Raw genomic sequence first — 57671 nt, forward strand, 5'->3', positions numbered from 1 at the left:
CACCCCGGCTTGGGCCTGCTTCAGGATGCCAATGATCTGCTCTTCGGTGAATCGTTTCGGTTTCATGTCTAGTCTCCTTCGGGAGGTTCTAGACCGAAATCACTAACTTTGCAATGGCTCAGTTTTCGGGGGGAAGGTCAGCCGTACAGGGCCAGCCTGGCCTTTTCCAGGGCGGCAAGGAATCGCTTATGGTCGGCGACCCCCGGCTGTCCCGAACCCTTTACCGCGATGGCCTTCAGGTTCTTGGACCCCATGACGCAGCCCATACCCCCCCGACCCGCGGCCCGCCCCGCCGTATGGAGGATGCTGGAATACGGAACGAGATTCTCCCCGGCCGGCCCGATGTAGACGGTCTTGAATCGCCGGTCGCCAAGCTCATTCAGAAATGCCTTGTCAAAGGCATCGGTGCGCATACCCTTGAACTTTTTGGCCGAGCGGACTTCCACCTTGTCGTCGTCGATGACGACATAGGAGAGCTCAGGAGCCTTACCGGTAATGACGATCCCGTCATAACCCGCAAACCGGACCTCGGGACCGAAAAAGCCCCCCATGTTCGAGTAGGAAACGGTCGAGGCATGGGGGTAATCGGACTCCACCGGCGAGGTGATGGGCGATTTCGTCACCACGCAGGTTCGGGACGACGAAGGAACCGGGAGCCCCGAAAACGGGCCGGGCATGAATATCAGCGGGTTTTCGGGAGACAGCGGGTTGACTCCCGGCTTCTTCAGCCGATCCCAGAGGATCTTCATGCCGAGCCCCTGCCCGCCGACGAATTTGTCCAGGTCTGCGGGGGGAATGGCCACCTTTTCACTCTTACCGGTGGAAAGGTCTATGTTCAGAATTACTCCATGGTACCCAGGTTTCCCGCTCATTTCATCCCTCCGAACTCTGCCGTCCCGTACCACCCCTTGGCCAGTTCGGCTGCAATTTTTTCCGGTCCAAGTCCGTAGAACTTCCGGTCACGCCGGACCTCGACATAGGAGAGTGCCCCGAAGGGGCAGCGCTTGACGCATTGCGGGTCACCTCCACAGAGCGTGCACATGCGCTCCGGCTTACCCGTTACGGAATTGGGGATAATCACCCCGGTCCGCTCTGCCGCGCAGGCCTTGGCGCAGCTCCGGCAGCCGATGCACCTGTTTGAATCGTTGTGGATCGTGTGAGTCGCCTGATCCCGGTAGAGGGCGCGCCTGCCGGTCTTCCGGTCCGGCGTGACCGGGCAGGCATTCACGCACGGGGTGTCGGCGCACATGGCGCAGACGTTCGGCACATCCACATCGGGATTGAAGCTGTGCACACGGATGTTCGCAAAAAGGGGATTGCCGAGCCCCGGCAGCTCCTTCCCCTTGATTGAAGTGGGCTTGTTCCGCGCCGAACAGGCTGTTTCACACGTCCGGCACCCGGTGCATTTCACATAATCCACCAGCACCATTTTCAGGACCGGATCCCCCGCAAGGGCCCAGGCCGCGGCATTTATTCCGAATTGACCGAACAGGACAAGTCCCCCTCCTATCCCAACGCTTTTTATGAAATCCCGCCGGGAGAGGTCTGTCCCTTCCTGTGAGCTGTCAGCTTCCTTCATAATGCTCCCCCTCGTTCGTTTATTCGGCCTTGAGCGTCGCCATGTCGATGGAGAAGCGGTACTTCACGTCCGATTTCACCAGGCGCTCATACGCTTCGTTGACCTTCTGGATGGGGATGACCTCCACGTCGGCCGAGATGTTGTGCTCACCGCAGAAGTCGAGCATCTCCTGGGTTTCGGCGATGCCGCCGATGATCGAGCCGGAGAGGCTGCGGCGCCCGAACAGGAGCGCGAAGGCAGAGACTTCGAGCGGCTTCTCCGGCGCGCCGACCAGGGTTATGTTGCCGTCACGGCCCAGCATGTTGAGGTAGGCGTTGATGTCGTGATCGGCGGAGACGGCGTCGAGGATGAAGTCGAAGGTTCCCGCGTGCGCCTGCATCTCGTCGGTGTTTCTGGAAACTATGACCTCGTCGGCCCCGAGGCGGAGCGCATCCTCTTTCTTGCCGGGCGAGGTGGTAAAGACGACCACATGGGCGCCGAAGGCCTTGGCGAACTTCACCCCCATGTGCCCGAGACCGCCGAGGCCGACCACCCCGACCTTCTTCCCGGTGATGTCACCCCAGCGGCGTATGGGGGAGTAGGTCGTGATCCCGGCGCAGAGCAGCGGCGCGACTCCGGCAAGCTGGAGGTTTGCGGGAACGTGCAGGACGAAGCGCTCGTCCACCACGATGCTTTCGGAGTACCCGCCGTAGGTGACCGGAGCAGTGTTGTGTTTGTCCGGAGAGTTGAAGGTCAGGGTCTGGTTCGGGCAGAGTTGCTCCAGGCCGTCCCGGCAGTTCGGGCAGGTGTGGTCGGAATCGACGAGGCAGCCGACACCGGCGAGGTCACCGGGCTGAAACTTCGTTACGGCTGAGCCCACCTTAGTGACCCGGCCGACGATTTCGTGCCCCGGTACGATCGGGTAGACGGTCGGCATAATGCTGCTCCACTCGTCCCGTACCGAGTGGAGGTCGGAGTGGCAGATCCCGCAGTACAGGATCTCGATCTGCACGTCGCGCTCCGTCGTGTCGCGCCGCGGAATTTGGGTGGAGGCCAGCGGCGAGGTGGCGCTGGCAGCGGAATAAGCTTTTGCTTTGTACATGGAATTGTCCTCCTGTTGGTTTTATTCAACGTCATTCTTTTCCCCTCACCCGGCCTTCGGCCACCCTCTCCCACCATGGGGAGAGGGTTTTCTGCTTTTCTCCCCTCGCCCCTTGTGGGAGAGGGGCGGGGGTGAGGGGGAATGCACTCAACGGCCAGTCAACTGCTCCAGCTTCTCGGGGTAACGGTTGCCGTGCACGGTGATCAGTGCGGCGGCGTTCTCAATCTCGCGGAGATCAGCGACCGTAAGTTCAATGGCAACCGCGCCAATGTTCTCGTCCAGCCGCTCCAGCTTCGTGGTGCCGGGGATCGGCACGATCCACGGCTTCTGGGCCAGCAGCCAGGCAAGGGCGATCTGGGCAGGGGTCGCGCTTTTCTCCGCCGCGATCCTCCCGAGCAGGTCGACCATGGCCTGATTCGCCTTCAGCGCCTCCGGCGCGAAGCGCGGCAGGGTGCTGCGGAAGTCGGTGCTGTCGAAGGTGGTGCTTTCGTCCATCTTGCCGGTAAGGAAGCCTTTGCCGAGGGGGCTGTACGCGACGAGGCCGATGCCAAGTTCTTCGAGGGTCTGCAACAGCCCCTCTTCCGGCTGCCGGAACCAGAGCGAATACTCGTTCTGCACACAGGCGACCGGCTGCACGGCATGCGCGCGACGGATCGTCTCGATTCCTGCTTCCGACAATCCGAAATGCTTCACCTTCCCTTCCTGAATCAGCTCCTTCACTGCCCCCGCCACCTCCTCGATCGGCACCTCCGGGTCGACCCGGTGCTGGTAGAACAGGTCGATGACGTCGGTTCTGAGCCGCTTGAGGGATGCTTCGGCCACCTCCCTGATGTGCTCCGGCCGGCTGTTCAGGACCGGTCCGCCACCCTTCATCGCCCGGGGATCGACGCTGGTGTCGAAGCCGAACTTGGTGGCGATCACCACCCGGTCGCGCAGCGGCGCGAGCGCCTCACCGACCAGCTCCTCGTTGGTGAACGGGCCGTAGACCTCCGCCGTGTCGAAGAAGGTGATGCCCCGCTCCACGGCGGTGCGGATGAGCGAAATCATCTCCTGCCTGTCTTTAGGTGGACCATACGAAAAGCTCATTCCCATGCAGCCAAGGCCGAGAGCCGAAACTTCCAGGCCGCTTTTGCCCACTATGCGCTTCTTCATTGTCATTCTCCTTTCGTCTGCTCAACACTGCCCTATCGATGATTGTACCGTACGCCAGAAAGAGCAATGACCGGTAGACCGATCCTGTCGAATTATTGCCTGATGCAACGAATCGCTGATTATCGGTTGTAACCGGAAGGAGGGGTCAGGTACTATGCAATCAGGAGGTAACCATGCGGAACAAAGCGATTAGGGATACAACTGAGGATGGTAGACTGGAAGCAGCCATCGCCGCTTTGGGCGAGAGCATTGCCCGATGGACCGAACAGGGCGAGCAGTTCACAACCACGGTGCCGGGATTGGCACTGTTCCAGCGGACTGAGCCGAGCGAGCCGGTCACCGGCATGTACGAACCGAGTCTCTGCATGGTTGCGCAAGGGGCCAAGCGTGTGCAGCTCGGGGACGACACGTATGTGTACGATGCACACCACTACCTGATCACCTCCGTGCACCTGCCGACGGTGGTGCAGGTCTCCGAAGCCAGCCGGGAGAACCCATATCTGGGTCTCAGGTTGAAATTCGATCTGCGGGAGGTTTCCCAGTTGATGGCGGACAGCAACCTCCCCTCGCCCCGCACGCAGCAGTCGAGCCGGGGGATGGCGACCGGCGAGGTGACGCTTCCGCTCGTCACCGCCGTGCAGCGGCTGATCGACCTGCTTGATGAGGAGCAGGACATCCCAATCCTGGCGCCGATCATCCAGCGGGAAATCATTTATCGCTTGCTCGTGGGGGATCAGGGGGCGCGGCTGCGCCAGATTGCGGCGGCGGGGAGTCAGAGCCAGCAGATCGCCCGGGCCATCGAATGGCTGAAGGGGAACTTTACCCAGCCGCTGCGTATCGATGACCTTGCAGCGCAGGCCCACATGAGCAGTTCCACCTTTCATCACCACTTCCGGTCGATGACTGCTTTAAGTCCGTTGCAGTATCAGAAGCAGTTGCGTTTGCAGGAGGCGCGGCGGCTCATGCTGGCGGAACGCCTGGATGCCGCAACCGCGGCGTTTCAGGTGGGGTACGAGAGCCCGTCGCAGTTCAGCCGGGAGTACGGCCGTCTGTTCGGGGCGCCGCCGTTGCGGGACATCTCGAAGCTGCGGCAGATGTCTGCGGCGGAATAAGTGATCTGAGATAAGCAGGAAAGCCCGCTTTTGGCGGGCTTTTTTGTTTGAGGGGAGAGGTCGGGGGGAAAAGCTTATATTTCAAGACCTGACCCTCAGCTCCTCACAACCAGCGGTGAAAAGCGGGGCCTCCATAAGATACCTGAGGCGTTCGTCATAGTTCGTCTGGTGAGCAGTTCGTGAGGATTCAGATAGAACATCCTGTCACATCCGAATCGTTCCATTTTGCAACGCCACACATAGGGTAACTGGGTGATTACGGCATAATGCAGATGGGGCGGCTTGCCGACGGCATTCCCCGTTGTGCCGACAATTCCGAAATCTGTGGAACTACCCACCAGCCGGCCGGTTCAGCACCTCAATCACTTCCGTTGCCACAAAGATCCTGTTCCGCTGCTGTTTGACCGGCTGAACCAGAATGCCCATATTCTCCAATTGGGCCAGGGCGGCGCTTGCGGCAGGGAAGGAAATGCCGAGCGCTTTGCTGGCATGATGCGCCGTCAAAACCGGCGTACCGATCATCAACTCGGGAAATTTGAGCAGCGACGAGTGGGAGCGAAGCCCCAATTGGGCGAGCTGCCCCTTCCACCGGTTCAGGATTCCTTCAAGGACCAGGGCGGTCCGCATCGATTCCTGGACCGCCTCCTCGACGCCGCAGGCAAAGAATTGCACCCACGCCGACCATCCATCCCGAAGCTGGACACCCGCCAGACCGTCGTAATACTCCCGCTGGTTGTCTTTCAGGTATCCGGCCAGATAGACGGGGGGATAGCCTTCCGCGGCGAGCATGAGCGGCAGCAGGATTCTGCCGACCCTGCCGTTGCCGTCGATAAAGGGGTGAATCGTTTCGAATTGCGCATGGGCAATCGCCATCCGCATCACAAGGGACAGCACCATCTGCTCTTCTTCCCCTGGACTGTATGCCAGCAACCGTGCGAGGTCGTCCATGCACGCCGGCACGCGATCGGGAGGCGGCGGCACGAAGCGGGCCCGGTAAATGTTGCCCCCGCCGCCGATCCAGTTCTGTCTTTCCCGGAATTCGCCGGGTGTGCCGCCATGCTCCACGCCATCCATGAGGTATGCGTGAAGCTCTTTCACCAAGGCGTTGTCGAGCGCTGCGGGGCCGTTCTCCCTGACTTTCCGCAAGCCATATTCGAGGGCAACCACGTAATTGCGGGTGACCCGGACATCCGGGGGGAGTCCCTCGCCACTGCCGGTCGCCTCGTAGGTGAAGAGGTCGTTCACGCCGGCGTTGGTCCCTTCAATCTGGCTGCTCCGGACCGCTTCCCGCCGGTCCGCGGTTCGCGTGATGAGGTCGGGGTTCGGGAGCCGCGACGAAAGGCCCTTCAACAGTTCCAGGGCGTTCGATGCACGACGCAACTCGTCGCCCACTCCCTTCAGGTCGAGAAAGCGAGGCGTTGGCGGCGGAACAAGCGCAAGGGCCCCGGGGTAATCGACGCAGGGGACGAGCAGTTTCTGGCGTGCAGGGGAGAGGTCGCTCGTTTTCATGGCCAAAACCTTTACTAGCGGAAAATTTTGTTTAAGGTTACTGCTTTAATTTTAAATAAGCAAGAATGTTATTTATGTTTTTAACCAGTATATTTAATAATTTGGATGGTTGCTCAGCGTTATAAAACCGACCTGGAGCCCCTTGATCCTTACAGTTTAAGGCTCCACCGTTGTGGGACCTCACAAATTTTGCCAGATGGCCGGTGGTGAGAGGGCATAGGAGTGCAGGGGGGAGAGATAATCCGTCGCCACCATCAGACGACTGTCTTTTGCGCGAACAACTAACCGATGGGGAGAAACTAGGGGAGGTGAATGAGGTCGCACCCGCGACACTTTCCGTACCGCTGCGCCGGAAGAAATAAGTTTACAGTGAGGCAATGGGGGCACTGCCAGAAATCGAAGCTGGAGACTTCCCGGCCGGCAAGGGTGCTGAACAGCCAGCGATAGTAGGCATCCCAGTCGTACTTCGGAGGCTGCGCGGCTTTTTCAACCAATTGCTCCAACAACATGGGGAACCTCCTTGTATCGTCTGGCATTCAGTGTACACCATTACGGCAAAGAGAAAACCCCAATTCCCCCTATCAGATCCCCCTCTCTTGACGGGAGGGGGTCGGAGAATACCGGAAGGATCATTTCGCTACAAATCATGCCCCGTCCCTGACTCCGGTATATTTTAGTGCCGCGGACCGGATCACATCGAGCCGCTTTTGTTCCAGATCGTTGGCGAACACGTAGAACGCCTCGCGCATGATCTCGGAGGCACTCATCTTCTTTTTCTCCATGAGCCGCCGGACAGCTTCCAGCTGCTCGTCGGTGACCCGAACCGAAATGACCGTCGGTTTGGGATTCACGCCCACCGGTTTACCCATTGTTCCCCTCCTGAGTTTCTTCTATCCACCGATCCGTGACATGGCCACCGTGCCGTGATCCCCGTCTCCCTCCGCCAGAGCCCCTTGGCAAGTTCAATACCAAGGGAACCGCCGACGGCGGAAAACTGAACGGACCCCCGGTGACAATCTCGCGCGTGACAGGGCTCCGCGGGAGTTTGGCAAGCACGGGTGGAGAGGGATCGACGGTGAAGGAGAAGGGCACAACGATCCGTTCCAAAACATCACAACCGTTCCATAACGGAACAACCGTATGCACCATCACAGAACGGCGTTAAGGAAATCCGTATTCACAATCTGGTCTGCCCGTGCCGGTGACTGCCATTTATGTGTCGAAATTTCAGCATGTTATCAACACTCTCCCGTGACGCACCCCGATTGGTATACGACTTGCCATGGAGACAAACAGATGTTCTAGAAAATCGTATGCACAACCCGACCGACTGCTCCGGGGAGAAAATCACCAAGCGTGGCAAGACGCCACACACACCACAAGGAGGAAGTACACATGGCACTCGCAGATCAGACATTCGGATTTTTCATCCCTACCGTTACCCTCATGGGAGTCGGCTCCTCCAAGGAGACCGGCGCCCAGGTCAAGGCCCTCGGCGCGAAGAAGGCACTGCTGGTCACCGACAAGGGGATCTCGGCCATGGGTATGGCCGACCAGATCAAGCAGCAGGTGGAAGCTGCCGGCGTCGCCGTCGTCATCTTCGACGGCGCCGAGCCTAACCCCACCGACACCAATGTCCATGACGGCGTCAAGGTCTATCAGGAGAACGGCTGCGATGCCATCATCTCCCTGGGTGGCGGCAGCTCCCACGACTGCGCCAAGGGCGTAGGCCTCGTGATGGGCAACGGCGGCAACATCCGCGACTTCGAAGGGGTCAACAAGTCCACTAGGCCGATGCCCCCCTTCGTCGCCATCAACACCACCGCCGGCACCGCCTCCGAAATGACCCGCTTCTGCATCATCACCAACACCGACACCCACGTGAAGATGGCCATCGTCGACTGGCGCTGCACCCCGAACATCGCCATCAACGACCCGGTCCTGATGCTCGGCAAGCCGGCGCCGCTCACCGCCGCCACCGGCATGGACGCCCTCACCCACGCGGTGGAGGCCTACGTCTCCACCATCGCCACCCCCATCACCGACGCCTGCGCCCTTCAGGCCATCAAGCTGATCGCCGAGTACCTGAGCCCGGCCGTGGCCAATGGCGACAACCTGGAAGCCCGCGACAGGATGGCCTACGCCGAGTACCTGGCCGGCATGGCCTTCAACAACGCCAGCCTCGGCTACGTCCACTCCATGGCCCACCAGCTGGGCGGCTTCTACAACCTCCCCCACGGGGTCTGCAACGCCATCCTGCTGCCGGCGGTCTGCGAGTTCAACACCATCGCCTGCCCGAAGCGGTTCGCAGACATCGCCGTGGCCCTGGGCGAAGACATCTCCGGCCTTGCCCCCATGGACGCCGCAGCCAAGGCCATTGCCGCCATCCGCAAGCTCTCGGCAGCCATCGGCATCCCCGCCGGCCTCAGGGAGCTGAACGTCAAGGAAGAGGACCTCAAGGTCATGGCGGAAAACGCCAAGAAAGACGCCTGCCAGCTGACCAACCCGCGCAAGGCGACGCTGGACCAGGTCGTCGGCATCTTCAAGGCAGCGATGTAACGACGGGTTCCCTCCCCCGCTAGGGGGGAGGGGGCTTCTTGGACCTTTTGCAAGAGCCTCAATTGAAAGGGAGTAATCAGTTCATGGATAAGATAATTCGCGTAAACATGTCCGACCTGAGCACCAGGACCGAGGCGGTGCCCACCGCCTGGGCAGGGCTCGGCGGCCGCGGCCTGACTTCGACGATCGTTGCCGCGGAGGTCCCCCCCACCTGCCACCCCCTGGGCCCGAGCAACAAACTGGTCTTCGCCCCGGGGCTCCTGACCGGGACGCCGGCCGCCAACTCCGGCCGCCTCTCCGCCGGGGCCAAGAGCCCCCTGACCGGTACCATCAAGGAGAGCAACGCCGGCGGCACCGCGGCCCAGATGCTTGCCCGCCTTGGCATCAAGGCGCTGATCATCGAAGGGGTTCCCAAGGCCGATGCGTGGTACAACCTCCACGTCACCATGGACGGGGTCGCCATCAAGGAAGAAACCGAACTGCTAGGCAAGGGAAACTTCGCCGTCATCGAGGCCCTGGAAGCCCGCCTCGGCAAGAAGACCGGCATCCTCACCATCGGCCCGGCCGGCGAACTGAAAATGACCGCCGCCAACATCTCCGTCAAGGACCCGGACAGCAAGATCCGCAGCCACGGCCGCGGCGGCCTCGGCGCCGTCATGGGCTCCAAGAAGATCAAGTTCATCTCCATCAATGACGAGGGCGCACCCAAGGTGCCCATCGCCGATCCGGAGAAATTCAAGACCGCCGCCCGGGCATTCGCCAAGGCACTCCTCGACCACCCGGTGAGCGGCGAGGGACTTCCCACCTACGGCACCAACGTGCTGGTCAACATCCTCCACGAGGCCGGAGGTCTGCCGACCAAGAACTTCACCGTCGGCCAGTTCGACGGGCACGACAAGATCTCCGGCGAGACCATGCACGAAACCATCGTCAGCCGGGGCGGCAAACACAAGCACGGCTGCCACGCCGGTTGCATCATCCAGTGCTCCCAGGTCTACCACGACAAGGAGGGGAAATACGTCACCTCCGGCTTCGAGTACGAGACCATCTGGGGACTCGGCGCCAACTGCTGCATCGACGACCTGGACGACATCGCCGTTGCCGACAACCTCAAGGACGACATCGGCATCGACTCCATCGAGACTGCCGTCATGTTCGGCGTGGCCATGGAAGCAGGCATCCTGAAGTGGGGAGACAGCAAGGAGATGCTTCGCCTCCTCACCGAGGAGATCGGCAAGGGAACCCCCCTCGGCCGCATCCTTGGCGGCGGAGCAGGTTCCGTTGGCAAAGCCTACGGCGTCACCCGGGTACCGGTGGTGAAGAACCAGGGAATCCCGGCTTACGACCCCCGTTCGGTGAAGGGAATCGGCATCACCTACGCCACCAGCACCATGGGGGCTGACCATACCGCCGGCTACACCATCGCCACCAACATCCTCAACGTGGGCGGTTTTGTGGACCCGCTGAAAAAGGACGGCCAGGTGGAGCTTTCCCGCAACCTGCAGATCGCCACGGCGGCCGTGGATTCCACCGGCATGTGCATCTTCGTCGCCTTCCCGGCCCTGGACATCCCCGAGTGCCTGCCGGCCCTCATCGACATGATCAACGCCCGTTTCGGCATCAGCCTGACCGGCGATGACGTAACGAACCTGGGCAAGCATATTCTGAAGGTCGAGCGGCAGTTCAACATCGAGGCAGGGTTCACCAAGGAGCATGACCGCCTCCCCGAGTTTTTCAAGACCGAACCGGTGGCGCCCCACAACGCCGTCTGGGATTTCAGCGACGCGGAGATTGACGAATTCTGGAACTTCTAGCCGATGCTTCGCAAAGCGGAATACATATGAAATACGGGCGCGGGCACCATCAGTGTCCGCGCCCGCCGAGCACATCAGGCCGCCTGGCCGTCGGGGGAAATGCAATGGAGATCACCGTAAAACTGTTCGCCATGTTCCGGGTAGGGCGCTTTGCCGCGGTAACGAAAAGGTACGACCCGGGGGCCACCCCCGCAAACATCGCCAGTGAGTTGAAAATCCCGGAAAAGGAAGTCGGGATTGTGCTGGTCAACAGCCGGCACGCCACGCTGGATCACCGGCTGTTGGACGGTGACACCCTGTCCCTGTTCCCGCTCGTGGGCGGAGGATAGCGTTATGGAATTGCGCATGTTCCTGCAGAGGCACGCCCTGGGAGACGTCATTCCCTGGGCGGTTCAGACTGACGCGGCAGAGCGGTACGACCTCACCATCGGGGAGGCGGAGGAAACCATCCTCCAACTGGGGCTGATGCCCGCCCGCTACCAGCGCAATCGCCAGACCATCACCGTCGGCATGCAGCTGCGTCTCTTCCGGAGCAGAGTCGTGGTCATCGGGAGCGGCGGTCTCGGGGGGTATATCATAGAGGAACTGGCCCGGCTGGGTGTTGGACATCTGGTGGTCGTTGACCCCGACATCTTCGAGGAGCACAACCTGAACCGCCAGATACTCTCCTCCCCCGCCCACCTGGGGGCACCGAAGGTGGCGGTGGCGGCAGCACGGGTCAGAGAGATCAATCCGGCCGTGACCATCACGCCAATCCAGGACGCATTTTCAGCGACCAACGGCCGGAAGATGCTTGAAGGGGCCGATGCCGTGGTGGACGGGCTGGACAGCATAACCACCCGGCTGGAACTGGTGGAACTATGCCGGGAGATGGCAATCCCTGTGGTGCATGGCGCCATTGGCGGCTGGTACGGACAGGTGGCCACCCAACTCCCCGGCGAAGACATCTCGCCCTACATCTTCGGCCGATGGGCAGAGCCGAAAGGGGTTGAAACGCGGCTCGGCAACCCTTCCTTCACCCCTGCCGTAGTGGCCAGCCTCCAGGTGGCCGAGACCTGCAAGGTCCTCCTCGGCGAGGGAGAATCCCTGCGTCAGCGGATGCTCTTCGTGAACCTCCTCGACATGGAGTTCGAGGAAGTGCGGATCGAGCCCCCCCTGGCGGCGGTCGGAGAGTAGCGGAGACCCGCTCCGCCATAAGGAAAAAGTTGACAGGTCGGCCTGTTGCATGCGAGATTACTGAAAATTCGACACCCTCTCCGAGCCGCAGCGCCTACCAGGTCCAGACCTCACGGCGCCCGGCCAACGGGTTCCGCTGGAAACGGCGGCGCCTCCCTTTTGAAAAGGAGATCCCCGGTTGCCATGCGTCCCAGGGCCTCTTTCCATTCAGGAAGGGGGCCTTTTTCGTTGTATCCGCCGACAGGACGAGGAGCCATTTCATGGTCGTCATCACCGATACCCCCATCGACCCGTCAACGACATACGGGCTCATCTCGAACAAGACCGCCGGTTCGGTTGTCCTGCACTACGCCGTGGTGAAGAAGGACGGCGGATCAGGCGCACCGACGGACTCCATCGAATACCGGTTCGAGGAAGGTGCCGAGGAAGAGCTTGACGCCATCGTCGCCGAGCTCCTTCTGAAGTGGAAGCTGGAGGATGTACTCCTGGTCCGAAGGGAGGGGTGCCTGCACGTCGGCGATATCATCTCGCTGGTGGCCGCCAGCTCCCCCAACAGCGAGGACGCCTTTGCCGCCTGCCGCCACGGCATTGCCCGCTTGAAGAAAATGACCACCGTCTGCAAACGGGAACGCCTCGCGGAATAGGAACTGGCACTAACAATTTGAAATCGGTCATCATGGGGCATGCCCCGTTGCAATTCAATCTGAAGGAGGCAATCATGGACGGAAGGACCATTGCAGCAGCACTTCTTTTCACCGGCGCGATGGCGGCTCAGGGAGTGGAAGCCAAGACCCTTGAGGATGTTTTGAAGGAAAAGGGGGTGATCACCGAGGAGGACTACAAGGAGGTGACGAAGAGCAAGCCGGTGAACTTCAAGGTCGGCAACGGTATCAGCCTGACCTCGCCGGATGAGAAATTTCAACTTAACATCGGTGGTCAGATCCAGACCCGGTATAGTTATCTGGACAAGGATAACGACAACGATAGCAGCTCAGGCAGCGCACAGAACACCAGCAGGTTCGAGATAAAAAGGGCCAAGCTTCTGCTGGGGGGCTATGCCTTTACCAAGGACGTGACCTACAAGCTGGACATGAACTTCATCAATATCAGCAGCGGCACGACAAAAAATGGGGGGCTGCTCGAGTCGGTCTGGCTCAATTATCGCCTTATGGACGAGGTGCAGTTCCGGTTCGGGCAGAACAAGGTCCAGTTCGGCCGGCAGTGGATCACGTCCACCGCCAACAACCAGTTCGTGGACAGTTCCCCGGTAACGACGGCGTTTGCGCCCGGATACGACACGGGAATCGAAATACACGGCAAGGTCGCCAAAGGTCTCTTCGCCTATAGCCTCGGAGGATATGGCGGTGTGGGCCAGAATACTTTCCGGTCGACCAGCGACAACGCCTTCAACGTACGTCTTGCGCTCAACCCTCTTGGAGAGATGGCGTATTCCGAGGCCGATCTGGAGAACAGCGAAAAACCGCTTCTTTCCATCGGCGCCAACTATTATTTCAATACCCTCAGCGGCACCACAGGTAGCGGCACGAGTGGCCTGGAATCCAACAACGTAAACTTCGCCAAAACCATAAGCAGCTCCGACCCGCTTTCCGCGCCGGGCTGGTTCGGAATGGGCAACTCCTCAGGGGTCATAACGACAGCAGCACAACGAATCAATAATGTGAAAGAATCTGTTGACTTCCATACCGCGGGCTTCGATGCAGCCTTCAAGTGGCATGGCCTGTCGCTCCAGGGTGAATACATGTTCGGTCAGGCCGACGGGTCGAAGAGCAATAACACCGTTCGCGCCCATGGCTATTATGCCCAGGCCGGTTACTTCGTGATCCCGAAACACCTGGAACTTGCGGCCCGCTACTCCTATATCGATCCGAACCGGGACGTGAGCAACGACCTCTGGGTTGAGACTACCGGGGCAGTGTCCTGGTATTTCATTGGTCACAACCTGAAGGTGCAGGCCGACTTCAGCAACATTCACCGTCAGGGCCGGATCTCCTCCAACGATCCTCCTGCCACCGCCAGTACGGTTGACGACAAATTGGTGCGGCTGCAGGCCCAGCTTTTCTTCTAAAGGTTTCGCCGGCTCAAAGGCATCAGTACGGATGCCTTTGAGACCTGCTGGCACGGGATCAGCCGGCTGAAAAAACGGCGACTACAAAAAGAGGTAAATATTCAAATAGCCTCGGTTTATGGTATAGTTACTAACTTCTCACAGGAGGTTTACGATGAACATTCTCACCAGGCTTTTGTTTACTGTCACCACTCTCGTCATGCTTTGCAGCGCGTCATACGCCGAGGAGCGCCTCAAGATGTCCACCACCACCTCCACCCAGGACTCGGGGCTCCTGAAGGTGCTCCTCCCTCCCTTCGAGAAGAAGAACAACTGCAAGGTCGACGTGATCGCCGTCGGCACCGGCCAGGCACTGAAGCTGGGCGAGGCCGGCGACGTGGACGTGGTCTTCGTCCACGCCCGCAAACTGGAGGACAAGTTCGTGGCCGACGGCTTCGGCGTGAACCGCAAAGACGTCATGTACAACGATTTCGTCATCATCGGCCCGAAAAACGACCCGGCCGGCGTAGCCCGCGCGAAAAGCGCCGCCGAGGCCCTGAAGCTGATCGCCGCAAAGCAGGCCACCTTCGTCTCCCGCGGCGACAAGTCCGGCACCCACACCAAGGAACTGGAACTCTGGAAGAGCGCCGGCGTAGAGCCCAAGGGGAACTGGTACGTGGAGGCGGGCCAGGGGATGGGACCGGTCATCACCATGGCCACCGAGCGTCAGGGATACACCCTGGCTGACCGCGGGACCTACAACGCATTCAAGGGGCAGAAGACCGATCTCACCATCGTCTTCCAGGGGGAGAAGGGGCTTTTTAACCCCTACGGGATCATCGTCGTGAACCCGAAGAAATTCCCCCATGTGAAGTTTGATCTGGCCATGAAGCTGGTCGACTTCGTCACCGGCGCCGAGGGGCAGAAGATCATCGCCGACTACAAGGCCCACGGCGAGCCGGTCTTCTTCATCTACAAGAAATAGGGAGAGTGGGTGGAATTCCTCGCCGAAACCTTCCGCACAGCCCTTGCGCTGATCCTCTCCCTTGACGGCGAGGTGGTCACGGCGGTGGTAACGTCCATCAGTGTCGCCCTCTGGTCGATCCTCTTCGCCACCCTGGCCGGCGTCCCGGCCGGGGTGGCCGTGGGGATCACCGAGTTTCCCGGCAAGCGCCTGGTCATCACCATTCTCAACACCCTCATGGCCCTGCCGACCGTGGTGGTAGGCCTGGCGGTCTACGGCATCATCAGCCGCCAGGGACCGATGGGGGAGTTGGGCCTCCTCTTCACCCCCAAGGCGATGATCATCGGCCAGACCATCCTGGCCATCCCCATCGTGGCCAATTTCACCCTCAGCACGGTCAAAGGGGCCGACCCCCGGATCATTCCGACGGCCCTCACCCTCGGGGCCGGGCCTTTTCAGAGCATTCTCCAGCTGACCAGGGAGCTTCGCTTCGGTATCATGGCCGCGGTCATTGCCGGGTTTGGTCGGGTCATTGCCGAAGTCGGGGTTGCCATGATGCTCGGCGGCAACATCCGGGGCTACACCCGCACCATGACCACCGCCATCGCCATGGAGACCGGCAAAGGAGAGTTCGCCCTGGGATTGGCCCTGGGGATCATCCTGATGGCGGTGGCGCTTCTGGTGAATCTCTTTCTGAACATCCTCCAGCAGAGGTAATGCTCCGTGAACGCCCTCTACCTACTCATCGGCATCCGCCAATCCCACGGGGAACGCACAGTCCTCGCCATCGATGACCTTGCGCTCTTCCCGGGAAAACTCTACACTCTCACTGGGGCCAACGGCTCGGGGAAGACAACTCTGCTGACCCTCCTTGCCCTGCTCGCCCCCCCTACCGCCGGCGAGCTCAGGTACGAGGGGGAGCCGGTCCAATGGACCAACGCCGCGCTGCTCCCCCTGCGCCGGCAGGTGACGCTGCTCCACCAGTCCCCCTACCTTTTCGATGGCAGCGTCTTCGCCAACGTCGCCTTCGGGCTGAAGCTGCGCGGGATACGAGGGGATGAAAAACAGCGGCGGGTAGAGCAGGCCCTCGAGCTCGTGGGACTGCCCGGCTTCGGACAGCGCCGCGCCCGGGAGCTTTCCGGCGGCGAGGCACAGCGGGTCGCCATGGCCCGCGCCCTGGCACTGGAACCGAAGGTGCTCCTGCTCGACGAGCCCCTGGCCAACGTGGACCGTGGGACCAGCGAGCTCCTCGAAGGGGTTATCGCCGCCCTTCCCGAACGGGGGACCACCGTCATCATGACCACCCACGACCCGGAGCATCCCGGTCGGCTCGGCGGCGAGCAGATCCACCTGATCGCCGGGGAACTGGCCTGCCCAGGATTTGTCCCAGAGATCAACGCCTCAACAGGCTTTCAGACAGAAGGAGTGAGTAACCGTGCCTACCTTTGAAGAAGCCCGCAGAATCATCCTCGACCGCGTCGCCCCCTTGGGCGTGGAGCGGGTCAGCATCCTCGACGCCCTTGGACGGGTCATCGCCGACGACGTCACCGCCCCCTGGGACATGCCGCTCTGTGACAACTCCGCCATGGACGGCTTTGCCGTGCGGGCCGCCGACTGCGTCTCCCTCCCCGCGACCCTGAAGGTGACCGGCTACATCCCGGCCGGTGGCGAGGTGACTGGCCCCGTGATACGCGGCTGCGCCATCCGGATCATGACCGGCGCCCCGGTCCCCCCCGGCTGCGACGCGGTGGTTCCCATCGAGGAAACGGACGACAACGGCGACTCCGTCACCCTGAAGGAGCCGGTGAAGCCCCGCCAGCACATCCGGTTCCGTGGCGAGGACGTGGCCACCGGCGCGCTCATCATCCCGGCCGGCACCCTCATCAGGCCGCCGGAAATCAGCATGCTCGCCTCCTTCGGCAAGGCCATCGTCCCGGTCTACCGCAAGGCCCGGGTCGCCATCCTCTCCACAGGCGACGAGCTGATCGAACTGGGGGAGCCGCCAGTGCCGGGGAAGATCGTCAATTCCAACACCCTGTCGCTGGCCGCAGCCGTCCGGGAGTGCGGCGCAGAACCAGTCATTCTTGGCATCGCCCGTGACGACCGGGATAGCCACCGGGAGAAGATGATCGAAGGACTCAAGGCCGACGCCTTCATCACCTCCGCCGGCGTCTCGGCAGGCGACCGGGACCTGGTTCGGGATGTCCTGGCCGAACTGGGGGTGGAGCAGGTCTTCTGGAGAGTGGACATCAAGCCCGGCGGCCCCACCGCCTTCGCCATGTTCGGGGAGAAACCGGTCTTCTCCCTCCCGGGCAACCCGGTTTCCACCATGATCACCTTCGAGGAGTTTGCCCGGCCGGCCATCCTGAAGATGATGGGGCACCGAAGAGTGCTGAAGCCATTTGTGAAGGCGTTTCTGAAAGAAGATGCTAAGAAGAAGCCGGGCAAGGTCAACTTTCTCCGGGTGCGGATAGAGGTGGAAAACGGCCGCTACACCGCCTCCACCTCCGGCGACCAGAACACCGGCATCCTCAGGACCATGATCCGGGCCAACGGCCTCGCCGTACTCCCCCGGGATGCCACCTTCGTTGCGGCCGGCACGGAGGTGGATGTGCATCTGGTGGGGAGTGACGTGGAGATGCTGGAAGGATAGGAAAGGAGCTCGAATGTCATTCAACCACTTCGACGACAAAGGCCAGGCCATTATGGTGGACGTGAGCGGAAAGCAGCCGACCCTGCGTACCGCCACCGCCGCGGCCACGGTTGCCATGAAACCGGGAACCCTCGCCGCCGTCCTGGAAGGGCGGACCGCCAAGGGGGATGTCCTCGGCGTGGCACGGCTCGCCGGCATCGCCGCAGCCAAGAAAACCCCCGACCTTATCCCCCTCTCCCACCCGCTGGCCATCCACCATGCGGCCATCGAATTCGAGACCGACGCGGCAACGGGCGTCGTCACCGTGAACGCCACGGTGCGAGCCTTCGAGCGGACCGGCGTGGAGATGGAGGCCATGACCTCGGCCGCCGTGGCTGCCCTCACCATCTACGACATGTGCAAGGGGGCCGACAAGGGAATCAGCATCGGCGAGATCCGCCTTCTCTTCAAGGAAGGTGGCAAGAGCGGCACCTGGCAACGGGAGGAAAAACGATGATCGCCGCAATTTTAACCCTCAGCGACAAGGGCTCCCGGGGCGAGCGGGCTGACGCCAGCGGCCCTGCCCTCACTGCATGGCTGGCGGAGCGGGGAGTGGAGACGGCACGCACGGAGATCATTCCCGACGAGGCCTCCCTCATCGAAGAACGCCTCCGCGACTGGGCCGACGAAGGCGCCTTCGACCTCATCCTCACCACCGGCGGCACCGGCGTCTCCCCCCGGGACGTAACCCCCGACGCGACTATGAAGATTCTCGACCGGGTCATCCCCGGCTTCGGCGAGGTGATGAGGATGCGAAGCCTTGCCAAGACCCCAAATGCCATGATCTCCCGCGCCGTGGCCGGCATCCGGGGCAACACCCTCATTATCAACCTTCCCGGCAGCCCCAAAGGGGCCGTCGAAAATCTGGAGGCAGTCTGGCCGGCCGTCCCCCATGCCGTGGAAAAGATTCAGGGGGATCCGCGGGAGTGCGCCCAGAACTAGGCTTTTTCTTTTCCTGTTTCCCCTTCAGACACCCCGTTCTGCCGACTTTTCTATTGACCCTCCCCTTCCCTTACGCTATAAAATATAATATTGTTCTAATATTTACCAAGGGAGGTTACCATGCACCTGGTTGAACAGATCAAGGCCAAAGCCAGAAAGAGTTTACAGACGATCGTCCTGCCCGAAAGTTACGACGACAGGATGTATGCTGCCGCCCAGCAGATCGTGGAACAGGGCTTGGCTAAGGTTGTGATGCTCGGCAATCCCGATGAACTGCGCAAGAAAGCTGCCGAACTTGCCGCCGACATATCGAAGGTCGAGATCATCGATCCCGCCACATCGCCGAAACTGGATGCCTATGTGGAGGCCCTGGTTGAGTTGCGTAAGAGCAAGGGGATTACTGCCGAAGAAGCGAAAAATCTCCTGACCGCCAAGGATTACCTCTACTACGCGGGGATGATGGTACGGATGGGTGACGCCGGCGGCGAAGTGGCTGGGGCTACCGGTACCACCGGCAACGTGCTCAAGGCCGCGTTCCAGACGGTTGGGCCTGCTGCCGGCATCAAGACGGTCTCCTCATTCTTCCTGATGGTCACCAAAACGCCGAACTTTGGCGAAAACGGCATCATCCTCTTTGCAGACTGCGCCGTCAATCCCAACCCGGATTCCCAGGCCCTGGCCGAAATAGCAGTGGCAACCGCCAGAAACTGCAAGGCATTCCTCGATGTCGACGCCCGGGTCGCCATGCTCTCCTTCTCCACCAAGGGAAGCGCCTCCCACGCCGACGTGGACAAGGTGACGAAAGCAATCGAGATCGCAAAGTCGATTGATCCGTCCCTCCAGATCGACGGTGAGCTCCAGGCCGATGCCGCACTCCTGCCGAAAGTCGGTGAGAAAAAGGCGCCGGGAAGCCCGGTTGCCGGCAAGGCCAACGTGCTCATTTTCCCCGACCTGGACGCAGGGAACATTGCCTACAAGCTTGTGGAGCGGGTAGCAGGCGCAGAGGCGGTCGGACCGATCATTCAGGGGCTTGCCAAGCCGGTTAACGATCTTTCCCGTGGCTGCTCCGTGGACGACATCGTCAACGTCGCTGCCATCACGGCGGTTCAGGCGCAGGGATAGGAACTGCCTGGGCAGGCCCACAGCCTGCCCTACACACAGCAAAAGGCCGCCGGGTTCGTCACCCGGCGGCCTTTCTTGTTGCCAGACCCGCTTTCGCGCAGTCGTCAGCTTCTAACGAAATCTTTCCGCGCGAACGAGTAATCGAAATTCATGTGGTCGGTATAGGTCCCATCGAGAATTGCAACCACATCTTCGGTGAAAACCAGCTCTTCGTCGGTGGGAATGACGAAGACCTTAATGGGAGAATCATCGGTGGTGATCAGGGTTTCGCGCTTCCTGGTCATGGCCCCCTTGTTCCGTTCCCGGTCGAGCTTGATGCCGATCCCTTCAAGCCCCTCGATGGTTTTCTCCCGGATGGGCCACCCCATCTCCCCCACCCCTGCAGTAAATACCACCGCGTCGAGGCGACCCAGCACCGCCATGTAGGTCCCGATGTACTTCTTCAATCGGTACGCCTCGATCTCCAGGGCGACCTTGCAGCGGTGATCACCACTATCAGCGTTCTCGATCACATCGCGACGGTCAGTGAAACGGCCCGTGATGCCGAGGACCCCGCTCTTCTTGTTGAGGATACTGTCGATCTCCTTGGCGGAAAGGTTCTCCTTCTGCATCATGAAGGCGGGTATGGCCGGGTCGATGTCACCGCAACGGGTCCCCATGACAGCCCCTTCGAGTGGCGTGAGCCCCATGCTGGTATCAATGGAAATTCCTCCCTTGATAGCGCAGTGAGAAACGCCGTTGCCGATATGCATGGTAATGATGTTGCAGTCCTTGGGAGACTTGCCGAGGAGTACCGCGGCACGCTTTGAGACGTAGAGGTGAGAGGTTCCGTGGAAACCGTAGCGGCGGACGCCGTACTTCCCATACCACTCGTAGGGGAGCGGATAGAGGTAGGCATGCTCGGGCATGGTCTGATGGAACGCCGTGTCGAAGATGGCCACATGGGGAACGGTGGGGAGAACAGCCTGGGCCGCCTCGATGCCGGCAATGTTAGGAGGGTTGTGCAGAGGGGCCAGGTGCTGCACCTCCTTGACGGCGTCCAGCACCTTTTCGTCGATGAGAACCGAACAGGTGAACTTTTCTCCCCCATGGACAACCCGGTGACCAACCGCCGATATCTCGTTTATGTCCTTGAGGATACCATGCTCGACATCGACGAGGGTGTTGATAATCAGGTCGATGGCCACCTTGTGATCGGGACACTCGTATTCCTTCCGGTAGGTTTCACGACCCGGCACCTCGTGCATGATGAACGAGTCGCCGATGATGACGCGCTCCACCATTCCCTTGGCGACGACCTCTTTCCTTTCCCAGTCGAACAACTGGTATTTCACCGAGGAACTGCCGCAGTTGAGGGCAAGAATGACCATCATATCCTCCTAGATTGAGTAAAAATAAAAATTGTTAAACGGGAATAAAACCTGAAATTTCAACACAATTTTCAAACCTAACCACACACGCCAACCGGAAAATAAAACTGTTTTTTACATATACAATACAGGTGGGGCAAATTCAAGTTTTTTTATGGACACTCTCTCCCGGAAGAGCACCTTTCTACTGGACTTCAGGAAGCCTCCATGATATGTTTACAACAATTTGGCTTAGACCAAAAACCTTTTCAAGGAGGTAGGACAGTGGCTCACGTTATTTCTGATGACTGTACTAACTGCGGTGCCTGTGTCGATTCCTGCCCGGTGAACGCAATCGCCCCGGCTGGTGACAAGCACAAAATCGACGGCGACACCTGCATCGACTGTGGTGCCTGTGTCGACACCTGCCCGGTGAGCGCCATCAGCGCCGCCTAATTCGTCAGGTTTCAGCACACGAAGCCGGCCCGATTTCCATCGGTGCCGGCTTCATTTTTTTCATCCACGAAAATAGGCCGGAACGAATCCGGCCCTTTTTCATTACCACCTGACGAGGCTTACTCTACTGACTCGCCACCGTCGAACCGACGACCTCAACACTGTAATCGGTAGCATCCTTGGGGACATTGGGAATCACAATTACAAAAGGAATCCGCTTGCCGGGCTGGACGCCGAGGTTCGCGAGAGAGTCCCCGAACTGATTCCCCATGGCAGCCTCAATCCTCGCAAACGGTAGCGTCTGAATCTGTTGATCGGTGAGACTGTTGCCACAGTAGGCAACCTTCTGCACAATCGCCTGACCGCCTGTTCCCAGAAGAGCACCGCGGACCTGAATGGAAGCCCGAGATTTGCGGTAATTGTTCACCGCCTCCCCCCGAATGACAAAAACCTCTCCCGCCTCGGAATTGGCAAGATAGATGCCTCCGACCTTGTCGAGGGCGATCGTCCCCTCCTCGCGATTCTCCATTCCGAACCACTCAGCAAGGAAACCAACGCCAAACCTGTCCAGAACCTCGGGCCCTTCCTTGAAGAAATAAAACCCGAACCCGGCAAGGGCAACGATCACCAGGACCGATACGGCAATAACTGCAGCGGGGAGAAACGACTTCCCCTTGCGCCGCGAAGCAATGCTCAGGGGAGGAGGCTCACTCTCAGCACCGGCCGCAAGGGAGGGTAACGGAGCTATTTCTTCCTCTCTTACCGACCCATCGCCCCCATGGGGAACCACAGTTTCAGAGTCCGGGGACGCGAAAAACTGACCATCATCGCTACGGGAAGGCTCCACTTCCGTATCCTCGATACCGAAATCGATTTCTCCGAAGTCGACCTCACCGACCGCCGTCGGTTCTGTGCCAATCCCTTCCCCGTCACCGGTCGCCTCGTCGTCTTCGAACTCGAAGGAGATCTCCTCTTCTTCCGCCCCTTCTGCCCCGGCTGCAGACAAGTCGGTCGCTGCCGCAAAGGCCTCGGGACTAACCTCTCCAAAAACGATCTCTTCCTCTTCGTGAGCGCCAAAACCAGCACCTTTAGTCAAATCCTCTTCATCCATGCCCACATCGGAGGGAGGGGCCTCTGACTTGGCGGTGGTTCCGCCAGCTGCAGAATATTCACGGCTGGGCTCAAATTCTCCAAGCGCATCGCCTGGAAGAGATCCCCCACCTAAGGTAAAGTCAGGCTTCTCAGTGTCGTTAGGCTCAGCGCCAAAAGAGAAGAACGCCCCACCTTCACCCTGCTCTCCCGATGATTCCGCCACGACTGATGCCGAAGACTCTTCAGCCCCGACAGCAGTGGAGGAATACGATGCCTCGGCTGGCAAAGGTGTCGCTGCCTCACCCGTTTGAGCCGCCTGCGCGCCGGTACCTGCCGACGCAACACCGGCAACCGCGCCGAGGGCAGCTTCGCCTGGGGGGGAATCCAGCCCCTGAAGAAGGGCATCAAAATCGCTTTCTTCGACGGGCACCTCTCTCTTCACCACGAAGATATGCTTGCACTTCGAGCACCGGACCTTGATCCCGGCATCACTGATCTTTGAATCGTCGAGCCTGAATCTGGCTTTGCACTGGGCGCATTGTATGATCATCTGTCACTCCACAGAAAGAAAGTACCTGCTCGACGGAGTCATCGAAGACAAACTCCGCGCAAAAACAGCATTTTCGGCATTTTCTATAGCAGAAAAAAGGACTTAGTGTCAAATCATTATGGTCACCAAAGCCCCTTTGTGCTATATAAAATAGTATCGAAATCGGCTTCACACTACACCGTTCCCCATGGGGCAAGGAGCATACAATGACCCGCAACTCGCTCTCCGTTCTCGTACTTGCCGTATTCCTGACCCTTGCGTCATCGCTACCCGCTCTGGCGGCACCAATCCTCGCGGTTGACAAGCCAGTTTTCGATTTCGGAACAATCCCCCAAGGGAAAAAACTCGACTACGTCTTCAGGCTCATAAACAAGGGAGACGCCCCTCTTACTATCACGAAGACGAGGACATCGTGTGGCTGTACGGTAGCGAGTGTCTCATCAAAGACCATCGCACCGGGTAAAAGCACCGAACTGAAGATAACCTTCGACTCGGCAAGCTTCGGGGGCAAAGTGAGCAAGACGATCACCGTCGAGAGCAACGACCCTGCGACTCCCACCACCACCCTCACCATCAAGGGAACCATCAATGAAGAACTTGTCGTGACACCCCGTCAACTCAATCTTGGACAGACCAAGGTGGGGAGCAGCAAGGAACTCTCTGTCGCCCTGGAAAACCATGGAGAGCGGACTATCAGAATACTCTCAGTCACGACCCCCATGCCCCAGGTGAAGGCCATCAGCAAGAAGCAGACCCTTAAACCGGGGGAAACAGCACAGGTTAACGTAACAGTTACGCCCCGCCCCGAGGACCGTTTCCTGAGCGGTTTCCTCGTCGTCGCCACCGACATCCCGGGCAAACCGGAAATAACGGTCCCCCTCTACGGATCGGTTGCCAAGTAGCCAGTGGGGGGATCATTCCTCCTTCAAATCCTGGTAGGCCCTCCCCACATTCACGTCAAAAAAGGCCTTATAGCCGGGCATTCCCTCGTGGGCAGGGAGCCTGAAAAGCTTCTTCGTTTCGTCCAGAGTCCTTCCAGCCTCAATGTGACGCAGTGCTTCGGTCAGGAAATCCTTGAAAAAGAGCCGGAAGCGCCTGAACCCTGCTCGGTCGGTCACCTGACCGAGCCCCGGGACAACGTACTGTGCCCCCACGGCCTCCAGGGTTTCGAGGGTGATCACCCAGTCCCTCATATGTCCCTCTCCCATGTAGCCAACCACGTCGTTATAAAAGAGATCCGAGGTAAAGAGAATCCCTTCGTTCGGGAGAAAGAGAAACACGTCTCCCTCGCTGTGACCGAATTCCGCACTGCTGAGCACAATGGCCGTGTCACTCCGGATAAGGGTCAGTCCCTTATCGAAAAAGGTGACATGGTTGCGGAGCGGTCGGGTTTCGGCCTTAAGCGCCTGCCACGTCTGCCAGGACGTGATGATCTCCACATTGGCGGGAAAATCGAAATCAACATAGTTGAAACCTTTGTGGTGATGGGTGAGGATAACCGAACGCAACGGAAGAGGGGTAATCTCGGCGATGGCGGCAATGAGCTCCTTTATCCCTTCGGGGACGAAGTGGGCTCCGGCAAGAAGCACCTGGTGAGGGGTAATGATGATGAGAGCATTGCTGGCGGCCTTCCCCTCCGGGAGGGCTATGGCGGCGAATACCCCCTCGTCAACGAGCTTTATCTCATAGTTGGCCGCAGTGGCAGGGCCCCCGATGAATCCCAGAAGCATCGCAACGGTCAGAGAGAGAAAGAGCTTTTTCATGGGCCTCATACCTGTTTTTTTAGCCAGTGTAGCAAAACAGCCCCCAAAATGACAGCATCTCCCCTGCACTATCTATTTTGTCCCCAATGAAACTTTTGCTTGAGAATTTTGGATCCGTAGTGTATCTATGAATCTTTCATGGGCGGTTAGCTCAGCTGGATAGAGCGCAGGCCTCCGAAGCCTGAGGTCGTACGTTCGAATCGTATACCGCCCGCCAAAAATGATGAGAGGTTAGGCCCCAAGGCCTAACCTCTTTTTTTGTTCCCTCGCTGTTCGGACGAGAATTCTCATAGGGCATTGAGGACTCAGGGTGACGGAGCAGCGGTTGTGTTGCGGACCAGGAAGAGATCCACCCGGCGGTTCAGGGCCCGGCCGTGGATGCTGGCATTCTCGGCAGTGGGCTCTGCCTCTCCCCGATGGGGGGGCGCAGCTGCATCGAGGAGCTGGCTGTCTGCAACACCAGCGTCCCTCGCCATCTGGTAGAAGGCCTCGGCCCGGCGCAGCGAGAGGTCCATGTTGTGCCGCGCCCCGCCGGTCTCGTCAGCGTGGCCCACGAAGCGGATCTGCACGTCGGGGTGACCATCCAGGTGGCGCTGCCTGATCTCCTCGAAAAAAGCCACATGCTCCGGTTTGGGGGCGGTCTGGTTGATGGCCAGATTCATGAAACGGTAGCGGCTCCCCTCCTCCACAGTCTGCACGATCCCGTGGGAACTCTGGGATTCGGCCACCTCGGTGCTGCGGGGCGCCCCTTCCCGCATCCCCACCTGGGTCTCGAAAAGCTGTCGGGCCATGGCGGACGTGGCCTCCAGGCGCCACACCTCCCCCAGAAAGTAGGCCCGGGCGATGTCGTCGTCGGGAACGAAGGTGGCCACCTTGTCCCGGATGGCCTGGATGTTGGGCTCGTAATTGGTGCGGGTGGAGCGCTCATCGGGGGTCATGACCATGCGCGCCAGGTACTCGGTGAAGCCCTCGGTGTAGAAGCGGGGCGCCGTGGTGGCATCGACCCAGTCCCTGAACCCCTGGTCGGTATAGAAGTGGGTCAGTTCGTGGATCAGGATGAGCCGCCGCAGGTCGGCCGGCGTCCCCCGGTGGAGGAAAATCCGCGCGCCGGTCTCGATGAAGGCGGCCTGGCGGCTGGCAAGGGTGCGGACGTTGGGGCCGGCCCAGGTGTCGGCCAGGATATCAGCAAGCATCTGCTCGTAGCGGGGGTCGGTCGAGCGGATATTGAACTCGTCGATGTCGGTCATGAGGCTCAGGCGGTTCTCCAGCCACTGGTTCAGGAACTGGGTGTCCGAGGTCTGGGACGGCTGGATGATGTCGACCACATCGCGGATTCGGGCCTCGGGGAGGGGTGTGGTGATCTGGGAGAAGGTGGACCGGATGTCCTGGTCCACGGCAATGGCGGTGGTCTCTGCCTGGGACTCGGTGGTGCGGGTGGGGACAGTGCCGCCGACAGAGAGGGGATTCGCCGCGATGTGGGCCCTGAGCGCGGCGATGAACTGGTTCCTGATCTCATCGGCGGTGCCGGCCACGCCGTTGGCCGGGTCCGGGTTCACCCAGGGGCGGAGGGTCCCGCCGCTGGGGGTGGAGACGAAAAGGGCCTCGTGGACCTGGGTGAAGCGGGTTGGGTCGTCAAGGTCGGGAGTGCGCTGGATGGTCGCGGCCGGAACCTGGTGCCCCTGGGTCACCATCCGGGCAAACGTTGCCTGAAGCAGTTGACCGCGAAGGATATGCCTCACCTGTCGCTGGACCGTTGCATCCGGCAGAGAAGGAGCCTCACTGGATGCGGCTGAAGCCGGCCCGGACGCCCCGGGCCGTCTGGCAAAAGTTTTCATGAAATCACCTCAGAACGACACCGCTCCGCCAATACCGATGATCGTGGTATCACCGGACCCTTCGAACTCGGTGCGGTAATTCTTCCAGAACAGGGAGATGTCGAACCGTCCCGGCTGGATGTGCGCCGCCGCCTCAAGGACAATTCCCTTCAGACGCCTGAACCTGTCCTCCGTCCCGATAAAGGCGCCGCCGCGCAGATCCAGATAGTACCGTCGTCCCTGCCCGGCAAGGCGGGCGCCGACGGTGGCGCTGCTGATGAAACGCTCGTGGCTTTTGCCCAGGGCCGGGATATAGGTGAGCTCGATTCCCGCCACCGGCTTGATAATACTTAAGGCCGGATGACTGAACTCGGCGCTGTAGCCCCAGGAGATGGCGAGCGAAGGTTCCCCGCCGGTCAGCGCCAGCCCGAGACCGAACTCTCCCAGCGAGGGAGAAAACGCCATGCGCACGGGGATGCCATGGCGGTTATCCCTGGCGAAATTGGCATAAACGTCGGTAGTCACGAGCGCTTCGGCAGAAGAGAGGGCCCGGTACTCGTGTCCGGAGATATAGAGCTCGCGTTCCATAGGCGGGCGGGGAAGGCCGACATTGTGCCCCGCCTCATGAATGATGGTCGTCGCCTGGGACGTGGTGCCTCCCCAGAAAAAGGGGCTGCAGAGGTTTATCGAATAGTTGCCTTGGGCGGTGTACGCTTCGGCAGCAGGGATAACCCACAGGAACGTGCAGATGTTTCCCGGATCGGAGCAGCTGAAAAGATCGAGCCCCAGGTTGAGTCGTTCCTCGATGCGGGTGAAGGTTTCCCGGATCTGGTGGACCGCATCGGGGCTGTCGGTGCGAAAGTGCCACATGAGAGCGCGGCGGGTCTGTTCGGATAAGGGATCGCCGCGCTCGCCGGGAGCCAGGTCGCTCTTGGCGCGGGCCACCAGTGCCTTCGCCTCCGCGAGAGACGTGCGCAATTCCGCACACCTGCTGGCCGAGCAGCTCGAATCGGTTCCGCACCTCCCATCCCCGGTCCTTGCCGGCGCTGGAGCGGTAGTCTGCTGTGAAGACTGTTCCGTACCCTCCTGTCGCTGCAGCAGGACTGTCTGGGGGCGCAGAACCTGACGCACCGAAGATTCCCCGTGGCGATCAAAGGCGGATGCCGGTATATCGGTCGTTGCCCGCCGCATCCAGTGGGCCGGCGATGCATGGGCGTAACTCTTCATAAAAATACTCCTTAACCGCCCGATTTCCGTGGTACCGGCGGGCGCGACGACCACCCCAAATATCCCTTAGGTTAGAAACTCAGCGTCAGGGCTCCGCCCCCCTCCACAAGGCCACCTGGCAGCGCCGGTTCCCTGAGGAGGTCGTTCTTGCGGATGCCGAGCCTCCCGCTGATCCCGATCCAGGGGGCGATCTGGTAATTGACATCCACGCCGACGGCGATCCCGACCGGGTCGGCAATGGTGGTGCGGATGAAGGGGCTGATCCGCAGATTGGGAGTCAGCACCGGGATGGCGTGGAAAGTGGCACCCAGGGCAACGCCGGGTTCTGACAGACTGGTGTCGAAGGTGAACTCCACGGGGATTTCCCCTGCCGGATTGAGGAATATCCGTCCCCCGAGGACCGGCCCACCGGACAAGAGCTGCATCTGGAAGTGGGGGTAGGTGAGCGTCTGGCTTCCCAGGGTAAAGGTCGGGATCTCAACCCGGCGTTCGCCGCTCCGCAGAAACCGGTACTGGCCGATGAGCGCGGCCCAGGACGGGCCGGAGAGGAGATCGGCCAAGGCTGCCACGGCCAGGAGCTGACCGGTGGAGAGGCTCCCCGTTCTCGTCACGTAGTTGTTGATGTCGTCCTTGCTGGGCGGATTGCTCAGGGAGAGCGTGCGGGCGGTATAGAGGGCAAGATTCGTCTGAGCCAGGAGATAGGCCATGGCCTCCTGGTAGCGAACATTGCCGCGCAGTGCCCACCGGGTGTACATGACCCGGGCGTTGATCTCCTCCTGGTTGACCCCGCCCGCCGAAAAGGCGATGCTCTGCGCCGGTGTCACGGTGATCCCGGGCGGCACCCCCGAGCTGGTGACGCCGCTCGCAAAGCCGGTCAGTTCGGGCACCGGATCCCAGCCGAACTGTTCCCCGATGCTGTAATGACCATACTCGTGGCTGTAAACCATGTAGGGGACGAGAGGCACCACGCCGAGCAGCGACCATTCCCCCAAGCGATACCAGAAGTTTCGGTTGAGCCCCGGATACTTCTCGGCCAGTTTCTCCAGGCCAAACCCCAGAACAGCCGGCCCCAGCTCGTAGAGGGAGGCGTGTCCCCCCGGGTCCACCAGGGGATTGTTGAACTCCAGCCGGTAGGGGGCCCGCTCCGGGGTGGCCCGGGGTGCCTCCGGCTCCTCCGAGGGTTCACCGTTATCGCACTGAATCGAGTCCGGCGGCGCTTCCCCCTCCCCCTGCTGCACCACATGGGTCAGCTCGTGGGCCAGGAGCCGCTGCCCTTCGGCGGTGGCAGGGGCGTACTCACCCGCGCCGAAGGCGATGTCGGCCCCCACCGTGAACGCCCGGGCGCTCAAGGAGCCGGCCAGATCCTCGGCCGCCGACCCGGTGTGGAGACGCACCCGGCTGAAGTCCGCTCCGAAGCGAGGTTCGAAGAAGGAACGCTCCGCCCCGGACAACGGCATGCCGCTTCCTCTCATGGCGTCAAGACCGGTCTCCAGGCCGCCGGGAGCTTCTGAGGCTTGCCCGCCAGCCTCTTTGGTGCGAACAACTTCATCGCCCTCGATGCATTCCGGACAAGAGGGTTCCGGCATCCGCATCACCTGGTCGGCGAGGCGGTCCGCCTCCTGCTCGTGGATGTCATCGGGGGCACCGACGGTCAGCTTGGTCTGTATCCCGGGACTGCGCAGAATCTGCCGCACCTGGGTCTGCTGTGCTGCCCCTGCAGAGCAGAAGGCCAGAGGGTTTGGAGACCTGACCGTTCGGACGACAGGATTTTTCTTATCTTGTGCACCAAAGGTTCGCATGTCCACCACCCTCTCTGGTTATCCAAGCTTCACTTAAACTTTATCTCCTTTTGGAGCTCTTGCCAGGGGGGTCTAATTGCACGAATCCTGACAGATGTCTGGTGCAGTGACTAACTGACATGAAACGGACTGAAACGTTCGGCCAGACGGATTACCACGGCGGACACAGCGTCATGGCTACAGCGTCATCGACTCGACGATTTCGCTGATGAATATCTCCGCGCCTGCAGTCTTCCACCGTAGTAATTTAACGTGGACCTGAGATGCCAGCGTCTCGGGGGAAAGCATCTCACTCTCGGACAGGGCGCCAGTCTCGGCTCCCTCAAGTTCCTCCGAAACACGCTGCTGTTCGAGTTCGTCGATAATCGATTCAAAGTTCTTGCCCGGGTTCGCCAACTGATAAAGGTAGAGATCTTCCCAGAGACCGCCGTCGCTTGCATAGACTTCCCCGGACACCTTGCGAAGGATTGTCATGGGTGGAGTCGAGGGATACGCCCGCACGAATGCCACGAACGGGTCAACCGGACGCCACGTTCCCAGTTCACTCCCAGTAACGCTCAGTTCCGGCTCCAGCACGGGTTTCAGCGTCATCCGGCCCAGCGCCGCTCTGACGAAGTCGACCGGGGGATCTTTGCAGATGAGGCTGATATGGAGCGGGACCTTTGGCATATCCTTGATCGGGCGACCAATGAGCTCCTGCGCCAGAACCTTCGACGTCACCAGGCCAGGTGCCAAGCCCAAGGGGTCCCGGTCCCGACGGACGAAGTTGCCGGGACCAGCGTCGAGGGCCAACGTGATCGCGTGCTCCTCCCCTGCGTAGGGGAGAAAGTCGCCGTGGAGCAAACCGACGATCGTCTGTGCGACGGCGGCTCGCACGATCTCGGTCGGGGTAGGCGGAAACCAGGGCGGGATACGGAACCGACCGAGGTCGGGCAGGTTATTGGGATCCTTGACCCAACCGGCGTACGGCGCCTCCCCCCCGACCAAGCCACCTACTGCGTCGAAGAGTTCTTCCAGCTTGGCGGTAAGCTCCTTTGTCATGCCATCGATTACCGCTCTTTTCGCCTGAACCTCCGAGGACGCGAGTGCGTCCTCGGCCAAGTCAGTCACCAATTCCCCAGCACCGGAAGTGAGCAACTTGGCGAACTCGACCGCTTTGACTGCGTACCGGGCGACCCACCACCCGGCGATGGAGATGAGACTCTCTTTGACGAACCAACTGAACACCTTCCAGACACCAGACCATCCCGACTCCTCTGCCGTTGCCGCCATCGCCTCGGTCGCGTATCTGGCCCAGAGGTCCGTTAAGGCCGAACTGTAGTCTTTGAGAAATTTTCTCGAGTTCTGCTCATTCTCAGCCTCCCGACGAACGAGGGCCTCCAGCAGCACGTCCTGGTCCCTCTCCGTGTACGAGGCCCTTGGTTGCTCGTAGCCAGGGACTGGAACGCCGGGCAACGGTTCGACAGACGAAGTGATCGCCCATTGTGGCTGCGCACTGCCAGGGGGAGGACCTCTCTGCACGTGCTGTGCGTGGTGGCCACCTTCACTCTGCTGCACCACGTGGGTGAGTTCGTGGGCCAGGAGCCCCTGCCCCTCTGCGGTGGCAGGGGCGTACTCGCCCGCTCCGAAGGCGATGTCAGTTCCCACGGTAAACGCCCGGGCGTTTAACGAGCCGGCCATCTCCTCGGCCGCCGGCCCGGTGTGGAGACGCACTCGGCTGAAGTCCGCGCCGAACCGGGGTTCGAAGAAGGAACGCTCGGCTTGGGACAACGGGGTACCGCTTCCTTTCAAGGCATCTAAACCGGTCTCCAGGCCGTAGGGAGCTTCCAAGGCTTGCCCACCGGTCTCTGTCGTGTGTGCAACTTCATCGCCCTCGATGCATTCCGGACAAACGGATTCCGGCATCCGCATCACCTGGTCGGCGAGGCGGTCCGCTTCCTGCTCGTGGATGTCATCGGGGGCACCTATGGCCAGTTTGGTCTGTATCCCGGGACTACGCAGAATCTGTCGCACCTGACTCCGGCCGGATGCATCCCACGAAGCGGGCATGATGTTTGGGGCTGGATTCCCCGACTGGAACAGTCCGCGCCATCTGGCAAAGTCCCTCATAAAATCACCTCGGATACTCAGGGCCTGGCAGGAGCGAAGCTCCCTTTAGTTGGTTGCGCGGGCTTCACCTCGCCGGTCTCAAGATTCTTAATTATCTCCTTTTCTCCCTTTTCGGTTATCCGGTATATATCGCCCCTTTGGTTTTCGAGTTGGGGTAATGACTTGACCCGGCTCATCAACGTGCCCCATTGACGGTCTCCAATTCCCCCTTCGGAATTGAACTGGACCGACTCTTTTGTCGTTGTTTTACCCGTCCACGCCGTCAGTTCCGCATCCTTTGGCAGGACTTTCTGCCACTTTTCCGCCTGGTCGCCGACATTGCAGTGCTCCAGAATGACCTGCCTCAGGTTCGAGCCCGCCGGGATAATGATCTCTCCGGGCTCCACGTGTTCTTCGTTCGTCGTTCTGATGGTGCCGGGAGGATCTCCATGTCCCGTGGAAAAGATCAAAGCTGCATTGGGGTCCGCAAACGCACTGGTAATATCCTTTTCCGTGGCAAACTCAATGTACACCACCAGGTAGCCGGCATTTTTGAGGTATTCCATTTCATCCTGAATGGACTCTTTTTCTGTGGACTTGCCGCTGGTATACATCTTCTCGAATTCGGATTTTTCGTAGGTTACCAGAAAATAGGCCTTCCGTTTTCCCTGGAGTTCCGGGGGAAGGGGTGTCGCATCCTCCCTGATCGTCATGTGAACCTTATCCAGAGGGAAGGCTGGACCAGAGCTGCCTCCCTTGGACTCAAGGCCGGTTTCCTGCCGCTGGATGACCGTTGCTTCGGTTTATCGTCGCACCGGCACAGGCATTGACATTACCTCATCCGCACAGCGGTCCGCCTCCTGCTCATGGATGTCATTCGGTACCCCAACGTTAAATTTGGAACTGCGCAGAATCTGCCGTACTTTGTTCTGCTGTGCTGAATAGGCAGGACAGGAGACCGGAGGGCATGGGGGCTCGACGTTTCGGACGTCAGAATGTTTCTTCTTTTGTGCTTGTGTGGCGAAGCTACGCATGGCCACAATCCTCCCTGTTCTTCACTTCTTCAATCCCTGATTAAAACCTCGAAGCAATTTCGCTCGAAAGAATCCTCAGCTCCTGACGATTTTCCAGACACTGTGGCCCGATCGCGCCGTTCCGGTGCCCCTGGTTCCCTCCAGAGTCTCCTCCTTAACGGATGTCAACGTTCCCTTGCCAGTCAAACCCGGCTCACTCCAGTCGAACTCGACAATGATGCCACTGACCGGAGCATCCGAAAACGTTCCAATATTTTGTACTTGCGGCAACCATGGCTTACTTCCCGAAACCGGGGTTGTTCTCTGCTGAATGACGCCATTGGTGATGGTGCCCTGCACCGTTGGATTGCCCGCCGGATACCGGTACGTGCCGGTAACCGTACCGGAAGTTGTTGCCGCTAATTCAACCTCAGTCTGTATTTGAGAAGTGGAGCCAACGCCAGTCACGGTTAGCGGGCCTCGCCACAAGCCACTCAACAGATTAGCCCACACCACCTTGGCGACGTCTGGAGAGTAAAAACTCGGGTTGGATCGCTCGTTCCAGTCGCGGGTGATGTAGTTTCCGATGGCAAACGTGAAGCTGGAAGGGTTTGCTTCCAGATCTTCATAGAATTTTAGGCCCGAGAGGTTGGCCGCAAGATCGGCGTTTGAGTAAACGCCGGTTGTCATGAGGCCCAGCGTCAATATCTCGGTGGAGCGACCTAAACCCTCGGCTGCTGCCACGCTGCCGAAATCCTGCTTCATTTCATAGTAGGAGTAGCCCTGCTGAAAAAAGTGGCCAAGCTTGTCGGCGCCGACACAGATACCGTGAATCAAGGCAGTCGGCCCTACGACGCGCCCCGCGCCGCCAGCAACGGAATAGAATTTGTTGACCGCACCGACACCGGAGAATTTGGTTCCACTGAGGGTTGACGACGGTAGGAAGACTTTGTTCGCGAGCGCTTCAATGAAACTTTCGATGGGTGTGACCGCTATCCCTGAGGCAAGCCGCGCCCTCACATCAGCCAAAAAACCCGCTACATTGATCGGTGACCCAGCAGCATTACGAGCGGCCGTGATCTCGGCGTTAACCTTGTCGTCAACATCTTTCTCAATATCGGGGAGTTTAGCGCACACGCTGGGAATGTCCTCGACTTCGGCGCGACGAACCACGTTGGGCGCGCGGCCATCCTGCTGGACCACATGAGTCAACTCATGAGCGATCAACCGCCGCCCCGAGTCACTCCCTGGCGCATACTCTCCCGCCCCAAACACCACATCCCGTCCCACCGTATAAGCGTGTGCATTGAGGGTGCGCGCCGACTGGGCCGCCTCCGGGCCGGCATGAATCCGAACCTGGCTGAAGTCGTAGCCGAAGCGGGGCTCGAAGAACGCCCGTTCGGCAGGCGGCAGGGGCTCCCCGCCACCTTGAAGGGCATGGATACGCGACTCGATTCCGGGGCCAACATCAGTGTTCGTGCTGGCTTCAGGCTTCGTTTGCGCAATCTCTTCTTCGTCCTCTAGATCCTGTCGTTGAATGGGGGTTTCGCGGTTTGGGGGATCTACACGCGCTGGGGTCGAGTCGTTCAATGGGGGGATGCGCATCACTTCATCGGCAACGCGGTCGGCTTCCTGCTCGTACACATCATCGGGCGCGCCAACGGTGAGCTTCGCCTGTAGGGGGGGGCCGCGAAGAATCTGGCGAACCTCGGCTCGCTGGGACTGGTGAGGGGAATGGGCTGGAGGTACCATGTTCGCACGCTGCAACGATTGCGGAGAGTGTTGTTGTTTCGCGACGGAAAATTTCTTCATGGCCTGCTCCTATGCATCCCGGGTAGCTGGCATGGGGATCACAGGCGGTATCTGGGCGGCCATCATCTTCACGTCCAGCCGTCCACCCGCCGCCGGGTCCAGTTGCCGTCATCAGCCACGGCGTCATTGGCGGTTGTGCCGCTGGTAAGGGGGACGTCGGGCGCTGCCCTGTGGGGCCCATGCCGCCCCAGCTCGGTACGTTCCGTAGCGACACTCAACGTTCCCCCCGAGCCGCTGAAATCGGTGGATTTCTGGTAGTTCCAGTTCAGCCTGCGGAGGTGACGGAATTCGTCGGTAACCGTGTTGTGGGCCGATATAAAAGTGTCGAAGCGGGTGCCGGTCCGTTCGATGTTGATGTTGCCGGTGCCGTCCGAGGCATCCATGCCGGTGACATCCTCGCCGTTGATCGTGTCGCCGCCCCCCGGGACATCGCTGGTGGAAATGGTCGTGGACACCTCCAGCCGGCCGTCCCGCGGGGTCTTGGGAAGGGCGCTCAGTTCCTGGTGCTCGTCGTCAGCCGACCAGACGGTGGCTGCACCGTCCATCTGGTCCCGGAAGCGGGTGTTGATGGGCCGGAACTTCTGCTCCACGAAACGTCCCCGGCCGTCGGCATTGTCCCGCCGCCAGTACTCCCGCTCCCAGTTGACGATCATGTCCTGCAGGATCCCCACGTCCCACTGGTCCAGCTCCGCAGCGGTATCGCCAACCGCCGTGACGTCCGCATCGGCAGAAAACTCCGCATAATTATTCTCATAGTCGTCGCCGGTGATGGTGACTCCCGGATTGGGGGTCAGGGATACTCCCGAAAAGTTTGCCGTGAAGTCTACGGCGCGCTGGATCGCATCCCCTTCACCGTCTCCCCCACCCTGCTGCACCACGTGGGTGAGCTCGTGGGCCATGAGGCGCATACCATCTTCCGTTCCGGTAGCGTAGCGCCCCGCGCCGAAGACAACGCCGCTCCCCAGGGTGAAGGCCTGGGCGTTGAGGGCCCGGGCCGCCTCCTCGGCCGCCGGGCCGGTGTGGACCCGCACCTGGCTGAAATCGGCACCGAAGCGGGGCTCGAAGAAGGCCCGCTCCCCTTCGCCCAGGGGAGAGCCGCCCCCCTCCAGGGCGTGTATCCGGTCAGCCAGATCGTCGGAAAGAGGTACTTCCCCTCCCCCGTCCGTCTTGAGGCTGACGAGTTTTTCCTCTTCCTCCTCAGGGGATTCGCCGGTTGTGGGTTCAGACATCCGCATGACCGTGTCGGCCACCCGGTCCGCCTCCCGCTCGAAGACGTCGTCCGGAGCACCAACCACGAGCTTTGGCTGCAGGTTGGGGCCGCGGAGGATATGCCGCACATCCTGCCGGCTCGGGCAGGGCGAGCCGCACAACGGTGCCGGCAGGGCCGGCATCCTGCGAATTGTCCCATGGCTGATTTTGTGTCTGTCGGCGAAAGTTTTCATGTTTGCCCCCTCGCCTCTCCCGTTTGGGCTCCGTACCCCTACCCCGCGATGAATATCCCCAGATTGGCCGCCTGTTGGGAGCGTCCCTGGGGAGTGATGTTCATGATGACCGCTTCCCCTTCCCCCCGGTTGCCGACGTAGATGGCGGAACTCCCCATCACCACCGCGGCGCGGTTTGCCTCCACCTCGAAGACCGACGAGGAGAGGCTCGTGTTCAGGAACGCCATCTGGTTGTCCTCGCGCAGCAGCGTCAGCTCGCTCAACAGGGCCGAGGAGAAGAGGTTCGGAATCGTCCCGCCGCCGCTGGCGACAATGTCCTGAATCCGCTGCCGGATGATGGTGCTGACGTCGATCCGGGTCACGCGGCAGCCCGTGGCCCGGAAGGTGGTTCCGACCCCGCCGAACGTGACCCCTCCCTGCTTCACCAGGGTATCGAGGATCTTCACCATATCGTCGGGGAGCGGATCAGCCGGCTGTGTGCCGTAGAGGGTGACGATGCCGAGGATGTCGCACTCCCCGAGGGTCATGTCGGCAGCGGCATCGTCGACAACCAGGGCCACGGCGGGATGCTCCCGAATCGCTTCCACGCGGATCTTGCCGAGCACCCCGGCTAGCTGGACGGGGCTCACGGTCGGCTGACGCAGGAGAGCCATCAGCTCCCCATAACTCTGCCGCTCCCGGGCCGAAAGGGCCGAGCTCAATTCATTCACCCGCTCGTCGATGCGTGCCGCGAGGGTTCGGCGCTCCGCTGCCGAAAGAGCGGCCACGGCCTGGGCCACCAGAAGCACCTTGCTGTTGAAGAAGGTCAGGTCGGGCACCTGGTAGAGGTCGAAGAGGGTGGGGTTGAGATCAAACAGCTTGGAGGGAATGGCGAGGCTGGCAGGGCCCGACGCCTCCAGCTCCAGGCCGTGCATGGCTGCGCTCCGGACGTCGTTGAACCCCACCAGAAACCCGTCAGTGACAAACCCGTAGACCGCCATCCCCTTCAGGGAGACGTCCCCGCAGCGGTCAAAGACCAGTGCCCCGGTCGGCGCTTCGTGGGTGATGACCTCCATGTCCGACAGGCAGACCGCCGCGAAGGCCCTGAAGCGGATCGGCCCGTTGAGAAGGTGGAGCCGCGTGCCGTGGCCGCACCCCGACAGGCAGATGGTGACGCCGTCGTCCTTGGGCGCGACCTGCTGCCCGGGAAACTCATGGTCCCCCGGCAGGAGGCAGAGGCAAATATCCCGTACGCCCTTGTCGAGAAGAGTCTTGAGGGCCTCCTCCAGGGTGGCGAAGAGTCCCCCCTCCTTCCCCACGGTGATCCGGCAGCCGCTCCCGCCGCCGGCGGAGCGGGCGCAGAGGGCATCGAGGGCCTCCTGCACCGTGTCGATACCCGGCTGGTTGAGGAAGGTGCAATCCCCCCCCGGCGTGTAGGCAATCTGCGCGGCCGTGACGTTGCAGAGGAGCTTCAGGGCGTCCTCCACCGTGGCGATGGTGCTTCCCTGGTAGATGCTGGTATCGCAGGGCTTGGCGAATCCCACGTGGGAGGCCTGGATTTCGCAGATTTTGTCCAGGGCCTGTTTCACAGTGCCGACAAAGCCGGCGTAGAGCCCCTTCGTGCAGTCGGCGGTGTAGGCGATATGCTCGGCGGCCAGCTGGCAGAGCCGGTTCAGGGCCTTCTCCACGTTGTCGTGGGTGGCGTCGAAGAGACCGCTGGAGCAGGTGGTCACGTACCCCACGTCGTGGGCGTGGAGGTCGGTGAGGGGGGGGAAGCTGTGCCGCCGCTTGTCGGCGTCGTTGTCGAAGAGGACCACGGTGCCGTCGGCCTGGACCCGGGCCAGGCGCAGGTAGTGGTGAACGATTCCCCGGGGCTCGGCGCCGGTCAGCACCGCATCGCCCGGATCGAGGACCGCCTCCCGGACCATGCCGAGCCAGAAGTCTCCGGCCATAAAGGTCTTGCCGGCGAGGTCGAGGGTAAGCTGCAGGGCCTCAAGGTTTATCTGGATGCTCGAGCCGAGAATGACGTGACCGGGGGCCGCAGGAGAGCCGCTCGTGGTGAGCGCCACACCCTTATCGACACCGGTCACCAGCGACCAGACCGAGCCCGCGCGGGTCAGCTCGCAGAAGCCGTCCCAGCGGCGCACGAACTCCTTGGGAGGTGCCACGGGGATCTCGTAGGTGCTCTTGATGGCGCCGTGGGTCGGCGTGAACCCCGTCCCCAGGAAGATCCCCAGGTGCTTCTCGGTGGCGGGGTTGTGGAACTCGTAGACATGGCTGGTGTCAACGAAGCCCGGCGGCATCTTCTCCACGGAGAGGGCCTCGTACTGCTCGGCCCCGTTCTCGCCGGACCACTTGAGGATGAGGCGGGTGGGGTTTGCAGCCGTCCCCTCCACGGCGTGGACCTCCAGCCGGAAGAGGTAGCTCCCGACCCTCCCCTTGCCGGCGGCGATGAGGCCGGCGCAGGGGTCGCAGGGGTCCCCCGCCTCCAGGTTCGTGTGGAGGGAGAGGGACAGGGTGGCGTCCCCCCGCTTCGGGATGCCCGTCTCGGGGTTCACCGCCTCGGGGCAGCTCTTCACCTGGAGCATGGTCTGGGTGCGGGTGCAGGTGTCGGCCCCGTGGAGCCCCGGATCCCGCAGGGTGCCGTCCTCCAGGGAGGTGACGGCCCGCTCCCACACGTCGGCGTAGACGACGTAGGGCCCCGTGGCGGGGAGCGCCGGGTAGCCGGGGAGGTCGGGCTGGGCGCTGGCCACCAGGGGGACACTCCCCGGCAGCTCCGCCCGGATGCCGTCCACGTAGAGGTCGCCGGGCTGGATCTTCCGGTCGGCCGTGATGGAAACGGCGCCGGTGCGGGGGGAGCCGTTGCCGACCACGTCGGCGAGGGCCTGAAGGAGCTGCTCCCGGCAGATGGCCACCAGCTCGTTCCAGTCGGCGTCGGTGATCACCCGCCCCTGCTGCTGGTGGATGCCGGTGTAGCGTTTGTCCGGCTGGAAACTGTCACGTGAAATCTGAGTTTTCATGGGCTACCCCTGTATGTGGGAATCTATTGGCATTGCATGCACAAGCCTTTTCCCCCTCCCTTGACGGGAGGGGGTCAGGGGGTGGGTGAAACTGCAACCTGCTGATTTCATGGCTGCCTCCCCCCCTCCCTAACCCTCCCCCGCCAGGGGGGAGGGGACTATTGCGAGGATGTCAATTCAATCGCACGGCGGAAACGGCGGCCGGTGCAGCCGGAGGTCCGGGACGATGACCGCCTCCATCCCCACCGGGAGGAACTCCTTCAGTTTGTCCAGCACCGCCGCCATGAGGAGGCTGTAGCGCCAGCCGTGGTGGGCACCCATCTCGCCGCCGTCCTCGGCCCCGAAGCGGACCGCCTCCGGGGTAGCGGGATGGAGGACGGCGCACCCCGGCTCTCCGAACCGGGCGGTGCGGCGGACCACCTCTCCCCCTTCGTCGAACTCGAAGGCGTAGAAAACCGGCCGTTCGGTGGTGTTGCGGTGAGTGAGGAGCGCCGTTGTCAAAACCCCCTCCGGAACCCGGGAGAACCGGACGCAGTGGGGCTTCTCCTTCGACCCGGGCACCAGCGTCAGTTGCCCGGCAAAGAGGGAGTCGCTGGCCTGGATGCGGCCACATTCGCAGTGGCCCAGGACGGTGCAGTATTCGAGGCGGGCGAGGCCCGGGACCTCCATATTGTCGAAGAGGCACTCCTGGGCATCCAGCACCGGCTCCTCCATGGTCCCGGCAGGGACCGTAACCTCAAGGGCCCGGACCGCGCACCGCCTGAGCCTCAGCGTCCCGGCGGTCACCGTGAGGGTGCCGTCGATGATGAGATCCTCCAGCAGGTGCTCCTTCTCAACGTCCAGGAGCATGTCCCCCGTGTGGACCGGGAAGAGCCCCGGCTCGAAGAAGCCGAGGGGGGGCGGCGCGGAGAGGATCACCCGTTTGGGGTGGATATGCCCCTGCCGCCAGTCGGGGGTGCGGAGATCGACGGTGCGGCGGGAGACGTCGTCGAAGCTCCCGGGGAAGCAGGGGGCGCCATGGGGATTCACCTGGCGCCACCAGACGGGCGTGCCGGCAAAAGTGGTGAGCTTCGCAGCGGGGTTCGAGGGGAACTCGCCCGGGGCCACCGCCACCTCCATGGCCCGGGTGGGGTAGCGGAAATCGGCGGTTGCCGTTGGAAGGTCCGGATGCCGTGCCGCCCAGAGGGGATGATTCTGGAAATCGTCGAAGAGGGGGTCTTCCCCCAGTGCCCCGGCCGGAAGCTGCGGCATGCCGATGCGGGGTGTGACGGCGGTCCGCCGCCACCCCTCCTGGATCTCCACCTCCATCTGCCCCACCGCCTCGGCGATCTGCTCGATGGCGGTGAGGGTCCCCTTGCGCTGGCGCCAGGCCACGGCATTGGCTACCTCGTCGCGCCGTCCCTCCTCGTCCGGCGAGACGAGGCGCACGTCGAGAAGCTGGGCGAAGTAGGGGATGAGCCAGGGCTGGCAGGTGAGCCCCGCCGGCGGGTTGTCAGGGAAGGAGTCGGCCAGGCGCTGGTCCAGGGTGGCGCGGATCCGGTCAAGGAGCTCGCCGCAGGCATCGAGATACCGCGCCAGGTCCCCCTCGCCCCCGAACTCCACGCTGTCGCGGGTGCGGTAGACCTCGGGGAGGATGCCGTAGAGTTGCGTGCCGGTGGCGGTTGTCGGTTTGTCGGTGGCCATGGTTGTCTCCGGTTAATCCAGCTCGCTCAACAACTCCCGCAGGGTCACCGTGGCGAAGACCTCTTCGTCCAGGGCGATCTGCAGGAGGCGAAGCTTCGCTTTCAGCTCGTCCACGGCCGCGGGCGCCTCGCCGGTGAGCCGGGCCAGTTCAGCGGTGGAGGCCTCGGCCAGGTCATGGACAGTGCGGTTCAGGAGCGGCGAGAGGCGGGTGCGGTCCGCCGCGAGCCCCACGACAATCTCCGCCTTGGTCTTGAACTCCCACAACCTGACCATTGGGATATCGACCGTGGAGAGATCACCAGGGTCGATGCCCCGCAGATCGTTCAGGGACCTGATGCCGGCTCCCCGGAGGAGCTCGCCGTAGCGGGCCCCCACCCCCTGGATGACTCCCACTCCCCGCCGTCCCACCAGCCGCTGTTTGGGAACCGGCACCCCGGGCTCGGCGGCCTCTCCCGGCGAGGGGCCGGCCGCGGCCTCCCCTTCCACCGTGACCACCAGCTGCCCCAGGGTGAGGACCTCCCGGTCGCCGGCAGCCACAAGCCGCGCCGTCCGGTCGCCATTGATGACCGCCACCGAGTGCTCCACGCCGGTCACTCCTTCGACCACCTGGTAGACCTCGCTTAAGAAAAGGGACTGCCCCAGCCTCCGCTTCTGGAGGGAGAAGGAGTCCTGGAGGGCACTCTTCACGGCGGCAGTCACCACATCGGGGTTGTAGGCGGCGGCATCCACGGTCAGGAGCACCTCCATGGCGAAGGTGCGGGATTCGTAGGGGAGGACCGTCACCTCCACCTCCGGTACGGCGTGGGCCACGAGGAATGCGGTGAGGGTCGCGGCGAGGGTCCCCAGCGCCCCGCCCCCGGCAGGGACCACCACCACCTCCACCTTGTCGTTTCGCCCGAGCCCCGTGGGGCGGCTGAAGGCCCGGGCCTGCCAGACGCTGCTCTGGGACATGGCCAGCCAGGCGAAGTCGTCGAGGGATACGGCCCGTTCCAGGGTGAGGAGCGTTGCCGGGGCGTTCTCCCGCAGGGACTCCACCCCTTCCCGGTCGTTGCCGCCGGTGGCGGCCATGGGCTGGCGCACCTTCTCCACCAGGCGGTGGGGCTTGGCCGGCTTGAAGGCGCTCCCGGCCGGGAGGTTTCCCCCAAGCCCGGTTCCCGAGCGGAAAGTGAGCCGCACGTTGTTGGCGCCGGTTGGGAGGCGGCGGCCCCGCACCCCGTCGCCGAAGGCGATCAGGAGGTACCCCGCTTCGGTCATCCTCACCGTGTAGTGGTGGTCGGTGGGTCCCGAGGAGGCGAAGCTCCCCACCTGTTCCCAGACCCGGCCGGCCACCGACAGGTCGATGGCGGCCCTGACGCCTGCGGGCTGGGTCGGGTCAGCCACAAAGGATACCCCTGTCTCGGCGAAGACGAAGGACTGGTTCGCCCGGGTGGCGTCGCCGCTCCCCAGGACCTTCTCCCCCTTGCTCTCGCCGTGGCCGGAGAGGACCACGTTGCCGGCGATGAGGGTGTTTCCCCGGGTGAATCCGGCAGGGAGGTCCCGGGCCAGGACCAGGATAGTCCCTTCGATCTTCGCCACCGTCGTGAAGAAGGCGGCAGTGGCGTCGTCGGTCCGCTCCACCATGAGGACGCGCCCCTTCTCCAGGGCCGCGGGGACTGAAGCCAGGGGGATGCGGCTTCCGGTCACGGGCTGGCGGTTCTCCTGCCACGCCACGGTCCGGAGCGCCTCCTTGAAGTGGGCGTAGACCGTGGTCTCCGTGAGGAAGAAATCGCCGCCCCCCCGGTCGTCCCAGCTGTCCTCCGCCGTGAGGGTCGCCTCCTCCCGGTCAAGGTCGACGCTCACCGAGGCGAGCCGCGCCCAGGAGGCCTGCTGCCCCATGACCACCACGGCCAGGTCGCCGGCCGTGGTTTTCTTCGGTTTGCCGGTGACGATTGCATCCGGGAGGTGGCCATCCTGCTTCTCCAGGAAGGTATCGGTCCGCCACGGCCCGGCCACGGCCGGCGGGACCAGGAGGGTCTGGGGATTGTCCAGGGGGAAGGGATGGTCGCTCTTCAGCCACGAGACGGTCAGGATGGTGTATCCCCGACGGGGGTGGTCGCTGTCGGCCGGATGGTAGCGGGCCGCCGTCACGGTATAGAACGGAAGATGTTTCTGCTTGTTGGCGTCAACGGTCTCCTGGGCCACCCGCCGGTTGGCGAGCCGCGACCAGTCCCCGGCCACCCGGAGGGCATAGATGACGGCGTCGGGGTTGTCAACGGGACGCTCTTCCTGGGCGGTCACCGTGATGGTGAACGGGTAGCCGACCAGGGCCGTGTCGAGCCGCAGGGGTCCCACGTCGGTATCGAGGACGAGCCGCTTCCCCGTCACGGAATAAACCCGGCGGTAGAGTTCCTCTGCCCCGTCGTCGATGTGGATCACCATGCCGGGGAGGAGCCCCTCCGGCTCTTCGGTCAGCCGGAGAACTCGCTCCAGCTCGGCCCCCCTGGCTGCGGGACCGATGGGGGCAAGACGCTCGGCGGGCTTGGCATGGATGAGCGTGTACCCCTTCCGGAGCCGGTGGGAGAGCCGGGGGGTGACCCGCACCTCGGTGTTTCCTTCCACAAGCCGGGTCCCCACGATGAGGTAGGCCCGGAGAACCCCGCTCTGCTCGTCTTCCAGGACCAGGGGCTCGCCGGTCTTGAGGTCTTCTACCTCCCCCTCCAGGAGAAGGAGGTCGCCACCCAATCGCTCCTGGTTCCGGTTGTATTCGGCGGGACGGAGCCCGTTCAGGAGCGGGTCCACCTTCAGCTCCTCCAGGGTCTCGAAGACCACCGGGGGACTGCCGTCAGGGGGGGTATGCTTCACGGCGAAGCCCGCCGGGAGGGTCCCCGCCTCCTTCGCCTCGATGACGAGCCGGGTGGAGGCCGAGGCCGGTGGAGCCGGATGGTAGTCGATCATCTCCACCAGCCGCCGCACCGTGTCCCACTGGGTGGCGGTCCCCAGGAACCCCTCGTTGGCGTAGGCGTCAAGGTGCTCGGTCAGGACGGAGGAAGAACGGGCCAGGACCCGGGCGATCTCCCAGGCCCAGTCCCGGCGCGGGGAATGATACTGCTCCAGCATCCGCTCCTGGCGCTCTCCCTCCGTCTCGGCCACGGGGAGCTGGGTCACCTCCTGCCAGTTGGGGAAGCGGTCGGCAAGCTCGGCCCGGAGCATCTCCAGGAAGGTGACGGCGTTGCCGTCCACGTACCTGAAGCGGCGAAGTCCTGCGCGGTTCCAGCGGGTGAGATCAGTTCCGGTGCTCATCCTCGGCGCCCTCCGGTCAGGGTGAGGTTGATATAGCCCCGCTCGGGGCGGCGCGGGTCGTTGTCACAGACGGCGATTTCGAGCCCCTGGAGCGGGATGCGCCCCGTGTCGGTCTGGTCCGGGAACTGGTCGCCTAACCGCTTGAAGCGGTTGAGGCAGACGTTCTCCACCCCGTCCAGGGACATGAGGGTCTGGAAGACGTCACTGGCGTAGAGGTCTTCGCCGAAGCCGAGGCGCCCCGGCTCGAAGAAGCCCCCCGGCCCGATGCCGAGGGCCTGGAGGACGGCGTTGCGGACCTCGGACTGGAAGTAGTTCTCCCTCACCCGGATGGAGATGAACATCTTGATTCCCACCGGCACGGCATCCTCCAGCACCACCTCCTGGCCGGCCATGCGCCAGGCCTCCAGGTAGGGGCGGAGGATGGTCCGGATGGTTGGGGGCTCGGGCTCCCAGACCGGTTCCCAGATCCGGTGCTCCTGGTGGAACGCCTCGACCCGCTCCCGCAGGTCGTCGGGAAAGATGATCCCCTCCTCGTCGAGGGGATGGTCGTTCCAGAGGACCGTGGCCACCCGGACCGTGGGCCACGAGCCGGTCCAGGCGCTCCAGCCGCTGGCCCTGAGCACCAGGGGATGGTCGGTGAGCCGGTCGGCGTAGTCGGCCACGGTCACCATCCGCCGCTGGGTGTGGATGGCCCGGGGCCCTTCGAGGCGGGCCGGGTCCATGAGGTGGGGGTTGCGGCGCCAGAGCTCATCGAGCTTCTGGTGGCGGGTCTTGCCGTCGGGGGTGGCGGGGGGATCGTCTTCCAGCCCTGCAGCGGTGGCGGCGTCGTAGCCGATGAGGGAGAGGAGCCGCCGCACCGACTCGGGACGCCGCGCCGTTTCCAGGTATGCCTCCGTCGCCACCCGGTCGGCCATGTCAGAGAGCTGGTCGAGGACCGCGGCCAGGGCCTCCACGAGGACTACTTCCAGGTCGCCGGCGGTCCAGCGGGTCCGCTCCGGGAACCGCCCCGCCAGCTCTTCGAGCATGAGGCGGCGGAAGCTGTCGTAGTCCCGGGCGAGCCAGTCGAAGTCGTCACCAGGGTCGGGAATGGGCTGGGGAAGCTCCACCCGGCGCTCGGCGCAGTCGGGGCAGCGTCCTTCAAAGGTCAGTATGCTTGTAGGGTTCTCGGCCATGATTTCACACCAGGAATTCGTGCTGCTCGGCATGGCCGATGGCAGCCAGGGCGTAGGAAACGGTTATCAGGAGCTTCTCCCCCTCCCCCCTCACGTCCACCTCCAGGCTCTTGGGGTCCACCTCCCCCCGGAGGGCCTCGGCCAGGGACGAGGAGATCCGCTTGCGGGTGATCTCCCAGAGGACCGAGGCGTTGGGCTCGAAGACCAGCTGCTTGAGCCCGGCCCCGAAGTCGGGGCGGAAGACCCGCTCACCGGGATTGGTGAAGAGGACCTGCTCGATCTGCTGCCGCACGTGGGACCGGCGGTCGGCAGTGGCGGCACCGTGGTCGCCGATGCGGAGCGGAAAGGCCATATAGGGTGGATCGGTCAGGCGGTTCATGAAATTCTCCAAATAATCGCTGTCCGTTATGCACATCGAGTGCGCAAATTACATAAATAAATTCGACATTAATACTTCACGCACTTGTTGAGTCTTCATGTACCTTTTTCTCGTGAAGCCAACTGCTTCTTACTGGGCAATCATCCTGCTTGTTAAAGTATGTGCAATCGTTACACCGGACCACTCCAGGTTTGTGATGTGGATTTGTTTTCACGATAAAGGATGCAGCCTGACGCTCAGGTTCGTTTCGGACCCTGTGACATTGTCCAGGAGGAATCACTAGTACATCGAACTGTCCATAATTATGTGCCCTCAAGCACATCCGATCTAGGCTTTCTATAACAAGACTGCCTTGGAATATGATATAAACTTCTGTGCTGCCGGGATGGTAGCCAGGTTCTGCTGCCTTAGGTCCATCCTGCGGGAGAACTGAGATTGCCGTTCCGAGATCATTACTGCCAAATCCATAGTCATTATCAAGTCTTGTACCACAGAGGTAGACAGCTGATTCGCCTGTCTCACGCATCAGTCGAATCAACTCATCAAGATTGTGATCCGAACTATTAAGTGCTTTCCCAATAATGTCAGTCTGGCACTCATAGCGAGATACTCCAGCGTCTGTCTTACTCTCCCATTTCTTAAACATAAGTTGATATCTCCTTCTTTGCCCACCCCCTATTCGCTACACTTGAAGCGAAGCTTCCAGAGTGGGCCGAGGGCTCCCGTTCGCTCTACCCACCATCGATGAAAACGAGCGTCTACGACGTCATCACCTTCTTGGACAGATTACTCGTTATGTCCCCCGTGGGGGTCGGCGGGCCGGTGGGGCCCATGGCGCTCGGGTGGACGTGGGCGGCGAAGGTGGCAAGAAAAGTCGTCCCCTTGATGATCGGCTCGCCCCCCTGCCCCGCCAGCATGACCGTCTGCCCCTCCACCACCACCTGTTGACCCTTCACGGTGATCCCCGAGGCGGCCATCTCCACCTTGTTGCCGTTGGAGTCCTCGATGGTGGTGCCGCTGGACGACATGGTGATGGTGTTGCCGTTGCTGTCCTCCACCACTATCTGGCCGGCGTCGGCGTCCAGGGTCAGGGTGTTCCCCTTGGCATCGGCCACGATGACCGTCCCCTTCTCGTCCACAGTCATCTCGGTGCCGGCCGGATGGGCCAGGCGGAACTTCTCGGCTCCCGATTCGTCGTCGAACTGGAGAACGTGGCCCGACGGGGTCTTCAGCACCCGGGTCGTGGGGGGAGACTTGGCCGCCTCCGCTGGCGGGTCGCCGCTCGCCTGCCAGAAGGTGCCGGTCCAGATGGGGAGGTTCACGTTCCCCGCCTCGAACTCCACCCAGACCTGGGCATCCACCTCGGGGACCACGAAGAGCCCCTGGTCGGCAAGGCCGCCGAAGGGGAGGCTCGGCAGGGCCCAGCCGGTGGGGGTTTCGCCCAGCACCGACGGCACCATGAGACGAAGCCGCCCCCGCTGCTCGGGATCGTCGTTGTCGGTCACGAACCCCCGGTACTTGCCGTAATAGCGGTTCCTGTACTGCCGCGCCAGTTCCAGGAGCAGGTCGTCCATCTATCCCCCCAAAACGCCGGCCAGCACACCGCCGGCGCCGCTTCCCAGGTTGTCGCCATAGGCGTTGCGCAAAAGGTTGAAGGTCTGGCGGTACCCTTCGGTGCTGAACCGGTGCTTGACGGTATCCACGAACCAGATGCCGCCGTACCGATCCCCCACGCCGTCCACACCCACCGGTTCCCCCACCCGGAGCACATGGCCGTAAAGGGAGCCGTCCAGCTCCCCCTCCCCCTTCACCCGGAGGGAGAGATCGTTGGCCCGGCGCTGGGCCCGGGCCCGCCACTCGTCTTCGCTCATCTCCCCCTGGCGGCTCATGCGCCAGGCGAAGTCGGGAAGGCCACTGCCGGCCCCCGTGGCCGATTCGGTCCCCAGAAGGGGGAGGTCCGGGTCCACCGTCTCGGAGACAGTGCCGCTCCCGGCGGTCTCGGCCCGGTCGAAGGTTACCTGGTCGGCCTGGTGGCCGTCGTCTTTGACCGAGAAGCGGTAGGCGCTGGTATCCTCCCCAGCGTAGACCATGATGGTCGCCTGGGGCTCCGCGTCGAGGCGCATGGGGCCGAAGTAGGCCATCCCTTCCCGGAAGATGAGGTCGTAGCCGTTGGCCTCAGCGCGACCCCGGAGGAACTCGATGTCGGTCCCGTCCTGGTTGATGACGAGCCCCGTCTGGCCGCTGCCGTTGTCCGGGTCCGGGGCAAGGCCGTACTTGCCGAGAATCGCCGGAACGATCACCTGGTCGGCGGTGGGGGCGTCTCCTCCCCAGACCTCCCGGACATGCTCCCGGTCCAGGGCCAGGGAGTCGTCCCGGCACTCCACGATGACCCGGGCACTCCCGGCATCCTCCGGGTAGTCGGCCCGAACCTCCCGGATGTACCCCCGCATCACCTCCTCGGTGTCGCTGCCAAAAGCCGCCTCGATGACGATGGGCTCCCAGGGGGCGAGCCGCCCGTCGTCCTGGACGAACCACTTCCCCTGCTCGTCGCGGCGGCTCTCGAAGGTGATGGTCGCCACCGCTGGCTCGGCCCGGCTGGCATCCACCGTCACCTCCGTGAGGAAGGGGTAGAGGTCGGCGATCTCCTCTCCGGCGCTCCCCACGCGGATGATGCATTCGGCCGGCTCGCGCCGTTTTGCGGTCAGAAAGTCCAGGATCATGCCCTATTCCTTCGCCTTCGGTATCAGGATCACCCGTCCCTCCATATCCTCCAGCATCATGTCGCCGCCATAGAGGAAGTCGGGGTTGGCGTCGACGATCCGCCACCAGAGGCGGTCGTCGTTGTAGTAGTGGCGCGCCAGGAGGTCCAGGCGGTCGCCGGCCTTCACCACGTGCTCCACGACCCCGGTGGCGGGGCCCATGGCCCGGGGACGGATCCCCGCGAAGACCGTGGTCCCGTCGGAGGACGGCGCGAATTTCTCGGTTTTCTCGTAGCGGCTCCCCTTCTGGAACATGTCAGAAAATCCCTCCGATCACGGTGCGTCCCGTGTTGAGGGCGGCACCCACCACCTGCCGCACCTTCTCCACTTGGTAGAAGGGGTTGTTCCCCTCGATGACCTGCATGGTGAGGCTCGCCTTCGCCCGGTAGGGGACCAGGGACGGGAGGTGGGCCTCCTCGGTCACGCGGATGCTGGTGAGGAACAGGGGAAGAATGTGGGTCCCCCAGACCAGCAGCAACACCGACGCCGACTCGCTCCGCTGGAATGCCCGCTGGCCGCCGAGGCCGAGGCTCGCCAGGGTCTGCAGCCCGCCGGGCCCCTGGGCCTTGGGCTCCACCATGGTGCGCAGGGTGTCCAGCTCCGGCTCGATGCCGAACACGGTGGCGATGGGGTCGCCATCATTCATCCGGTCGGTGGCGTCCAGGAGGATATCCATGGTGAAGCTCTCGGGCTGTACCGTGACCCCCTGAGCCACCCGGGCCGTCTCGGTGGGGAGAGCGAAGTCGTACCCACCCCGGGTGCCGGGGGCGCTGCCGGTCCGCAGGGTAATGGTGCGGGAGCGGGTAAGGGACTGGGGGTTGAAGTCGAAGACCAGCACCAGCGGCGGGATCGACAGGGCGTATTCGATGAGCATCCCCTTGGTGGTGTTGAGCATGGCGTTACCTCATCTCCGAAACCGACAAATACACTTTATGCTCCCCCTCCCTTGACGGGAGGGGGTTGGGGGGTGGGTGAAGCCAGAACCTTTGGCATTTCATGGGCACTTCCCCCTCACCCTAACCCTCCCCCGCCAGGGGGGAGGGGACTTCTCAGGTTACCGCCTTCAGTCCCTCTCCCACCGCCACCGCCACGGCCCGGGCCACCTCCCGGTCGGTGGCCTGGTGCGTCACCTCCACCGGCGGCACCGCCAACCGGTCGATCCGCAGGTCGGCGGTCATGGGGACCGTTGCCAACTCCTCCGCCACCAGACGGGCGATCTCCCCGGCCCGGTCCCGAAAGGCGGGAGGCAACTGCAGGCGCATGCGGTCGACGGTCAGCATGGGGCCTCCTTCGGCAGGAAGGGTGCCAGGGGCCCCAAGTCGGTGGGGGAGAGCTCCCGGCCGTCCTTCCCCAGTTCCCGCCACACCGCAAGGGCCACGTGGCCGAGGCTCAGGGGCTTCCCCGCGCCGGCTGCCAGGTAGGCGGCATGGAGTGCGGCGTTGCGGATGCTCCCGCCGGTCAGGTTGACGGCGGCCCCGAGGAAGGCTGGGTTCACCCCCTGCTCCCGCGGTGCCCGGGGGGGGAGGAGCCGCTGCCAGAGCCGCGTCCGGGCCTCGGCGTCGGGGCGGGGAAAGTCCACCACCACCTGAAAGCGGCGGGCAAAGGCCGGGTCCAAATGCTTGCGGAGGTTTGTGGTGAGGATCACCGGTCCCTGGTGGGATTCGATGCGGGCCAGGAGGTGGCTCACCTCCATGTTGGCGTACCGGTCCCGGGCCTCCCGCACCTCCCCCCGCTTGCTGAAGAGGCTGTCGGCCTCGTCAAACTGCAGGATCATCGGCTGGCCGTGGGCCGCGTCGAAGAGGCGGTTCAGGTTCTTTTCCGTCTCGCCGATGTACTTGCTCACCAGCCGCCCCAGATCGACCCGGTAGAGGGGCCACCCCAGCTCCGCGGCCAGGACCGCGGCGGCAAATGTCTTTCCCGTCCCCGACGGACCGGCGAAGAGCCCCACGGGCCCGCCGCAGTCGCCGCCACCCCACTCACCCACCACCGTGGCCTTGTGGGTGATCCAGAGGAGAAACTCCCGGAGCATGGCGACCCGATCCGACGGGAGCACCAGATCGTCCCACCGGGCCGGGGTTTTCACCAGCACCGCCCCCGGCAAGTCCCCCGTGACGGCGGGGCGCCCCAGAAGCCGCGACGTTACCCCCGCCGCAGGGCGGACCGGCTGGAACGGGTCCCCCCCCTCCACCTCGATGAGGCCGCTGCTCCGCAATGGCGACGTCTCGGTGAGGGCCCCGTAGAGGAGCGGCGTCTCCTCCGGGGCCATGGCCAGAAGCTCCTGGAGGAGCGCCGGCGTCGGGTAGGGTGTCGGGGTGCCGGGCTGCAGGGTCTGAAAGAGCCACCCCAGCCGGGGTTCCGCCTCGGGGGCCACCACGCAGGCGAGGACGTCGAACTCGATGGGAGAGAGCCCCGCCGGCGCCACCACAGTCCAGCCCCCCTCCTGCCGGCGGGACGTCTCCACCTGCCGCTGGAGAGTCCGAAGCCGCTCCAGCTCACCTTGGGACGCCTGCCGCCCCTGGCGCGACCCTGCCAGGATATGGGCCAGGAGGCCAATCCGCTCCCACTCGGGGGCGAAGGAATCCTCTTCCATGGTCCGGGCGGCGGCTTCCATCAGGCGCCTCCATGGACGGTGACAAGAAGGGGATTGCTCCGCACCGTCACTGTCACGCCATCTGAACCCCGCACCCAGCTCCGCTCGGCGTAGAGGACTGCCTGGCCTCCGTCGGAAATCAGCTCCTCCGGAAGGACCACTTCAACGGTCTCCGCGTCGCCAGCCCCGTCGGGATCGAGAGTCAGGTCCGTGGCCGTGGCCGCCGTAGGATCAGGCACATCCTCCCAGCCGACGGTGCTCGTCCACCGCTGCCACGCGAGGGTCACGGGGGCGTCCGGTTCCCCGGCCACCCAGACGTGGGGCACGAAGTCAGTCAGTTCCTGGCTTGCGTGGGCGAAGAGGAGGCTTTGGGCGCACGTTCCGTCATCCAGAACGAAGCTGATGACCGGCGCCCAACCGGGGCTCGAGGTGTCCACCGTCGACCGGGGAACCGGCGGCGCGGCGGCAGCACCGGCAAAGGGGGAGGTTCGGGCGGCTTGTACGGCGCGGACCTCGGATCCGATCCGCCCCACCAACGGACTTTCGGGCCGGCGCTCCGCGGGGAGCACCGGCGCCAGGGCCATCTCGTAGGCGACGGAGGGGCGGTAGCTCACGTCCCCCTGGGTCGACCAGATGTGGTTCAGCTCATCGGCTCCCAGGGGATGAAAGACCACCTGGAGCCGGAACGTCTCGTCATCCACCGTGAGGGCGGACTGCACCGGCGTCTCGTGGAAAAGCCGCATCACCTCGCCGAGGAGGCGCAGGTCGTTCTCGCCGGCGCTCAGTTGCTCCTCGTCGAGGCCGAAACCGGTGACGAGACAGTGGAGCCGCACCCACCAGGGATCGCCGGGGGTGTCGCCGGTGAAGAAGCCGGCCGGCTCGATCCGGTAGAAGAAGAGGTTCACCCGGTGGTTCGTGTCGGTGGCGGCCGGCGCGGCGCTGGCCGGGGAGCCGATCATGACCTGGATCGAGTTGGCGCTGGCTTCGAGCCCCACGCTGACGAAATCGGCGATGGCCCGGCAGACCTGGGAGAGTGATGAGCGCGGAAGGGCCATGTCAGAAATTCCTCAAATAGTGGCGACTGGCCAGATCGGGCCGCGTTCGCTCCTCGCTCCGGGGAGAGCGCTCTACAGGCGCCGGGGCCACCACCACGACCTCGATGGTGCCGATCCTGACCTGGGGCTCGGGGGGAGCCATCCGCCGCTCGGGAGGGCGGTGGAACTGCTCGCCGATGGCGGGGGCAGGGGGCTGGCGGAGCGTCACGGAGGCCGGCACAGCCCCGGAAGGTGGATCGGGGTGCGTCTCCTCCAGGGGTTCCCTTCCCTGCGGGACGGCAGGCCGTCCGGTCTCCTCCGGCACCTCGCCGGGCTGTGACGCCTGACCCGCCCGGGTTGCCGACGGAGGTGGATTCCGCGGAAACTGTGGGGCCGGCAACGCCTCGACGCCGGCCTGGAGGGGTTCGACCGCAACCGGTTCGGCAGAGCGTCCCATGGCCGGGTTTTCGGCCGCTTCGCTGCTCAATAGTCCGGGAGGGGTGGTGGAGCCCGCACGGCTTACTCCCGCTTGCCGTCTCCCCTGAGTTTCCACAGACACTTTCCCAGTTTGTAACGCCGCATATCCGGACGAAGATTCCCGTACAAATGAATCGCTCGCGCTCACTGATACTGCTGGAACGTCGTTCGAACCACCGTCGTGAAATGACTCCATCTGCTCAACGCGGAAATCGCCACTTACCGTTCGATCACTTTCGCAATCAGCCTGCTCTCGTTTCACAGGATTGGGAAGGACTACGCCTTTCACCGTCACCTCCGGAATTCCCGCAACCGGGGCGTGTTCCGAAGGCGAAGGGCCCACCACCTGGCGGGTGACGGCTCCGCTCTGCAAAGGACTCTCCCCTACAGAAACCGGCTGACCGCCCCCCTCCTCCCGAAGTCGTATCACCGACGTGTCGCTCCCCGTGGCTGCCGTGGGCTCAACGCGAGCCCTCTCCGCCACGGCCGGAGCGTCAGCCGGCGTCTCTTCGCCGCCAAGGGACACGGGCGCCTCGGGTGCGTGGGCTGCCATGCCCCCCCTCCGGCTGTCGCGTATGATGTCGGCGAAAAATCCCATAATGATCCTTTTACTACCGCGCCATCCCCCGCGCCCGGTCAATGAGCTCCAGGTAGTGCCGGCGCCTTTCCAGGGGAAGGGCCAGAATTTCCGCCTCGCCCCAGTGGTAGGTGGCGGCGAGGATGTGAATCTCTTGAAGGAGTCTCCCCTCGGACTGAAGGGGAAGTGCCCGGTACGGGTCCGTATCGATTACGTGGGAGGCGCCGCAGGCAGGGCAGGCGGCTTGAACCGATACAGACACCTCCGGCGCCACTGCTTCCAGGGCAGCCTCGATCCGGGCAACATCGTCGGGGGTAAACGGGGGCAGTTCATCCCCCATTCGACTCACCAGACATCGGCCCACGAGACACCTGAAAGCCTCATCGTCAAGACCCGCAAGAATCTCCTGGTCGGCCCCGGTGGGGACCCGGAAGCGGCACGGGCCGAGGCTTGTTTCCACCTCGGCGAAGGGGTATTCCTCCCCCGCCTCCTTCACCGGCAGGTCCACGTGGTTCACGGAGAAATCGAACCGCTCGCCGCACCTGCCGCAGCGAGCCGTGAGCCAGCTTTCCCCCAGGCCGAGCCCCACCGCCAGCCTCCCCATGAGAAATTGGCGGTCGCCGACGGAGAGGTCCGCCACCGTAGCCGGCAGGGGTGGCTCCCCCCCCACATGCTCCAGGGTGGCGGCAAGGGCCGCCGTCACCTTTGTCGGGAGGGGAGAATCGACCCCGGCAACCTCGGCCAGGGCCAGTTCCACCGCGCCGGTCAGGGGACGGAAGGCGAAGTCCCGCCTGAGGGAGCCTCCGCGCAGGATGCCGCCGGGGAGCCGCATCAGGTCTCAGCCGGCTCGGGCACGCTGGTGTCGCGCTCCCACCCCTCGTGCTGCAGGGTGATGGTCTGGATGCCGATGGTGTTCATGGCGTTGGCGTCCAGGTCGGGGAGCGCCTGGTAGTCTGAAACCCAGGCCCGGTAGAGCTTGTAGGAAATGGCCACTTGCCCTTGGAGGTTCAGAACGTTGATGATGATGTCCTTGCGGTAGTTCTTCAGGGACATGGCGGCGTTCCCCTGGATATTGTTCACCAGGTTCGCCCAGTCCTCGAAGACCGGGTCGTGGGTGAGCCCCTGCTCCAGGGTCACCGGGTCGTAGCTGGTCCCCCCCGGCATGACCCGCTCGTGGGACGGGTCGTTGGAGGCGCGCCACTTCACCGGCGTCGTCTTCTTCTTGAGGGCTCCCATTTTCTTCAGACCCGCCACAACCTTGCCGTCGATGACGACCTGGAACTTGAAGGTGCGGTAGGGATCGTGCCGATGGGTGTTGACAGGAAAGAGCGGTGCAGCCATCACAAACCTCCTTGTATGCTGAAAATCTTTTGAAACACGGAGCAACGGAGCAACGGAGAAAATCTGAGAATACGTGTAGTGAAAACCGTGAAAGTTCTTCGGCTTATCAATGTTTGTTTCTTTCCAAAGGTTATTCTCCGTGTGCTCCGTTGCTCCGTGTTATTTCGTTTTGAAGGTTTACTGTTGGGCAACCTTCTGCTGAATCCGGACAATGACGAACTCGGCCGGTTTCAGGGGTGCGAAGCCGACGATGACAATCACCTGGCCCCGGTCGATGTCTCCCTGGGTCATGGTGTCCCCCAGGCCGCAGCGGACGAAGTAGGCGTCGTTGGCCTTTTCCCCCTGGAAGGCTCCGGCCCGGAAGAGCCCATCCATGAACGAGCCGATGTTGGCCCGCAGCGAGGCCCAGAGGTTATGGTTGTTGGGCTCGAAGACCGCCCACTGGATGCCGTTGTAGACGCTCTGCTCGATCATGATGGCGGTGCGCCGGACCGGCACGTAGCGCCACTCGGGATCGGCCTTGGTGGCCAGGGTGCGGCTCCCCCAGATGACCGGACCGAAGCCCGGAATTTTCCGGAGGCAGTTGATGCCGAGGGGGTTGAGGGAGTCCTGCTCACCGTCTTCCACCGGGTACTGGATGCCGGCCACCCCGAGGAGCGATGTCTCGACCCCGGCCGGGGCCTTCCAGACGCCGCGCCGGCCGTCGATCTTGGCCCACATGCCGGCGGAAAAGCCGCTGGGCGCCACGAGTAGCGTCGACGGCACGCCGGGATTGCTCTCGGCGTTGTAGAAGGGGTTGGCCACCTTGGCCCAGGGATAGTAGACCACCGAATAGGTCTTGGGCTTGAATCCCAGGTCGTTGACTGCCTTTTCGGTCTTCAGCTCGACCCCTTCGGGGGGGTCGATGATGACCATGCGGCTCTTCATCTTCTCGGCATGGGCCACGGCGGCGTCGATAATCCCCTGCTCGGCGGTGGAATCCCAGGTCTGGCCAGGCAGGCAGAGGATGCTGATGTCGCGCACCTTCTCGAAGAGGGCGAAGATGTCGTCGTAGGCGTTCTGGTCGGGCTCGCTGCCGTTGGTTCCCCCGTCGAGGGAGACCTGGCCGGCGATGCCGGAGAGCATTTCGTTCAGTGACTGCTGGCCGGTCCGCTCGGTGCCGTCGTTTGCCAGCCCCAGAAGCAGAACCGTCGAAGCGTCGGTGGCATCGCCGGGGCCGCTCACCACAACCGAGGAGGTGGTCAGGCGGCTGCCGGAGGTGAGGACCAGCTGGTCGCCGTCAGCGGCGCAGGTGAAATCGCGCACCGCCGGGTTGGCCACCACCGCGCCCCGCACGAGAGTCTGGATGCTTCCCGCCACATCGGCGAGGGTGCTCGTGGCGTCAAATGCGTCAGCGGCAAAGGTCACCGCCCGTGCGGTGCCGTCCACGGTCACGGTCATGGTCAGGTCGTTTAGGGCGCTGAAATCGGCTACGGTCGCAAGGTCCTGGCTGATGCTCACCCCCAGGAGGTACTGGCTGATGTCCTGCACCTCCACGCCGATCAGCGTCGAGGCGTCATTCACCTTGCTCTCGATGAAGTCAGGGGCGCCGTCGTCGGCCACGGTCAGGTCGTTGAACCGCTCCCGCTCCTTGAACTCGGTCCCGTCCATGACGCCGACCCGCAGGGTGTAGAAGCCCGGGGCGTCCGCCTTGGCCTCGAACCTGATCTCCAGCTCGTTGCCCCATTCCCCCGGATTAGCCGCCTCGAAGCGGATGATCTGGGTGGCATCGTCGGGATTGACGAGGAACCCCTCGGCCGTGTCGGCGCTCCCCTCCGTGATGGCCCGCACGATGTAGGCAGCGGTCCCCCCGTTCTGGAAAAAGCTGTAGACCGCGAACCCCATGGGGTCGCCCGTGGCCGATTTCCCCAGATCGCGGATTCCGCCGAACTGCTCCTCGTAGTCGCTCCATTTGAACAGAAGCGTCGGTTCGGCCACCGGCCCCTTCGTGGTGTAGCCGACAAACGCCGCGGTGGACGTCCCGACTCCTTCGATGGGGCGGGAGCCGCTCGGGATCTCCTCCACATACACACCCGGGTGAAGATACGTAGGCATCGTCTGAACTCCTTTCTTCAGAATGTACGTACGGCAAACTGTGTAACTGCTGCTGGCATCATGGTTTTATCGCGGAAGGCAACCCCGGAAGGCGAATCGAAAAGCTCAGTGATTCCGAATTGTTTTAAACCAAATAACAGAGTTTTACCCGCTGTCAATCAAGCCGCCGTCTTTTTCTCTTCCCTCACCTTTCACCTTGCTCCGCCACGGCACGGCATGCTAAACCCTCTCCATGCGACTACCTTCCCCCCTCTATTCCGGCACCCTCATCCGCCGCTACCAGCGCTTTCTGTCCGACGTACAGCTGGGCGACGGCACCGTTGTCACGGCCCACTGCCCCAACTCGGGAAGCATGAAAGGGTGCAACCTCCCCGACAGTCCGGTCTGGCTCTCCAGGAGCGCAAACCCGGCGCGAAAACTGGCCTACACCTGGGAGCTGGTCATGGCCGACGGTTTCTGGGCCGGCATCAACACGGCGCTGCCGAACCGGTTGGTGCGGGAGGCCATCGAGGACGGCACCGTGGCGGAGCTTCAGGGATACGGGAGCATCCGGCCAGAGGTCCGCTACGGCGAGGAGAGGAGCCGGATCGACCTCCTCCTGGAAGGTGAGCCGGGGCGCTGCTGGGTGGAGGTGAAAAACGTGACGCTTGTGGAAGGTGGCCGGGCCCTCTTCCCCGACGCCGTGACAGAGCGGGGGCAGAAGCACCTGCGGGAGCTGATGGAGATGGTGCGGCGGGGTGATCGCGGGGTGATTTTCTATGTGGTGCAGCGGGGGGACGGCGATGGCGTGGCACCGGCCGACGCCATCGACCCGGAATATGGGCGACTGCTTCGGCTGGCTGTGGCGAGCGGCGTGGAGGCCCTGGCCTACCGAGCCCTGGTGACACCGGAGGAGATCCGGCTCACCGGGCGGCTGCCGGTTTTTCTGTAGAGGTTATCTCATCCACCACAGTCCCGTCCGGCGCCCTGAGTTTTTCAATGGCGCGGGAGATCACCTGACGGCTTTTTGGTCAGGTGTATCTTCCTAGTTATATATTCCTTGCATCTCGTACTAGCTCTAGTTCCTCTTCTGATAATTCGGTATTTGAGAAAACGAACCGTTCGGCTTGCTTTAT

The 57671-nt window shown here is 62.7% G+C and carries 52 protein-coding genes, 1 tRNA gene and 1 riboswitch (1 of these 54 running past the window's edge); of the genes, 18 read left to right on the plus strand and 35 right to left on the minus strand.

Features of this window, described 5'->3' with window-relative positions; all coding sequences use genetic code 11:
• Window positions 1-137: 137 nt before the first annotated feature.
• From RCH91_RS04135 to RCH91_RS04150, 4 genes are all read right to left on the minus strand, one after another.
• Window positions 138-872, minus strand: coding sequence for an aldehyde ferredoxin oxidoreductase N-terminal domain-containing protein (locus RCH91_RS04135; protein WP_306533288.1), 735 nt, complete (start codon window positions 870-872; stop codon window positions 138-140).
• Complete coding sequence (locus RCH91_RS04140) at window positions 869-1579, minus strand: 4Fe-4S dicluster domain-containing protein (protein WP_306533289.1); 711 nt, start codon at window positions 1577-1579, stop codon at window positions 869-871. The genes RCH91_RS04135 and RCH91_RS04140 overlap by 4 nt, the downstream gene beginning before the upstream one ends.
• A 19-nt stretch (window positions 1580-1598) precedes the next feature.
• Window positions 1599-2660: an NAD(P)-dependent alcohol dehydrogenase gene (locus RCH91_RS04145; RefSeq protein WP_306533290.1), complete on the minus strand. Its 1062-nt coding sequence runs from the start codon at window positions 2658-2660 to the stop codon at window positions 1599-1601.
• A gap of 147 nt (window positions 2661-2807) precedes the next feature.
• On the minus strand, window positions 2808-3812 hold the full coding sequence (locus RCH91_RS04150; protein ID WP_306533291.1) for an aldo/keto reductase: 1005 nt from the start codon (window positions 3810-3812) through the stop codon (window positions 2808-2810).
• Between the two features lie 173 nt (window positions 3813-3985).
• On the opposite strand from RCH91_RS04150, the gene RCH91_RS04155 reads away from it, so the two are divergent.
• Window positions 3986-4924, plus strand: coding sequence for an AraC family transcriptional regulator (locus RCH91_RS04155; RefSeq protein ID WP_306533292.1), 939 nt, complete (start codon window positions 3986-3988; stop codon window positions 4922-4924).
• A gap of 330 nt (window positions 4925-5254) precedes the next feature.
• On the opposite strand, the gene RCH91_RS04160 is transcribed toward RCH91_RS04155, so the two are convergent.
• The 3 genes from RCH91_RS04160 to RCH91_RS04170 form a co-directional block, all read right to left on the minus strand.
• The gene (locus RCH91_RS04160) at window positions 5255-6433 is read right to left on the minus strand and encodes a Fic family protein (protein ID WP_306533293.1); all 1179 of its coding nucleotides are present in this window, start codon (window positions 6431-6433) and stop codon (window positions 5255-5257) included.
• Between the two features lie 299 nt (window positions 6434-6732).
• Window positions 6733-6942 carry a hypothetical protein gene (locus RCH91_RS04165; RefSeq protein WP_306533294.1) on the minus strand — a complete coding sequence of 70 codons (210 nt, stop codon included), beginning with the start codon at window positions 6940-6942 and terminating at the stop codon, window positions 6733-6735.
• Window positions 6943-7077: 135 nt separating this feature from the next.
• The gene (locus RCH91_RS04170) at window positions 7078-7302 is read right to left on the minus strand and encodes a ribbon-helix-helix protein, CopG family (protein ID WP_306533295.1); all 225 of its coding nucleotides are present in this window, start codon (window positions 7300-7302) and stop codon (window positions 7078-7080) included.
• 526 nt (window positions 7303-7828) lie between these two features.
• Here RCH91_RS04170 and RCH91_RS04175 point away from each other — a divergent pair.
• The 13 genes from RCH91_RS04175 (at window position 7829) to pta (ending at window position 19767) form a co-directional block, all read left to right on the plus strand.
• Window positions 7829-8992: an iron-containing alcohol dehydrogenase gene (locus RCH91_RS04175; protein ID WP_306533296.1), complete on the plus strand. Its 1164-nt coding sequence runs from the start codon at window positions 7829-7831 to the stop codon at window positions 8990-8992.
• An 83-nt stretch (window positions 8993-9075) separates the two neighbouring features.
• Window positions 9076-10806 (plus strand): aldehyde ferredoxin oxidoreductase family protein, encoded by a 1731-nt coding sequence (locus tag RCH91_RS04180; protein WP_306533297.1) that lies wholly within the window; start codon window positions 9076-9078, stop codon window positions 10804-10806.
• A 104-nt stretch (window positions 10807-10910) separates the two neighbouring features.
• On the plus strand, window positions 10911-11135 hold the full coding sequence (locus tag RCH91_RS04185; RefSeq protein WP_306533298.1) for a MoaD/ThiS family protein: 225 nt from the start codon (window positions 10911-10913) through the stop codon (window positions 11133-11135).
• A 4-nt stretch (window positions 11136-11139) separates the two neighbouring features.
• Window positions 11140-11982: a HesA/MoeB/ThiF family protein gene (locus tag RCH91_RS04190; RefSeq protein WP_306533299.1), complete on the plus strand. Its 843-nt coding sequence runs from the start codon at window positions 11140-11142 to the stop codon at window positions 11980-11982.
• 66 nt (window positions 11983-12048) lie between these two features.
• Window positions 12049-12167: riboswitch (molybdenum cofactor riboswitch) on the plus strand.
• A gap of 75 nt (window positions 12168-12242) precedes the next feature.
• On the plus strand, window positions 12243-12626 hold the full coding sequence (locus RCH91_RS04195) for a molybdenum cofactor biosynthesis protein MoaE (RefSeq protein ID WP_306533300.1): 384 nt from the start codon (window positions 12243-12245) through the stop codon (window positions 12624-12626).
• A gap of 74 nt (window positions 12627-12700) precedes the next feature.
• A complete protein-coding gene (locus RCH91_RS04200; protein WP_306533301.1) occupies window positions 12701-14068 on the plus strand; it encodes a porin in 1368 nt (455 codons plus the stop codon).
• Between the two features lie 154 nt (window positions 14069-14222).
• Window positions 14223-15032: a substrate-binding domain-containing protein gene (locus tag RCH91_RS04205; protein ID WP_306533302.1), complete on the plus strand. Its 810-nt coding sequence runs from the start codon at window positions 14223-14225 to the stop codon at window positions 15030-15032.
• A 9-nt stretch (window positions 15033-15041) separates the two neighbouring features.
• Entirely contained in the window at window positions 15042-15728 is a 687-nt protein-coding gene (locus RCH91_RS04210; RefSeq protein ID WP_306533303.1) for an ABC transporter permease, read from the plus strand.
• Between the two features lie 6 nt (window positions 15729-15734).
• Window positions 15735-16460: an ATP-binding cassette domain-containing protein gene (locus RCH91_RS04215; RefSeq protein WP_306533304.1), complete on the plus strand. Its 726-nt coding sequence runs from the start codon at window positions 15735-15737 to the stop codon at window positions 16458-16460.
• Window positions 16447-17664, plus strand: coding sequence for a gephyrin-like molybdotransferase Glp (gene glp / locus RCH91_RS04220; RefSeq protein WP_306533305.1), 1218 nt, complete (start codon window positions 16447-16449; stop codon window positions 17662-17664). The genes RCH91_RS04215 and glp overlap by 14 nt, the downstream gene beginning before the upstream one ends.
• A 13-nt stretch (window positions 17665-17677) precedes the next feature.
• Entirely contained in the window at window positions 17678-18160 is a 483-nt protein-coding gene (gene moaC / locus RCH91_RS04225) for a cyclic pyranopterin monophosphate synthase MoaC (RefSeq protein WP_306533306.1), read from the plus strand.
• Window positions 18157-18645, plus strand: coding sequence for a molybdenum cofactor biosynthesis protein B (locus RCH91_RS04230; RefSeq protein WP_306533307.1), 489 nt, complete (start codon window positions 18157-18159; stop codon window positions 18643-18645). The genes moaC and RCH91_RS04230 overlap by 4 nt, the downstream gene beginning before the upstream one ends.
• Before the next feature lie 120 nt (window positions 18646-18765).
• Window positions 18766-19767, plus strand: coding sequence for a phosphate acetyltransferase (gene pta / locus RCH91_RS04235; protein WP_306533308.1), 1002 nt, complete (start codon window positions 18766-18768; stop codon window positions 19765-19767).
• Window positions 19768-19871: 104 nt separating this feature from the next.
• On the opposite strand, the gene RCH91_RS04240 is transcribed toward pta, so the two are convergent.
• On the minus strand, window positions 19872-21137 hold the full coding sequence (locus tag RCH91_RS04240; protein ID WP_306533309.1) for an acetate kinase: 1266 nt from the start codon (window positions 21135-21137) through the stop codon (window positions 19872-19874).
• 264 nt (window positions 21138-21401) lie between these two features.
• Between RCH91_RS04240 and RCH91_RS04245 the strand changes: the two genes are divergently transcribed.
• A complete protein-coding gene (locus RCH91_RS04245; protein ID WP_306533310.1) occupies window positions 21402-21572 on the plus strand; it encodes a DUF362 domain-containing protein in 171 nt (56 codons plus the stop codon).
• A gap of 124 nt (window positions 21573-21696) precedes the next feature.
• Here RCH91_RS04245 and RCH91_RS04250 read toward each other — a convergent pair whose 3' ends face one another.
• Window positions 21697-23214, minus strand: a complete 1518-nt coding sequence (locus RCH91_RS04250; protein ID WP_306533311.1) for a DUF3426 domain-containing protein — start codon at window positions 23212-23214, stop codon at window positions 21697-21699.
• A 206-nt stretch (window positions 23215-23420) separates the two neighbouring features.
• Here RCH91_RS04250 and RCH91_RS04255 point away from each other — a divergent pair, with 206 nt between their 5' ends.
• Entirely contained in the window at window positions 23421-24116 is a 696-nt protein-coding gene (locus RCH91_RS04255; RefSeq protein WP_306533312.1) for a DUF1573 domain-containing protein, read from the plus strand.
• A 12-nt stretch (window positions 24117-24128) separates the two neighbouring features.
• Here RCH91_RS04255 and RCH91_RS04260 read toward each other — a convergent pair whose 3' ends face one another.
• Complete coding sequence (locus RCH91_RS04260; protein WP_306533313.1) at window positions 24129-24977, minus strand: MBL fold metallo-hydrolase; 849 nt, start codon at window positions 24975-24977, stop codon at window positions 24129-24131.
• A gap of 140 nt (window positions 24978-25117) precedes the next feature.
• On the opposite strand from RCH91_RS04260, the gene RCH91_RS04265 reads away from it, so the two are divergent.
• A tRNA-Arg gene (locus tag RCH91_RS04265) sits at window positions 25118-25194 on the plus strand.
• A gap of 88 nt (window positions 25195-25282) precedes the next feature.
• Here the strand turns inward: RCH91_RS04265 and RCH91_RS04270 are convergent.
• The 24 genes from RCH91_RS04270 to RCH91_RS04385 form a co-directional block, all read right to left on the minus strand.
• Window positions 25283-26812, minus strand: a complete 1530-nt coding sequence (locus RCH91_RS04270) for an OmpA family protein (protein ID WP_306533314.1) — start codon at window positions 26810-26812, stop codon at window positions 25283-25285.
• Window positions 26813-26821: 9 nt separating this feature from the next.
• On the minus strand, window positions 26822-28018 hold the full coding sequence (locus RCH91_RS04275; protein ID WP_306533315.1) for a M35 family metallo-endopeptidase: 1197 nt from the start codon (window positions 28016-28018) through the stop codon (window positions 26822-26824).
• A gap of 71 nt (window positions 28019-28089) precedes the next feature.
• Window positions 28090-29712 (minus strand): DUF4157 domain-containing protein, encoded by a 1623-nt coding sequence (locus RCH91_RS04280; protein ID WP_306533316.1) that lies wholly within the window; start codon window positions 29710-29712, stop codon window positions 28090-28092.
• A gap of 282 nt (window positions 29713-29994) precedes the next feature.
• On the minus strand, window positions 29995-31830 hold the full coding sequence (locus RCH91_RS04285; RefSeq protein WP_306533317.1) for a DUF4157 domain-containing protein: 1836 nt from the start codon (window positions 31828-31830) through the stop codon (window positions 29995-29997).
• 113 nt (window positions 31831-31943) lie between these two features.
• Window positions 31944-32618, minus strand: coding sequence for a hypothetical protein (locus RCH91_RS04290; RefSeq protein ID WP_306533318.1), 675 nt, complete (start codon window positions 32616-32618; stop codon window positions 31944-31946).
• A gap of 396 nt (window positions 32619-33014) precedes the next feature.
• Window positions 33015-34730 carry a DUF4157 domain-containing protein gene (locus RCH91_RS04295; protein WP_306533319.1) on the minus strand — a complete coding sequence of 572 codons (1716 nt, stop codon included), beginning with the start codon at window positions 34728-34730 and terminating at the stop codon, window positions 33015-33017.
• A 68-nt stretch (window positions 34731-34798) separates the two neighbouring features.
• Window positions 34799-36172, minus strand: coding sequence for a DUF4157 domain-containing protein (locus tag RCH91_RS04300; RefSeq protein WP_306533320.1), 1374 nt, complete (start codon window positions 36170-36172; stop codon window positions 34799-34801).
• A gap of 38 nt (window positions 36173-36210) precedes the next feature.
• Complete coding sequence (locus RCH91_RS04305) at window positions 36211-39171, minus strand: DUF6519 domain-containing protein (protein ID WP_306533321.1); 2961 nt, start codon at window positions 39169-39171, stop codon at window positions 36211-36213.
• Between the two features lie 177 nt (window positions 39172-39348).
• On the minus strand, window positions 39349-40854 hold the full coding sequence (locus RCH91_RS04310; protein WP_306533322.1) for a phage tail protein: 1506 nt from the start codon (window positions 40852-40854) through the stop codon (window positions 39349-39351).
• Window positions 40855-40866: 12 nt separating this feature from the next.
• Window positions 40867-44133 (minus strand): baseplate J/gp47 family protein, encoded by a 3267-nt coding sequence (locus RCH91_RS04315; protein ID WP_306533323.1) that lies wholly within the window; start codon window positions 44131-44133, stop codon window positions 40867-40869.
• Window positions 44130-45305, minus strand: coding sequence for a hypothetical protein (locus RCH91_RS04320; protein WP_306533324.1), 1176 nt, complete (start codon window positions 45303-45305; stop codon window positions 44130-44132). The genes RCH91_RS04315 and RCH91_RS04320 overlap by 4 nt, the downstream gene beginning before the upstream one ends.
• A 4-nt stretch (window positions 45306-45309) precedes the next feature.
• Window positions 45310-45684, minus strand: a complete 375-nt coding sequence (locus RCH91_RS04325; protein ID WP_306533325.1) for a GPW/gp25 family protein — start codon at window positions 45682-45684, stop codon at window positions 45310-45312.
• A 76-nt stretch (window positions 45685-45760) separates the two neighbouring features.
• A complete protein-coding gene (locus tag RCH91_RS04330) occupies window positions 45761-46330 on the minus strand; it encodes a cupin domain-containing protein (RefSeq protein WP_306533326.1) in 570 nt (189 codons plus the stop codon).
• Window positions 46331-46442: 112 nt separating this feature from the next.
• A complete protein-coding gene (locus RCH91_RS04335; RefSeq protein ID WP_306533327.1) occupies window positions 46443-47258 on the minus strand; it encodes a phage baseplate assembly protein V in 816 nt (271 codons plus the stop codon).
• Window positions 47259-48404, minus strand: coding sequence for a phage late control D family protein (locus tag RCH91_RS04340; protein WP_306533328.1), 1146 nt, complete (start codon window positions 48402-48404; stop codon window positions 47259-47261).
• 3 nt (window positions 48405-48407) lie between these two features.
• The gene (locus RCH91_RS04345) at window positions 48408-48698 is read right to left on the minus strand and encodes a LysM peptidoglycan-binding domain-containing protein (RefSeq protein ID WP_306533329.1); all 291 of its coding nucleotides are present in this window, start codon (window positions 48696-48698) and stop codon (window positions 48408-48410) included.
• 1 nt (window position 48699) lies between these two features.
• Entirely contained in the window at window positions 48700-49338 is a 639-nt protein-coding gene (locus RCH91_RS04350; protein WP_306533330.1) for a hypothetical protein, read from the minus strand.
• Between the two features lie 154 nt (window positions 49339-49492).
• On the minus strand, window positions 49493-49723 hold the full coding sequence (locus RCH91_RS04355; protein ID WP_306533331.1) for a hypothetical protein: 231 nt from the start codon (window positions 49721-49723) through the stop codon (window positions 49493-49495).
• A complete protein-coding gene (locus RCH91_RS04360; RefSeq protein ID WP_306533332.1) occupies window positions 49717-51054 on the minus strand; it encodes an ATP-binding protein in 1338 nt (445 codons plus the stop codon). The genes RCH91_RS04355 and RCH91_RS04360 overlap by 7 nt, the downstream gene beginning before the upstream one ends.
• Window positions 51054-52088, minus strand: a complete 1035-nt coding sequence (locus RCH91_RS04365) for a DUF4255 domain-containing protein (RefSeq protein ID WP_306533333.1) — start codon at window positions 52086-52088, stop codon at window positions 51054-51056. The genes RCH91_RS04360 and RCH91_RS04365 overlap by 1 nt, the downstream gene beginning before the upstream one ends.
• A gap of 1 nt (window position 52089) precedes the next feature.
• Window positions 52090-53097, minus strand: coding sequence for a hypothetical protein (locus RCH91_RS04370; RefSeq protein WP_306533334.1), 1008 nt, complete (start codon window positions 53095-53097; stop codon window positions 52090-52092).
• Window positions 53098-53155: 58 nt separating this feature from the next.
• On the minus strand, window positions 53156-53953 hold the full coding sequence (locus RCH91_RS04375) for a hypothetical protein (RefSeq protein WP_306533335.1): 798 nt from the start codon (window positions 53951-53953) through the stop codon (window positions 53156-53158).
• Window positions 53953-54462, minus strand: coding sequence for a phage tail protein (locus RCH91_RS04380; RefSeq protein ID WP_306533336.1), 510 nt, complete (start codon window positions 54460-54462; stop codon window positions 53953-53955). The genes RCH91_RS04375 and RCH91_RS04380 overlap by 1 nt, the downstream gene beginning before the upstream one ends.
• A gap of 177 nt (window positions 54463-54639) precedes the next feature.
• Entirely contained in the window at window positions 54640-56556 is a 1917-nt protein-coding gene (locus RCH91_RS04385; RefSeq protein WP_306533337.1) for a phage tail sheath C-terminal domain-containing protein, read from the minus strand.
• A 232-nt stretch (window positions 56557-56788) separates the two neighbouring features.
• Here RCH91_RS04385 and sfsA point away from each other — a divergent pair, with 232 nt between their 5' ends.
• Window positions 56789-57487 carry a DNA/RNA nuclease SfsA gene (gene sfsA / locus RCH91_RS04390; RefSeq protein WP_306533338.1) on the plus strand — a complete coding sequence of 233 codons (699 nt, stop codon included), beginning with the start codon at window positions 56789-56791 and terminating at the stop codon, window positions 57485-57487.
• Window positions 57488-57584: 97 nt separating this feature from the next.
• Here sfsA and RCH91_RS04395 read toward each other — a convergent pair whose 3' ends face one another.
• On the minus strand, window positions 57585-57671 hold the 3' end of the coding sequence (locus RCH91_RS04395; RefSeq protein WP_306533339.1) for a DUF4238 domain-containing protein. Its footprint extends 795 nt past the window's final position; the window shows 87 of its 882 coding nt (coding positions 796-882); its start codon lies beyond the right edge, outside the window; it ends in the stop codon at window positions 57585-57587.

This window comes from Geobacter sp., assembly GCF_030834625.1.
GTDB lineage: Bacteria > Desulfobacterota > Desulfuromonadia > Geobacterales > Geobacteraceae > Geobacter.

Bases quoted from the DNA above. Each gene is read 5' to 3' on its own strand.
- RCH91_RS04135 (WP_306533288.1), bottom strand. From the start codon at position 872: ATGAGCGGGAAACCTGGGTACCATGGAGTAATTCTGAACATAGACCTT.
- RCH91_RS04140 (WP_306533289.1), bottom strand. From the start codon at position 1,579: ATGAAGGAAGCTGACAGCTCACAGGAAGGGACAGACCTCTCCCGGCGG.
- RCH91_RS04145 (WP_306533290.1), bottom strand. From the start codon at position 2,660: ATGTACAAAGCAAAAGCTTATTCCGCTGCCAGCGCCACCTCGCCGCTG.
- RCH91_RS04150 (WP_306533291.1), bottom strand. From the start codon at position 3,812: ATGAAGAAGCGCATAGTGGGCAAAAGCGGCCTGGAAGTTTCGGCTCTC.
- RCH91_RS04155 (WP_306533292.1), top strand. From the start codon at position 3,986: ATGCGGAACAAAGCGATTAGGGATACAACTGAGGATGGTAGACTGGAA.
- RCH91_RS04160 (WP_306533293.1), bottom strand. From the start codon at position 6,433: ATGAAAACGAGCGACCTCTCCCCTGCACGCCAGAAACTGCTCGTCCCC.
- RCH91_RS04165 (WP_306533294.1), bottom strand. From the start codon at position 6,942: ATGTTGTTGGAGCAATTGGTTGAAAAAGCCGCGCAGCCTCCGAAGTAC.
- RCH91_RS04170 (WP_306533295.1), bottom strand. From the start codon at position 7,302: ATGGGTAAACCGGTGGGCGTGAATCCCAAACCGACGGTCATTTCGGTT.
- RCH91_RS04175 (WP_306533296.1), top strand. From the start codon at position 7,829: ATGGCACTCGCAGATCAGACATTCGGATTTTTCATCCCTACCGTTACC.
- RCH91_RS04180 (WP_306533297.1), top strand. From the start codon at position 9,076: ATGGATAAGATAATTCGCGTAAACATGTCCGACCTGAGCACCAGGACC.
- RCH91_RS04185 (WP_306533298.1), top strand. From the start codon at position 10,911: ATGGAGATCACCGTAAAACTGTTCGCCATGTTCCGGGTAGGGCGCTTT.
- RCH91_RS04190 (WP_306533299.1), top strand. From the start codon at position 11,140: ATGGAATTGCGCATGTTCCTGCAGAGGCACGCCCTGGGAGACGTCATT.
- RCH91_RS04195 (WP_306533300.1), top strand. From the start codon at position 12,243: ATGGTCGTCATCACCGATACCCCCATCGACCCGTCAACGACATACGGG.
- RCH91_RS04200 (WP_306533301.1), top strand. From the start codon at position 12,701: ATGGACGGAAGGACCATTGCAGCAGCACTTCTTTTCACCGGCGCGATG.
- RCH91_RS04205 (WP_306533302.1), top strand. From the start codon at position 14,223: ATGAACATTCTCACCAGGCTTTTGTTTACTGTCACCACTCTCGTCATG.
- moaC (WP_306533306.1), top strand. From the start codon at position 17,678: ATGTCATTCAACCACTTCGACGACAAAGGCCAGGCCATTATGGTGGAC.
- RCH91_RS04230 (WP_306533307.1), top strand. From the start codon at position 18,157: ATGATCGCCGCAATTTTAACCCTCAGCGACAAGGGCTCCCGGGGCGAG.
- pta (WP_306533308.1), top strand. From the start codon at position 18,766: ATGCACCTGGTTGAACAGATCAAGGCCAAAGCCAGAAAGAGTTTACAG.
- RCH91_RS04240 (WP_306533309.1), bottom strand. From the start codon at position 21,137: ATGGTCATTCTTGCCCTCAACTGCGGCAGTTCCTCGGTGAAATACCAG.
- RCH91_RS04250 (WP_306533311.1), bottom strand. From the start codon at position 23,214: ATGATCATACAATGCGCCCAGTGCAAAGCCAGATTCAGGCTCGACGAT.
- RCH91_RS04255 (WP_306533312.1), top strand. From the start codon at position 23,421: ATGACCCGCAACTCGCTCTCCGTTCTCGTACTTGCCGTATTCCTGACC.
- RCH91_RS04260 (WP_306533313.1), bottom strand. From the start codon at position 24,977: ATGAAAAAGCTCTTTCTCTCTCTGACCGTTGCGATGCTTCTGGGATTC.
- RCH91_RS04270 (WP_306533314.1), bottom strand. From the start codon at position 26,812: ATGAAAACTTTTGCCAGACGGCCCGGGGCGTCCGGGCCGGCTTCAGCC.
- RCH91_RS04275 (WP_306533315.1), bottom strand. From the start codon at position 28,018: ATGAAGAGTTACGCCCATGCATCGCCGGCCCACTGGATGCGGCGGGCA.
- RCH91_RS04290 (WP_306533318.1), bottom strand. From the start codon at position 32,618: ATGACGATCAGGGAGGATGCGACACCCCTTCCCCCGGAACTCCAGGGA.
- RCH91_RS04295 (WP_306533319.1), bottom strand. From the start codon at position 34,730: ATGAAGAAATTTTCCGTCGCGAAACAACAACACTCTCCGCAATCGTTG.
- RCH91_RS04300 (WP_306533320.1), bottom strand. From the start codon at position 36,172: ATGAAAACTTTCGCCGACAGACACAAAATCAGCCATGGGACAATTCGC.
- RCH91_RS04305 (WP_306533321.1), bottom strand. From the start codon at position 39,171: ATGAAAACTCAGATTTCACGTGACAGTTTCCAGCCGGACAAACGCTAC.
- RCH91_RS04310 (WP_306533322.1), bottom strand. From the start codon at position 40,854: ATGGCCACCGACAAACCGACAACCGCCACCGGCACGCAACTCTACGGC.
- RCH91_RS04315 (WP_306533323.1), bottom strand. From the start codon at position 44,133: ATGAGCACCGGAACTGATCTCACCCGCTGGAACCGCGCAGGACTTCGC.
- RCH91_RS04320 (WP_306533324.1), bottom strand. From the start codon at position 45,305: ATGGCCGAGAACCCTACAAGCATACTGACCTTTGAAGGACGCTGCCCC.
- RCH91_RS04325 (WP_306533325.1), bottom strand. From the start codon at position 45,684: ATGAACCGCCTGACCGATCCACCCTATATGGCCTTTCCGCTCCGCATC.
- RCH91_RS04330 (WP_306533326.1), bottom strand. From the start codon at position 46,330: ATGTTTAAGAAATGGGAGAGTAAGACAGACGCTGGAGTATCTCGCTAT.
- RCH91_RS04335 (WP_306533327.1), bottom strand. From the start codon at position 47,258: ATGGACGACCTGCTCCTGGAACTGGCGCGGCAGTACAGGAACCGCTAT.
- RCH91_RS04340 (WP_306533328.1), bottom strand. From the start codon at position 48,404: ATGATCCTGGACTTTCTGACCGCAAAACGGCGCGAGCCGGCCGAATGC.
- RCH91_RS04345 (WP_306533329.1), bottom strand. From the start codon at position 48,698: ATGTTCCAGAAGGGGAGCCGCTACGAGAAAACCGAGAAATTCGCGCCG.
- RCH91_RS04350 (WP_306533330.1), bottom strand. From the start codon at position 49,338: ATGCTCAACACCACCAAGGGGATGCTCATCGAATACGCCCTGTCGATC.
- RCH91_RS04355 (WP_306533331.1), bottom strand. From the start codon at position 49,723: ATGCTGACCGTCGACCGCATGCGCCTGCAGTTGCCTCCCGCCTTTCGG.
- RCH91_RS04360 (WP_306533332.1), bottom strand. From the start codon at position 51,054: ATGGAAGCCGCCGCCCGGACCATGGAAGAGGATTCCTTCGCCCCCGAG.
- RCH91_RS04365 (WP_306533333.1), bottom strand. From the start codon at position 52,088: ATGGCCCTTCCGCGCTCATCACTCTCCCAGGTCTGCCGGGCCATCGCC.
- RCH91_RS04370 (WP_306533334.1), bottom strand. From the start codon at position 53,097: ATGGCAGCCCACGCACCCGAGGCGCCCGTGTCCCTTGGCGGCGAAGAG.
- RCH91_RS04375 (WP_306533335.1), bottom strand. From the start codon at position 53,953: ATGCGGCTCCCCGGCGGCATCCTGCGCGGAGGCTCCCTCAGGCGGGAC.
- RCH91_RS04380 (WP_306533336.1), bottom strand. From the start codon at position 54,462: ATGGCTGCACCGCTCTTTCCTGTCAACACCCATCGGCACGATCCCTAC.
- RCH91_RS04385 (WP_306533337.1), bottom strand. From the start codon at position 56,556: ATGCCTACGTATCTTCACCCGGGTGTGTATGTGGAGGAGATCCCGAGC.
- sfsA (WP_306533338.1), top strand. From the start codon at position 56,789: ATGCGACTACCTTCCCCCCTCTATTCCGGCACCCTCATCCGCCGCTAC.